Annotated in this window: 34 protein-coding genes and 2 pseudogenes (1 of these 36 cut by a window edge); 23 read left to right on the forward strand and 13 right to left on the reverse strand. The window is 71.3% G+C overall.

The window, feature by feature from the left end; genetic code table 11:
- Nucleotides 1–649, reverse strand: the 5' portion of a protein-coding gene (gene corA / locus AB0E62_RS11740) for a magnesium/cobalt transporter CorA (RefSeq protein WP_362191248.1). It extends 479 nt beyond the left edge of the window; the window shows 649 of its 1128 coding nt (coding positions 1–649); its start codon is at nucleotides 647–649; the stop codon falls past the left edge of the window.
- Nucleotides 650–1074: 425 nt separating this feature from the next.
- Here corA and AB0E62_RS11745 point away from each other — a divergent pair, with 425 nt between their 5' ends.
- The gene (locus tag AB0E62_RS11745) at nucleotides 1075–1260 is read left to right on the forward strand and encodes a hypothetical protein (protein WP_362191250.1); all 186 of its coding nucleotides are present in this window, start codon (nucleotides 1075–1077) and stop codon (nucleotides 1258–1260) included.
- Between the two features lie 222 nt (nucleotides 1261–1482).
- Here the strand turns inward: AB0E62_RS11745 and AB0E62_RS11750 are convergent, their stop codons facing one another.
- Together AB0E62_RS11750 and AB0E62_RS11755 are read right to left on the reverse strand one after the other, a co-directional pair.
- A complete protein-coding gene (locus AB0E62_RS11750; protein WP_362191252.1) occupies nucleotides 1483–2418 on the reverse strand; it encodes a PfkB family carbohydrate kinase in 936 nt (311 codons plus the stop codon).
- Nucleotides 2403–3308, reverse strand: coding sequence for a pseudouridine-5'-phosphate glycosidase (locus tag AB0E62_RS11755; RefSeq protein ID WP_362191254.1), 906 nt, complete (start codon nucleotides 3306–3308; stop codon nucleotides 2403–2405). Before AB0E62_RS11755 ends, AB0E62_RS11750 begins: the two co-directional genes overlap by 16 nt.
- 99 nt (nucleotides 3309–3407) lie before the next feature.
- Here AB0E62_RS11755 and AB0E62_RS11760 point away from each other — a divergent pair, with 99 nt between their 5' ends.
- Nucleotides 3408–3836 carry a VOC family protein gene (locus AB0E62_RS11760; RefSeq protein ID WP_362191256.1) on the forward strand — a complete coding sequence of 143 codons (429 nt, stop codon included), beginning with the start codon at nucleotides 3408–3410 and terminating at the stop codon, nucleotides 3834–3836.
- Between the two features lie 16 nt (nucleotides 3837–3852).
- Here AB0E62_RS11760 and AB0E62_RS11765 read toward each other — a convergent pair whose 3' ends face one another.
- Both AB0E62_RS11765 and AB0E62_RS11770 read right to left on the reverse strand, forming a co-directional pair.
- Nucleotides 3853–4407 carry a methylated-DNA--[protein]-cysteine S-methyltransferase gene (locus AB0E62_RS11765; RefSeq protein ID WP_362191258.1) on the reverse strand — a complete coding sequence of 185 codons (555 nt, stop codon included), beginning with the start codon at nucleotides 4405–4407 and terminating at the stop codon, nucleotides 3853–3855.
- A gap of 40 nt (nucleotides 4408–4447) precedes the next feature.
- Entirely contained in the window at nucleotides 4448–5320 is an 873-nt protein-coding gene (locus tag AB0E62_RS11770) for a glycerophosphodiester phosphodiesterase family protein (protein ID WP_362191260.1), read from the reverse strand.
- Between the two features lie 275 nt (nucleotides 5321–5595).
- On the opposite strand from AB0E62_RS11770, the gene AB0E62_RS11775 reads away from it, so the two are divergent.
- The 6 genes and pseudogenes from AB0E62_RS11775 to AB0E62_RS11800 all read left to right on the forward strand — a co-directional run.
- On the forward strand, nucleotides 5596–6474 hold the full coding sequence (locus AB0E62_RS11775) for an MHYT domain-containing protein (protein ID WP_362191262.1): 879 nt from the start codon (nucleotides 5596–5598) through the stop codon (nucleotides 6472–6474).
- Nucleotides 6475–6513: 39 nt separating this feature from the next.
- Nucleotides 6514–8652 (forward strand): excinuclease ABC subunit UvrB, encoded by a 2139-nt coding sequence (uvrB, locus tag AB0E62_RS11780; protein WP_362191264.1) that lies wholly within the window; start codon nucleotides 6514–6516, stop codon nucleotides 8650–8652.
- A gap of 164 nt (nucleotides 8653–8816) precedes the next feature.
- Nucleotides 8817–9395: a TerD family protein gene (locus tag AB0E62_RS11785; RefSeq protein WP_362191266.1), complete on the forward strand. Its 579-nt coding sequence runs from the start codon at nucleotides 8817–8819 to the stop codon at nucleotides 9393–9395.
- Nucleotides 9396–9661: 266 nt separating this feature from the next.
- On the forward strand, nucleotides 9662–10651 hold the full coding sequence (locus tag AB0E62_RS11790; RefSeq protein WP_362191268.1) for a TerC family protein: 990 nt from the start codon (nucleotides 9662–9664) through the stop codon (nucleotides 10649–10651).
- A gap of 175 nt (nucleotides 10652–10826) precedes the next feature.
- Entirely contained in the window at nucleotides 10827–11927 is a 1101-nt protein-coding gene (locus tag AB0E62_RS11795; RefSeq protein WP_362191270.1) for an ionic transporter y4hA, read from the forward strand.
- 19 nt (nucleotides 11928–11946) lie between these two features.
- A pseudogene (locus AB0E62_RS11800) lies at nucleotides 11947–12161 on the forward strand (transposase); the annotation flags it as partial.
- A gap of 43 nt (nucleotides 12162–12204) precedes the next feature.
- On the opposite strand, the gene AB0E62_RS11805 reads toward AB0E62_RS11800, so the two are convergent.
- Complete coding sequence (locus AB0E62_RS11805) at nucleotides 12205–13476, reverse strand: MFS transporter (protein WP_362191272.1); 1272 nt, start codon at nucleotides 13474–13476, stop codon at nucleotides 12205–12207.
- A 216-nt stretch (nucleotides 13477–13692) separates the two neighbouring features.
- Between AB0E62_RS11805 and aroQ the strand changes: the two genes are divergently transcribed.
- Complete coding sequence (gene aroQ, locus AB0E62_RS11810) at nucleotides 13693–14166, forward strand: type II 3-dehydroquinate dehydratase (RefSeq protein ID WP_362191274.1); 474 nt, start codon at nucleotides 13693–13695, stop codon at nucleotides 14164–14166.
- A 13-nt stretch (nucleotides 14167–14179) separates the two neighbouring features.
- Here aroQ and AB0E62_RS11815 read toward each other — a convergent pair whose 3' ends face one another.
- The 5 genes from AB0E62_RS11815 to AB0E62_RS11835 form a co-directional block, all read right to left on the reverse strand.
- The gene (locus AB0E62_RS11815) at nucleotides 14180–14908 is read right to left on the reverse strand and encodes an amino acid ABC transporter ATP-binding protein (RefSeq protein ID WP_362191338.1); all 729 of its coding nucleotides are present in this window, start codon (nucleotides 14906–14908) and stop codon (nucleotides 14180–14182) included.
- A gap of 67 nt (nucleotides 14909–14975) precedes the next feature.
- A complete protein-coding gene (locus tag AB0E62_RS11820; RefSeq protein ID WP_362191276.1) occupies nucleotides 14976–15902 on the reverse strand; it encodes an amino acid ABC transporter permease in 927 nt (308 codons plus the stop codon).
- Nucleotides 15899–16783 carry an ABC transporter substrate-binding protein gene (locus tag AB0E62_RS11825; protein ID WP_362191278.1) on the reverse strand — a complete coding sequence of 295 codons (885 nt, stop codon included), beginning with the start codon at nucleotides 16781–16783 and terminating at the stop codon, nucleotides 15899–15901. Before AB0E62_RS11825 ends, AB0E62_RS11820 begins: the two co-directional genes overlap by 4 nt.
- A gap of 469 nt (nucleotides 16784–17252) precedes the next feature.
- The gene (locus tag AB0E62_RS11830) at nucleotides 17253–17909 is read right to left on the reverse strand and encodes an MBL fold metallo-hydrolase (protein WP_362191280.1); all 657 of its coding nucleotides are present in this window, start codon (nucleotides 17907–17909) and stop codon (nucleotides 17253–17255) included.
- A gap of 81 nt (nucleotides 17910–17990) precedes the next feature.
- Nucleotides 17991–18677, reverse strand: a complete 687-nt coding sequence (locus AB0E62_RS11835) for a maleylpyruvate isomerase family mycothiol-dependent enzyme (protein WP_362191282.1) — start codon at nucleotides 18675–18677, stop codon at nucleotides 17991–17993.
- 224 nt (nucleotides 18678–18901) lie between these two features.
- Between AB0E62_RS11835 and uvrA the strand changes: the two genes are divergently transcribed.
- Nucleotides 18902–21952: an excinuclease ABC subunit UvrA gene (gene uvrA, locus AB0E62_RS11840; protein WP_362191284.1), complete on the forward strand. Its 3051-nt coding sequence runs from the start codon at nucleotides 18902–18904 to the stop codon at nucleotides 21950–21952.
- Between the two features lie 202 nt (nucleotides 21953–22154).
- Here the strand turns inward: uvrA and AB0E62_RS11845 are convergent, their stop codons facing one another.
- Complete coding sequence (locus tag AB0E62_RS11845) at nucleotides 22155–23075, reverse strand: carbohydrate kinase (protein WP_362191286.1); 921 nt, start codon at nucleotides 23073–23075, stop codon at nucleotides 22155–22157.
- A 301-nt stretch (nucleotides 23076–23376) separates the two neighbouring features.
- Between AB0E62_RS11845 and AB0E62_RS11850 the strand changes: the two genes are divergently transcribed.
- Entirely contained in the window at nucleotides 23377–23805 is a 429-nt protein-coding gene (locus AB0E62_RS11850) for a Rieske (2Fe-2S) protein (protein WP_362191288.1), read from the forward strand.
- A gap of 64 nt (nucleotides 23806–23869) precedes the next feature.
- On the opposite strand, the gene AB0E62_RS11855 is transcribed toward AB0E62_RS11850, so the two are convergent.
- Nucleotides 23870–24817, reverse strand: coding sequence for a hypothetical protein (locus tag AB0E62_RS11855; RefSeq protein ID WP_362191290.1), 948 nt, complete (start codon nucleotides 24815–24817; stop codon nucleotides 23870–23872).
- 604 nt (nucleotides 24818–25421) lie between these two features.
- Between AB0E62_RS11855 and uvrC the strand changes: the two genes are divergently transcribed.
- The 12 genes and pseudogenes from uvrC to AB0E62_RS11915 form a co-directional block, all read left to right on the forward strand.
- Nucleotides 25422–27548, forward strand: coding sequence for an excinuclease ABC subunit UvrC (gene uvrC, locus AB0E62_RS11860; RefSeq protein WP_362191292.1), 2127 nt, complete (start codon nucleotides 25422–25424; stop codon nucleotides 27546–27548).
- Nucleotides 27545–28588, forward strand: coding sequence for an RNase adapter RapZ (gene rapZ, locus AB0E62_RS11865; RefSeq protein WP_362191294.1), 1044 nt, complete (start codon nucleotides 27545–27547; stop codon nucleotides 28586–28588). The genes uvrC and rapZ overlap by 4 nt, the downstream gene beginning before the upstream one ends.
- Complete coding sequence (gene yvcK / locus AB0E62_RS11870; protein ID WP_362191296.1) at nucleotides 28585–29652, forward strand: uridine diphosphate-N-acetylglucosamine-binding protein YvcK; 1068 nt, start codon at nucleotides 28585–28587, stop codon at nucleotides 29650–29652. Before rapZ ends, yvcK begins: the two co-directional genes overlap by 4 nt.
- On the forward strand, nucleotides 29643–30632 hold the full coding sequence (gene whiA / locus AB0E62_RS11875; protein WP_014672011.1) for a DNA-binding protein WhiA: 990 nt from the start codon (nucleotides 29643–29645) through the stop codon (nucleotides 30630–30632). The genes yvcK and whiA overlap by 10 nt, the downstream gene beginning before the upstream one ends.
- Nucleotides 30633–30790: 158 nt before the next feature.
- Nucleotides 30791–33736: a M14 family zinc carboxypeptidase gene (locus AB0E62_RS11880; protein ID WP_362191298.1), complete on the forward strand. Its 2946-nt coding sequence runs from the start codon at nucleotides 30791–30793 to the stop codon at nucleotides 33734–33736.
- Between the two features lie 298 nt (nucleotides 33737–34034).
- Entirely contained in the window at nucleotides 34035–35042 is a 1008-nt protein-coding gene (gene gap / locus AB0E62_RS11885; protein WP_181794813.1) for a type I glyceraldehyde-3-phosphate dehydrogenase, read from the forward strand.
- 134 nt (nucleotides 35043–35176) lie between these two features.
- Nucleotides 35177–36388, forward strand: coding sequence for a phosphoglycerate kinase (locus AB0E62_RS11890; RefSeq protein ID WP_362191300.1), 1212 nt, complete (start codon nucleotides 35177–35179; stop codon nucleotides 36386–36388).
- A 5-nt stretch (nucleotides 36389–36393) separates the two neighbouring features.
- Nucleotides 36394–37170, forward strand: coding sequence for a triose-phosphate isomerase (gene tpiA / locus AB0E62_RS11895; protein WP_362191302.1), 777 nt, complete (start codon nucleotides 36394–36396; stop codon nucleotides 37168–37170).
- Between the two features lie 109 nt (nucleotides 37171–37279).
- Complete coding sequence (gene secG, locus AB0E62_RS11900; RefSeq protein ID WP_362191304.1) at nucleotides 37280–37516, forward strand: preprotein translocase subunit SecG; 237 nt, start codon at nucleotides 37280–37282, stop codon at nucleotides 37514–37516.
- Nucleotides 37517–37750: 234 nt separating this feature from the next.
- Entirely contained in the window at nucleotides 37751–38086 is a 336-nt protein-coding gene (locus AB0E62_RS11905) for an RNA polymerase-binding protein RbpA (RefSeq protein WP_078637775.1), read from the forward strand.
- A 120-nt stretch (nucleotides 38087–38206) separates the two neighbouring features.
- A complete protein-coding gene (locus tag AB0E62_RS11910; protein ID WP_362191307.1) occupies nucleotides 38207–39472 on the forward strand; it encodes an MFS transporter in 1266 nt (421 codons plus the stop codon).
- A gap of 50 nt (nucleotides 39473–39522) precedes the next feature.
- Nucleotides 39523–40382, forward strand: a pseudogene (locus AB0E62_RS11915) (glucose-6-phosphate isomerase); the annotation flags it as partial.

The raw sequence follows: 40382 nt of genomic DNA on the forward strand, positions 1-40382 counted from the left end.
GGTCGATGTCGCTCTGCACCGCGTCCGTGACGTTCAGGTACTCGTCGACCACATGGTCGGCGATCGCGTGCAGCACCGCCGCCGGTCCCTTGGCGAGCTGCTGCGGGTCCGTCTCCAACTCCTCGCGCAGCGGACCGAGTGAGCCGTGCCGGCCGTGCCGCACCGTGATCACGAAGTCCCTGCCGACGAACGCCATGATCTCGCCGGTGTCCACGACCTCGCTGGTCGCCGTGAGCCGTTCGTGCTCCACGTAGCAGACGGTCTTGAACACCGCGAAGAGCGTGTCTCCGTAGTGCTCCAGCTTCGGCCGCTGATGCGCCTCGACCGCGTCCTCCACCGCCAGGGGATGCAGGTCGAACAGCTCGGCCACACCGGCGAACTCACGCTCCGTCGGCTCGTGCAGCCCGAGCCAGACGAAGCCCTCACCGCTCCTGCGCACCAGCCGCACGGCATCCACCAGGTCGGCGGACCCGGAGACGCGCACACCGTCCTGATAGGTCACGCAGTTCACCACCGAGGAGCCCAGGGGCGACCTGGCGGGATGGCTCAGGTCCACGCGCGGCCGGCGCCGGGTCAGCCGCGCGACCTTGCGCAGGCCGCCGACCCTGCCGAGCCCCGTGACCTTCCGCAGATTCCCTGCCATGGACATCTGGATCTCCTCGCATGGATCTCCGAGCGCGACGCTTCCGAACCTTGCTCCGCAAGTCTGCCAGTCCCGGTCACAACGCGTGCAAGCCTGTGGGAACAGGAAGTTCCGCTTGGTTCCCGCCTGTGGACAAGGGCGAACGGACGGACATCCAGGCAACGGAGGAGATCGAAGAGGGACACACCGGCGGTACCTCCGTCGTGTCCCGGCTCGCCCGCGGAGAAGGCCGGACCGGCCGGGCAGGTCGTCGCCACCGACGTCGGCACCCCGCGGGGCTTCGACCGGGTCCACGTCCGGTTCGCCCGGCTGGGCCACGGCTTCCGCACGCACCTCGCCGACCGCGGCACCGGCCTGTCCTACGGCCGTGAACTCCCGCGGCCGCTCCACGACACGGCCTGCGCTGCGTCGCGGCCGACGCGTCCCTCCCCATGTCCTCGCCCGTCTGCACCGCCATCGAAGCCGCGACGACCCGTCAGGTCCGTGGCCGGCCGGTCGCCGCGGGCCTCACCACCGACACGGAGACCCACCAGCACCTGGCCGACGTGGAGGCCGGCACCGCGGATCCGCACACCGCACCCGCCCTGATGATCTCGCCCTGGGGCTGCAAGGCGTAGCCGTCCCGGCCGGGGACGGACGGGGTACCGGTGCGGGTCGCCGGGTGATGAAGCGTTTCTCCCGTCCACCGGCGGGCCGCCGGGCCCGGAGACCACCGTCGGCAGCAGGCCCGCGTCCCCGCGCGCGGAGACCCGGCTTACGGCCTGGCTCCCCACGTACGCACGTCCGGCGGGCCACGCCCCGGCACGAGCGGGAGGAGGAGCCCGGCCGGAACAGCACACTTAGCTCCCGTCGTCCCGATGCGGCGGCCTGCCGCCCGCCCGGCGGACCGCTTCCGCCCCCGCCCGGCAGCCCCGAGCCGCCGCCTCCTCCGGGTCCGCGCCCGCCAGCAGGGCGGCGAGGAACGCGCCGGTGAAGGCGTCACCCGCGCCCGTGGTGTCGCGGGGCACCACCGGCAGGGCCGGGACCCGGGTGGGTACGGCACCGCGACGGGCCACCAGTGCCCCCTCCGCCCCCGCCTTGACGACCACCAACGGCACGAGACGGCTCAGCTTGGCCGCCGCGTCCGCCGTGTCCGGCAGCCCGGTCAGCAGACACGCCTCGTCCCGGCTGGGCAGCAGCACGTCCAGTCCCTGCGCGAAGGCCAGAAAGCGGTCCACCCCCAGCTCCATGAGGAAGCCGGCCGACGCCGGGTCCAGACTGACCGGCACCCCACGCGCGCGTGCCGCCGCGAGCGCCGTCCCGGCGAGCGCCCGGCTCGACTCCGTGAACAGCAGATAGCCCGACAGATGCAGCCGCCCCACCCCGTCGAGCAGCGCGTCCGACCAGTCGGCGGGGGCCAGCCGCAGCGACGCCCCGCTGTCCGTCAGGAACGTCCGCTCGGCCGCCGCGCCCGTGTCGACGAGGCAGATCACCGTGCCGGTGGCCGCCTGTGGATCCACCACCAGCCGGGGCCGCACCCCGGCCGCGACCAGCTCCCTCTCGTGCCAGGCCGCGCCGTCCGCGCCCACCCGCCCCAGCAGCCGTACGTCCCCGCCGCCCGTGTAAGCCGCCCAGCAGGCCACGTTGGCTCCCGCCCCGCCCGGCAGCGTCCGGATGGCGGCGGCCGTGTCGGTGCCGGCCGCGAGCGGCAGCCGGTGCCGGGCGACCACGTCGGTGACCACGTCCCCGACGACCAGCAGCGCTCCGTTCCGGCCCGCGCTCACCCCCTGGTCCACGCCGTGGCGATACGCGCCGCCAGCCGTACGTTGCCGCGCACCGCGGCCAGGTTGGCGTCCAGCGAGGCACCGTCGGTGTGCCGGACCAGGTAGTCCAGGAGGAACGGCGTCACCGCCTGACCGGTGACGCCCTGCTCCGCGCAGGCGCGCAGCGCGCCGGCGAGCACGCGCGCGTGCAGAGCGGGATCGAGCTGCTCCGTCTCCGGGACCGGGTGGGCGACGATCAGCGCGGACTCTGTCGCGTCCAGCGCGTCCTGGGCGCGCATGACGGCGGCGACCTGCTCGGGACTGTCCAGCGTCCAGTCGACCGGATGTCCCGAGTCCGCCAGATAGAAGCCCGGGAACCGGTCCGTGCCGTACCCGGCGACGGCCACGCCCAGTGTCTCCAGGCGCTGCAGCGTCGCCGGTACGTCCAGGATCGACTTGACGCCCGCGCACACCACCGTGATCCGGGTCCGCGCCAGCAGACCCAGGTCGGCCGACTCGTCCTGGGTCACCGTCCACTCCCGGTGCACACCGCCGAGCCCGCCGGTGGCGAACACCCGGATGCCCGCCAGCGCGGCCAGCTGTGCCGTCGCCGACACGGTGGTCGCCCCGCTCACTCCCGCCGCCACGGCGAGCGGCAGATCGCGGTGGCCCAGCTTGCGTATGTCCTCGTTCGCGATCCGTTCCAGCTCTTGCTTGCCGAGGCCGACCCGGAGTCGCCCGTCGAGCACGGCCACGGTCGCCGGCACGGCACCCTCCCGCCGTACGGCTTCCTCCAGTTCGCGTGCCACCTCGAGGTTGCGCGGGCGGGGCAGGCCGTGCGCGATGATCGTGGACTCCAGAGCCACCACCGGCCGCCGCGCGCCGATCGCCTCCCGGACTTCTTCCGACACCACCAGCACCATGTGCCCGCCTCCTGTCCGCCGGTCCTTTCTCATCTCTGGCGGGCGCCGGCCACGGCTAAACGCTTGTGGGCCGCCGGGGAGGCCACCAGCCTGGGGCGTATGACGAAGAACAGCACGCGTCTCGACCACGTCGTCCTGTGGGTGGCCGACCCGGCCGCCGCGGCCGCCTTCTACGAAACGGCCGTCGGCCTCGAACCGATCCGAGTCGCCGCGTACACGGAGGGCAAAGTGTCCTTCCCCTCCGTACGCGTCAACGAGGAGACCATTCTCGACCTCGCCCCGCACGGCCTCGCCGCACGGATGAAGATGCTGCCCGGCTCGGCCGACAGCGCCGGCCACCCGGTCAACCACGTCTGCCTGGCCCTGCCGGCCGATGCCTTCGACACCCTGCGCGCCCGCCTGGAGGAACACGGCGTCCCCGTCTCCGGCATCGACCCCGGCCTGTCGGGCGCGCGCGGCGACGCCGTCCGCAGCTTCTACTTCCGCGACCCCGACGGCAACGTCTTCGAGGCCCGGCACTACGACTAGTCGCGTCCGGCGCCGGTCAGAACAGCGGTTCCGGCAGCACGCCCTCCAGGGCGAGCAGCTTCCGCTTGGTCTCCAGTCCGCCCCCGAAACCGCCGATGCCGCCATCGCTCTCCACCACCCGGTGGCACGGCACCACCACCGGCAGCGGATTGGCCCCCATCGCCACACCCACCGCCTGCGCCCCGCCGGGCTGCCCGACCCGCCCCGCCAGATCGCCGTACCCGACCACGCTGCCGTACGGCACACCGGACGCCAGCTCACGCAGCACCTGCCGGTTGAACCCGGAGATCAGCGACCAGTCCAGCGGCAGGTCGAAGCCGTGCCGCTCGCCGGCGAAATATGCCCGCAGCTGGCGTATCGCCTCCGCCAGCAGCGGAGAGTCCGGATCCTCCACGGGCCGGCCGCCCAGCCGGGCGGCCAGCCGCTCCAGTGCCCGGTCGCGCACCGCGTCCGAGGCGTGGAACACCACGTTGACCAGGCCGTTCGCAGTCGCCGCCAGCATCAGCGGGCCGATGTCGGTGCCGACCACGGCCCATACGACCCGCTGCTCATCCTGCCCAAGGCTGTCCATGCGCCCACGGTACGGCCCACCACTGACAACGCTCGCCCGGTCAGCGCGATTTCAGCGCGTCCCGCACCACATCCGGCTTGTTGGTGATGATCCCGTCGACCCCGTAACCGGCGACCCGGCGGGCGCCGGCCGCGTCGTCCACCGTCCAGGCGAAGACTCTGAGCGGCCGGCCGTGCGGCCCGCGCAGGCCGTGCACCGCCGAGACGTACTCCCGGGTGAGCGACCCGTGCGCCGGGTTGACGAGATCCGTGAAGTCCGCGAACCGCTTCAGCTCCGACACGGCGGGCTTGCCCAGATAGGCGGTGGTGACCGCCGGCTTCAGTTCGTGGACGGTCCGTACGCTGTCGGCGCTGAAGCTCTGGATGATCAGCCGGGTCCGGTGCCGGCCGTTCAGCCAGCCCTCGTTGCGGAGCAGCTTGAGCGTCTGCTGCTCGATGCCCGGGTACAGCTCCGGGCTCTTGATCTCCAGGAGCAGCTTCTCGTGGTTGCGCTCGACCCGGCGCATGTACTGCTTCAGCGTCGGCACGCGCACGCCCGCGTAGGCGGGGGAGAACCAGCTGCCCGCGTCCAGCCGGGCGATCTCCGCGGCGGTGAAGTCGCGCACCTTCCACGGAGCCCGGCCGGGGAAGACGTCCTCGACGTTCGTGGTGCGCGCCAGGCTGTCGTCGTGGAGGACCACCAGCTGACCGTCCTTGGTGCGCTGGACGTCGTTCTCCACCCAGGAGATGCCCAGCCGGGCGGCCTTGTCGATGGCGGCCAGCGTGTTCTCGGGTGCGTAGGCGGAGGCGCCCCGGTGGGCGATCACGGTGGGCGCGGCCCCGCCGCCCGCCCGGGCGCCGGAGCCGGTGCTCAGCAGGACCGCCGCCGCTCCCAGGGCCGTGACGACCGTCCCGGCGACTACGCGCGCGTACATGCGTACTCCTCCCGTCGAGGGATACCGACAGCACCAGACTGACAGCTCAGCGTCAAAGGCACCCGGCGCAGGACGGCCACAATCGAAGCGGCACGTTCCGAGTCCGCTCACCAAGGACGCACATCTGCGGCAAGGGCGTGTTTCTTTGCCGGAAAGTCGTTCGACCATTCCGGTGGCAGTCATACTCTCTGCGACACCCTGACCGCCCGCGCGGTCCTGGGACGGGGGCACATTCAGGTATTGCGGGACGCAAGAAGGCGGAAGGGCAGCCGCGGATGCAAGGCACGATCGACGGATTCAGCTACGGGGCCGTCACCCCGTTGGTGGCCTATCTGATGGCCTGCCTCGGTGGTGCCCTCGGCCTGCGCTGCACCACACGGTCACTGCTGGTCACGCACTCCCGGCGCCCCGCCTGGCTGGCCCTCGGCTCGGCGGCGATCGGCTCCGGCATCTGGACCATGCACTTCGTCGCCATGATGGGCTTCACCATCGAGGAGGCGCCGATCCACTACGACAAGCCGCTCACCTACGCGAGCCTCGGTCTCGCCATCGTCATGGTCGGCATCGGGATCTTCATCGTCGGCTACCGGGGTGCCACCGGCACCCCGCTGTTCACCGGCGGAACGATCACCGGCCTCGGTGTCGCCTCGATGCACTACCTCGGCATGGCGGGCGTCCGCTTCCACGGGCAGTTCACCTACAACACGTTCACCGTCGCGGCCTCCGTCGTCATAGCGGTCGTGGCCGCCACCGCCGCCCTGTGGGCCGCAGGACAGGTGCGGGGCTTCGCGTGGAGCGTGGGCGCCAGCCTCGTCATGGGGCTCGCGGTCAGCGGCATGCACTACACCGGCATGGCGGCCCTCGGCGTCCACCTCGACACCGCTCCCCACCCCGCCGAGCCCGGGTCCGCGGCATCCTCGCTGGCGCCGATGCTGATCGGCCCGCTCGCCTTCCTGCTCATCGCGGGCGTCGTCGTGGTCTTCGATCCGCTGATGGTCATGGGCGGCCCCGACTGGACGCCCGTCGAGCACAAACCGGGCGTCCCGGCCGCCGCCGTCGCCTCCCACGCGGTCCGCGGCCCCGCCCTCCGCCAGCGGCCCCGGCCGGTCCGCCGGGCCGGTCACCACCGCCCCCGCACCCCGCAGAACCGCTGACCGGACCGGTTGTCAGTGGGGGGTCGTACGGTGGATGGCATGCGGCCCGTTTCCCACATCGAACGCACGGTGGCGCCTTTCGAGGTCGTCAGCCCCTACCAGCCCAGCGGCGACCAGCCGACGGCCATCGCCGACCTGGCCCAGCGCATCCAGGCCGGTGAGAAGGACGTCGTCCTCCTGGGCGCGACCGGCACCGGCAAGTCCGCCACCACGGCGTGGATGATCGAGAAGCTCCAGCGCCCCACCCTCGTGATGGCGCCGAACAAGACACTGGCCGCCCAGCTGGCCAACGAGTTCCGGGAGCTGCTGCCGAACAACGCGGTCGAGTACTTCGTGTCGTACTACGACTACTACCAGCCCGAGGCGTATGTCCCCCAGTCGGACACCTACATCGAGAAGGACTCCTCGATCAACGAGGAGGTCGAGCGCCTGCGCCACTCGGCCACCAACTCGCTCCTCACCCGCCGCGACGTCGTCGTGGTCGCCTCGGTCTCCTGCATCTACGGCCTCGGTACGCCGCAGGAGTACGTGGACCGCATGGTCCCCCTCAGGGTCGGCGACGAGATCGACCGGGACGAGCTGCTGCGCCGCTTCGTGGACATCCAGTACACGCGCAACGACATGGCCTTCACCCGCGGCACCTTCCGCGTCCGCGGCGACACCATCGAGATCTTCCCGGTCTACGAGGAGCTGGCCGTCCGCATCGAGATGTTCGGTGACGAGATCGAGGCGCTGTCCACGCTCCACCCGCTCACGGGCGAGATCATCAGCGACGACCGACAGCTCTACATCTTCCCCGCCTCCCACTACGTCGCCGGCCCCGAGCGGATGGAGCGGGCCGTCAACGACATCGAGAAGGAGCTGGGGGAGCGCCTGGCCGAGCTGGAGAAGCAGGGCAAGCTCCTGGAGGCCCAGCGGCTGCGGATGCGCACCACGTACGACATCGAGATGCTGCGCCAGATCGGCACCTGCTCCGGCGTGGAGAACTACTCGATGCACTTCGACGGCCGTTCCCCCGGCTCCCCGCCCAACACCCTGCTCGACTACTTCCCGGACGACTTCCTGCTCGTCATCGACGAGTCGCACGTCACCGTCCCGCAGATCGGCGCGATGTACGAGGGCGACGCCTCCCGCAAGCGCACCCTGGTCGACCACGGCTTCCGCCTGCCCTCCGCCCTGGACAACCGTCCCCTGAAGTGGGAGGAGTTCCAGGAGCGCATCGGACAGACCGTCTATCTGTCGGCCACCCCGGGCGCCTACGAGCTGTCCCGCTCGGACGGCGTCGTGGAGCAGATCATCCGCCCGACCGGACTGGTCGACCCGCAGGTCGTCGTCAAGCCCACCGAGGGCCAGATCGACGACCTGGTGCACGAGATCCGCAAGCGCACCGAGAAGGACGAGCGGGTCCTCGTCACCACGCTGACCAAGAAGATGGCCGAGGACCTCACCGACTACTTCCTGGAACTCGGCATCCAGGTGCGCTATCTGCACAGCGACGTCGACACCCTGCGCCGTGTCGAACTGCTGCGCGAGCTGCGTGCCGGTGAGTACGACGTCCTGGTCGGCATCAACCTCCTCCGTGAGGGCCTGGACCTGCCCGAGGTGTCGCTGGTGGCGATCCTGGACGCCGACAAGGAGGGCTTCCTGCGCTCCGGCACCTCGCTGATCCAGACCATCGGCCGTGCGGCACGCAACGTCTCCGGCGAGGTCCACATGTACGCCGACAAGATCACCCCGGCGATGGAGAGGGCCATCGACGAGACCAACCGCCGCCGGGAGAAGCAGATCGCCTACAACAAGGCCAACGGGATCGATCCGCAGCCGCTGCGCAAGAAGATCAACGACATCGTGGCGCAGATCGCCCGCGAGGAGGTCGACACCGAACAGCTCCTCGGCTCCGGTTACCGCAAGACGAAGGACGGCAAGGGCGCGAAGGCGCCCGTTCCGTCGCTCGGCGACAAGGCGGCCAAGGGCGCGAAGGCCGGCAAGGCCGCCAAGGACAGGGCGGTGCCCACGGACCGTCCGGCGGCCGAGCTGGCCGAGCAGATCGAGGAGATGACCGAGCGGATGCGGGCCGCCGCCGCGGAGCTGCAGTTCGAGATCGCGGCCCGGCTGCGCGACGAGGTCTCCGAGATGAAGAAGGAGCTGCGTCAGATGCGAGAGGCCGGCCTCGCCTGACCCTCCGCCCCGCCGACCTCGGCATTTGTGTGTCAAGTGTTGCAACACCGACACAAAGCGCGGGCCGGGGTCGGTGGCGGTGGTCGCCCTGCGTAGGGTTTTGACCACCGCGCCGCGCAACGGCCCGGCGCGGCAGCAGGGGACTGTCGAGAGGGGATCCAGCCGTGTCCGTCAACTTGTCCAAGGGTCAGGCCATCAGCCTGGAGAAGAACGACGGGGCCACGCTGACCGCGGTCCGCATGGGGCTCGGCTGGCAGGCGGCGAAGCGGCGTGGCCTGTTCGGCTCCCGCACCCGCGAGGTCGACCTGGACGCCTCGGCGGTCCTGTTCGCCGGCCAGGAACCGCAGGATGTCGTCTTCTTCCGCCACCTGGTGAGCGACGACGGCTCGGTGCGCCACACCGGTGACAACCTCGTCGGCGGCGCCGGCCAGGGCGGCGACGACGAGGCGATCCTGGTGGACCTGCAGCGTGTCCCGTCCCACATCGACCAGATCGTCTTCACGGTGAACTCCTTCACCGGTCAGACGTTCCAGGAGGTGCAGAACGCGTTCTGCCGGCTCGTGGACGAGACCAACGGCCAGGAACTCGCCCGCTACACCCTGGCCGGAGGCGGCGACTACACCGCCCAGATCATGGCCAAGGTGCACCGCGCGGGCTCCGGCTGGACGATGACCGCCCTCGGCGCCCCGGCCGACGGCCGCACCTTCCAGGACCTCATGCCGGCGATCCGCGAGCACCTCTGACCTGATCACGGCCCCGTGCGCCGGCTTGCGTCAAGCGCTGGTAAAGGGCCGCTGACCTGGCAATTTGGAATTTCTTTTACTGGACACTTTACCTTCTCTTGGTGATTGGAGTACTGTCTTCCGTACGGAGGGGAGTACTCCTGGCTGCGGCGTACCCGTCAATACGGACCGGTTCCGGTCCCGGGGCGCCGGCCCGTCACGGGCGGAAGAGACCTCCGGCAGCGACAACGCTGATGTGTTCGCCGTCACGTAATGCCGGAGGTGCAGTGGAAGTCTCCATGGGCCTGTGGGTCCTCACCATCGCGGGTCTCGCCGCGCTGATCGCCGCCGACTTCTTCATCGGCCGCAAGCCGCATGAGGTCTCGATCAAGGAAGCGGGTGTCTGGACGGTCGTCTGGATCACCCTGGCCGGCCTCTTCGGCCTCGGCCTCCTCGTCTTCGGCGGCGGACAGCCGGCCGGCGAGTTCTTCGCCGGCTTCATCACCGAGAAGTCGCTGAGCGTCGACAACCTCTTCGTCTTCGTCCTCATCATGGCGAAGTTCGCGGTCCCCACCCAGTACCAGCAGCGCGTCCTGCTCGTCGGTGTCCTCATAGCCCTGGTCCTGAGGGCCGTCTTCATCGCCGCCGGAGCCGCGATCCTCGCCAGCTTCGCCTGGGTGTTCTACCTTTTCGGCGCCTTCCTGATCTGGACCGCCTGGAAGCTCATCCAGGAGGCCCGCGCGGAGGAACAGGACGAGGAGTACGAGGAGAGCAAGCTCCTGAAGGCCGTGGAGCGCAGGTTCGGCGTGGCGGACCGCTACCACGGCACCAAGCTGTGGATCCAGCAGAACGGCAAGCGCGTCATGACCCCGATGCTGGTCGTGATGCTGGCCATCGGCACCACGGACGTGCTGTTCGCCCTGGACTCCATACCCGCGATCTTCGGGCTGACCCAGGACCCGTACATCGTCTTCACCGCCAACGCCTTCGCCCTGATGGGGCTGCGCCAGCTGTACTTCCTCATCGGCGGGCTGCTCAGGAAGCTGGTCCACCTGTCGTACGGGCTGTCGGTCATCCTCGGCTTCATCGGCGTCAAGCTGGTCCTGCACGCGCTGCACGAGTCCGGTGTCCACGTCCCCGAGATCGGCATCCCCGTCTCGCTCGGTGTGATCTGCGCGGTCCTCGCCGTCACGACGGTCACCAGCCTGCTCGCCACCAAGAAGCAGGCGGAGCGGACCGAGGGCGAAGACGCCCGGAAGGAGCGAGTCGACGTGTGACGGTGCCGCCGCCCGGCGGCACCCTCGCAGCAGTCCGAGACCTCGCCGAGCCTCCTCGACGAGGTCTCACCATGACGCGGGGTCCGGGCCCGGCACCGGACCCGCACCGGAGAGGATGAGAGGTATCCGAAAAGAACGGAATGCGAATCCTGTACGCCTCTGCGACCATCGCCGCATGATCCCTCGGCTCCGGTCACTCACCCGTCAATGGACGATGCTCGTACCGGTGCTCGCGGTCGTCCTGCTGGCCCTCACCTGGGGCCGGGACCTGCCCGGCGCCCTCGTCGCCCTGGTGACGCTCATCCTGGCCGGTTCCGTCCTCGCGGCGGTGCACCACGCCGAGGTGGTCGCCCACCGGGTCGGCGAGCCCTTCGGTTCCCTGGTGCTCGCCGTCGCCGTCACGATCATCGAGGTCGCTCTGATCGTCACCCTCATGGCCGACGGCGGCGACAAGAGTTCCACGCTCGCCAGGGACACCGTCTTCGCCGCCGTGATGATCACCTGCAACGGCATCGTCGGGCTCAGCCTCCTCGTCGCCTCCCTGCGGCACGGCACGGCGATCTTCAACCCCGAGGGCACCGGCGCGGCGCTGGCGACCGTGGCGACGCTGGCCACGCTCAGCCTGGTGCTGCCGACCTTCACCACCAGCAAGCCCGGACCCGAGTTCTCCACCGTCCAGCTGACCTTCGCCGCGCTGTCCTCACTGATCCTCTACGGGCTGTTCGTGACCACCCAGACCGTGCGGCACCGTGACTACTTCCTGCCTGTGACCCGGCAGGGCGCGGTCATCGACGGCGTGGACCACGCGTCGCCCCCGTCCGCCCGCACCGCCTGGCTCAGCCTGGGCCTGCTCGGGCTCGCCCTCGTGGGTGTGGTCGGCCTGGCCAAGGGGGTGTCGCCCACCATCGAGTCGGGCGTGGCGGCGGCCGGGCTGCCGCACGCGGTGGTCGGCGTGATCATCGCCCTGCTCGTCCTGCTGCCCGAGACGATCGCCGCACTGCGCGCCGCCCGCCGGGACCGGGTGCAGACCAGCCTCAACCTCGCGCTCGGCTCCGCCATGGCCTCCATCGGCCTGACCATCCCCGCCGTGGCCCTCGCCTCCGTCTGGTTGTCCGGGCCGCTCATCCTCGGCCTCGGCTCGACCCACATGCTGATGCTCGCGCTGACCGTGGTGGTCAGTTCCCTGACCGTGGTGCCCGGCCGGGCCACACCGCTCCAGGGCGGAGTCCATCTGGTGCTGCTCGCCGCCTACCTGGAACTGGCGGTCAACCCCTAGCTCGGTCTTCAACGTGTGCCCCGCCCGTGTCCGCCGCGACTTCCGGCACATCCGCCCGACAGCCGCCTGCCCTGCCGGAGCACCGAAACCACCCGCCCCGGACCAGGGCGCCCCCCCGGGCGGAAGAACCCCCGGCCCACCCCACGACACGACGTCCACACAGTCCGCAAAACCGACGCCGTCAGGTCCTGGAACAAGAAGTCGACCGCCCCACGGCCCCGCCGCACAGGTTGAAGATCAAGCTAGAGCCGGGCAGGCCCGCGTGCGACGCGTCCGGTCAGCCCGTGACCGGCTCCGCCGTCGCCACGGGCACCGGGCGCGTCTCCGGCAGCAGCGTGAAGCACACCAGGCTGACCAGCGCGATCCCCGTCAGATACGCGCCCACGCCCCACGGCACCCGCCCGCCCCGCTCGGCGAGCGCCGTGGCCACGATCGGGGTGAGCGCGCCGCCGAGGACCCCGCCGAGGTTGTAGCCCACGGCGGCGCCGGTGCAGCGCACCCGCGGTTCGTACAGCTCCGGCAGGTAGGCGGCGATCACCGCGAACATGGTGACGAAGGCGAGCAGGGCTCCCAGGATGCCGAGGAACATCAGCAGCGGCTCCCCGGTGGCCAGCAGCGCGACCATCGGCAGCATCCACAGGACGCAGGCGACGCACCCCGCCACACACATCGGCCGGCGCCCGAAGCGGTCGGCGAACAGCGCCACGACCGGCACGAGCGCGCCCTGCACGAGCACCGCGCCCATGACGCACGTCAGCATGACCGTACGGCTCACACCGAGTTGCTCCGTCGCGTACGACAGCGACCAGGTCGTCACCGCGTAGAACACCGCGTAGCCCACTGCGAGCGCCCCGGCCGTCAGCAGCACCAGCCGCCCGTGATGCCGCACGACCTCGAAGAACGGCACGCGCGCGTGGTCGTCGATCTCCAGGAAGCGGGGACTTTCCGCGAGGGACGACCGCAGCCACAGACCGGCCAGCGCCAGCGCTCCGGCCGCCCAGAACGGCACGCGCCAGCCCCAGCGCGCGAACTCGGCGTCGGACAGCGCCGCCGACAGCGCGAGCACCACGCCGTTGGCCAGCCCGAAGCCGAGCGCCGGACCCACCTGCGGGAAGCTCGACCACAGGGCGCGCCGTCCGGCCGGGGCGTGCTCGGCGGTCAGCAGCACCGCCCCGCCCCACTCCCCGCCGAGCCCCAGCCCTTGCAGGAAGCGCAGGACGAGCAGCAGGAGGGGCGCGGCGACGCCGATGGCGCCGTAGGACGGCACACAGCCGACCGCGACCGTGGCGGCGCCGGTCAGCAGCAGCGAGGCGACGAGCACCGGCCGCCGTCCGTGCCGGTCGCCGAGGTGCCCGAACAGCACCGAACCCAGCGGCCTGGCGATGAAGCCCACCCCGAACGTCCCGAACGCCGCCAGCGTGCCCGCCAGCGGCGAGAACGTCGGGAAGAACAGCGGACCGAGAACCAGCGCCGCCGCGGTGCCGTAGACGAAGAAGTCGTAGAACTCGATCGCCGTCCCGGCGAGCGAGGCGGCGGCGAGCCGGGGCATGGACGGCCTGTTTACAGCCTGTACATCACGCATGATGGGTCAACTACCCACCGTGATCAGGGGTTACGGGGGCGTGCGGAGGTGATCACGGGGCCAGTGGTACGCGCCGTGGGGACCGGCGCGCATGGCCCGCTGTCCGCCCGGGACGGCGTGATAGACCGGTCGTGACGAGCAGCGGTCGCAGACGCGCCGCCCACCGACGGACCGGAGGAAACCGTGCCCCGCACCCTGGCCAACGCCCCGATCATGATCCTCAACGGGCCCAACCTCAACCTGCTCGGCCAGCGCCAGCCCGAGATCTACGGCACGGAGACACTGGCCGACGTCGAGGCGCTGTGCGCCAAGGCGGCGGCGGCCTACGGCGGCACGGTGGACGCCCGGCAGTCCAACCACGAGGGCCAGCTCGTCGACTGGATCCACGAGGCGCGGCTCAACCACTGCGGGATCGTCATCAACCCCGGCGCCTACTCGCACACGTCCGTCGCCATCCTGGACGCGCTCAACGCCTGCGACGGCCTGCCCGTGCTGGAGGTGCACATCTCCAACATCCACCAGCGCGAGCCGTTCCGGCACCACTCGTACGTCTCCCGGCGTGCCGACGGTGTGATCGCCGGCTGCGGCGTGCAGGGCTACGTGTTCGGCGTGGAGCGGGTCGCGGCGCTGCTCGGGGCGGCGCGGACGGACGCCTGATCCCGCGCGGGGGTCACAGCCGGCCCGCCTCCACGATCCGGCGCAGGAAGCGCCGGGTGCGTTCGTGCCGCGGGTCGCCGAAGACCTGCTCGGCACTGCCGCGCTCCAGCACGACCCCGCCGTCCAGGAAGCACACCTGGTCGGCGACGTCCCGCGCGAACCCCATCTCGTGCGTCGCCAGCACCATGGTCATGCCCTCCTCCTTCAGGCCGCGGACCACCTCCAGCACCTCCCCCACCAGCTCCGGGTCGAGCGCGGCCGTGATCTCGTCCAGCAGCAACAGCCGGGGCCGCACCGCCAGGGCCCGTACGATCGCCACACGCTGCTGCTGGCCGCCGCTGAGCCGGTCCGGGTAGGCGTCCGCCTTCCCGGCCAGGCCGAGGCGCTCCAGCAGCTCCCTGGCCCGTTCCTCGGCCTCCGCGCGGGCCACCCCGTGCACCCGGCGCGGCGCGAGCGTGATGTTGTCGAGCACGGTCATGTGCGGAAACAGGTTGTACGCCTGGAAGACGACGCCGATCCGGCGCCGCACCGCGTCCTGGTCCACCCGCGGGTCGGTGATCTCCTCGCCGTCCAGCCAGATCGCGCCGTCGTCGATCTCCTCCAGGAGGTTGGCACAGCGCAGCAGCGTGGACTTGCCCGAACCCGAGGCACCGATCAGCGCGGTCACCGTGTGCGGGGCGACCTCCAGGTGCACGTCCCGCAGGACGACAGAGCCGGCGAAGGTCTTGCGGACCGACTCCATCCGCAGGACGGGCCCGTCGCCCGCGGGCCTCTTCTCCAGCGTGCTCACAGCGATCCTCTCCGGGGGCTCACAGGGAACCTCCCTGCGCCCGCCGCGCGTCCATCCGGGCCGTGATCCAGTCGGTGAACCGGGTCATCGGGATGGTCAGCGCCACGAAGGCCAGTCCCGCGACGATGTACGGCGTGTAGTTCAGGCTGCGGCCCACGATGATGTCGGCCGCGCGTACGGCGTCCACCGCGCCGCCGATGGAGACCAGACCGGTGTCCTTCTGCAGTGACACCAGGTCGTTGAGCAGCGGCGGCACCTGGCGGCGCACCGCCTGCGGCAGCACGACGTGGCGCAGGGCCTGCCGGTTGGTCAGGCCCAGCGAGCGGGCCGCCGCGCGCTGCGAGGGGTGGACCGACTCGATGCCGGCCCGGAACACCTCCGCCACGTACGCCGAGTAGGTCAGCGTCAGGGCCGTGCCGCCGAGCAGCACCGGATCGACCGTCACGCCCTGCAGCCGCAGCGCCGGCACGCCCAGGACGACGATCATCAGGTTGATGATCAGCGGCAGACCGCGGAAGAAGTCGGTGTACGCCGCCGCCAGCACCCGCAGCGGGAAGAACACCGGTCCGCGCAGGGTGCGTGCGATCGCGATCAGCATGCCGAGGACCAGCACGGCGACGCCGCAGACCAGCAGCAGCCGGAGGTTCAGCCACAGCCCTTCGAGGACCTTCGGGAACGCCTCGCGCGCGTAGTGCGCGCTGAAGAAGGTCTCCTTCGTACGCGGCCAGCCCGGGGCGTTGACGACGACCAGGTAGAGCAGCGCGGCCGTGACGAGGGTCGACAGGGCCGCGATCGCCGTGGCGCGACGGGCACGCGCGCGTCGATGGCGCTCACGCGCCAGGCGCCGTTCGGAGGGCACGTAGCCGTCGTGGCCGGGGCCGTCACCGGTCAGGTCACCGCTGTCGTCCGCCCCTTCCCGGGCCGGCCCGCCCTTGACCACCGTCACTTCAGTACCGGGGCGTCGACGGCGTCGGAGAGCCACTGCTTCTCGAGGCCGGCCAGCGTGCCGTCCTCGCGCAGGGCGTCGACGGCGGCGGTCACGCACGAGGTCAGCGCGCTGCCCTTGTCCAGCACGAGCCCGAACTGCTCGGGCGCGCCGCCCTGGTTCTCGAACTGACCGACGATCTTCGCGTCCGTGACCTCGGCCGCGGTGATGTAGAACGCGGTCGGCAGGTCGGTGACGACGGCGTCCACCTGACCGTTCTTCAGGGCGGACTTGGCCTGGTCGTTCTTGCCGAAGACGGCCGCCTGCCGGTCCGGCTTCACCAGGTCGGTGATGTAGTCGAGGCTCGTGGTGCCCACCTGGGCGCCCAGCTTGAGCTTGCGCAGGTCCGCGATGCTCGTCGCCTCGGCCGCTCTGCCGCCCTTCAGCGCGATGACGGCCTGACGCACGTCGTAGTAACCGGAGGAGAAGTCCACGGCCTTTTTGCGTTCGTCGCTGATCGAAACCTGGTTGATGTCGAAGTCGAAGCTTTTCACCCCCGGCGCGAACGCCTTGTTGAACGGCACGCTCTGCCAGACCACCGCGCTCTTGTCATAGCCGAGTCGCTTCGCCACCGCATAGGCGACCGCCGACTCGAAGCCCTTGCCGTTGGCGGGCTTGTCGTCCTTGAACCACGGTTCGTAGGCCGGTTCATCCGTCGCGATCGTCAGCTTCCCGGACGTCTTCGTCGGGAGCTTGCCCTTGGCGCAGCTCTCCGCGGCCGGCCCGGACGAGGTGGCGGAAGCCTTCTCCTCGGGCTGCGGCGCACAGCCGACAGCGGTGGCGAGCAGGGCTATGGTGGCGGCGACGACCGCGCGGCGCGGTGTGCGAAGGGCAGGATGCATGGCGGGAGAGTGGCAGCGAACGCGGCATCTGTCCAGGTCACAGCGGTAGTTGTCCGAATGGTGGGAACGGGTGTTGCGGTTGTGTGAACCCGGCCGCACGCGTACGCGTGGCGATGCTCGGGCCGCCGGCCGAGGGCGGTGGGTTGGAGACCGGCGGCCCTGCCGCTTCAGGAGCTGATGTCCTGTGCGGGCTGCTACCAGTTGACTGCGGAGCGCCGCTCTCCGCGAGTGCGCACAGAGGCTCGGGACGTGCGGCGGAATCACACGGGGCGCGTACGGAGGTGCTGTGCGCCCGGAGCATGCGTGATGTGAGAGGCGCGCCCGGCGCGCAGGCGACGCGCCCGCGCGGGGCGCGTGCACGGCACCGTGCGCCGGAGCGCGGATGCCTTCGGCGCCGGGAAGTCGGCAAGGAGCGGGCGGATACGCGGGCGGCGCCGTGCGGACCGCCCGTGAAGTCCCCGCCCCGCCATCACCACCCGCGCGCGTGCCACTCCGGCAGCTGCGGCCGCTCCGTGCCCAGCGTCGTGTCGTTGCCGTGCCCCGGATAGACCCACGTCTCGTCCGGCAGCACGTCGAAGATCTTCGTCTCCACGTCGTGGATCAGACTCGCGAACGCCTTGGGGTCCTTGTGCGTGTTGCCGACACCGCCGGGGAAGAGGCAGTCGCCGGTGAAGACGTGCGGGTGGCCGTGCGGGTCGTCGTAGACCAGCGCGATCGAACCGGGCGTGTGACCGACGAGATGGCGCGCGGTCAGCTCCACCCGGCCCACCTTGATCACGTCGCCGTCGTCGACCAGGACGTCCGTGGGGACCGGGATGCCGGCGGCGTCCTCGCGCCCGGCGTACGTACGCGCGCCCGTGGACGCGACGACCTCGGCGAGCGCCTGCCAGTGATCACCGTGCCGGTGCGTGGTGACGACGGACGCGATGCCGTCGTCACCGATCATGCCGAGGAGCCTCGGTGCCTCGCTCGCGGCGTCGATCAGGAGCTGCTCGTCGGTGGCCCGGCAGCGCAGCAGATAGGCGTTGTTGTCCATCGGGCCGACCGCGATCTTGGTGATCATCAGGTCTTTCAGCTCGTGCACATCCGCCGGTCCGCCGACCTTGACCTCTCCGGTGTACGTCATGTCGGCAGCCTATAGCGGGACGGGCCTCGCGCACCGCCGCTCCCAGGGCCCGCGGACGGCCATGGTCCGCGGGCCGGTTCCCTAGAGCGGCGGCAGCTTCGGCAGCTCCCCGCCGTCCACCTTCAGCGCCGCGCCGTCGCGGCGCCCGGCGAGCCAGCCCAGCAGGTCCGCCGGCCGGCCGGTGACCGTGATGTCGGGCACGTCCGCCGCGCGTCCCGTGGTCCACGCGCGCGTGCCGTCCGTGAGACGGATCGCCGGAATGCCGGGGTGCCCGGAGAACCGCTCCGCGAGGAACCCGGTCTCCCGCTCCGTGAACTCTGCCGGCAGGTCCTCCAGCTCGTACCCGGTCCCGAGGTCCACGTGATGCAGCTCCACCTCCGCCCACCGGCGCAGCGGCACCCGCGACGCGGAATCGGTGACCCCGTTGCGCAGCTCCACCGTGCGCGTCCAGTCCGCGGGCGCCTCCCCGGCCGCCTGGAGGCGGGCCGCGCTGTCCCGGAGGTCGGCGACCTGCACCTCCAGGGGACGTGGCGCGCCCTCCTCGATGCCGGCGTCCCGCGCCTCGGCGCTGGCGTACATGGGGCGGCCCTCGAGGACGTTCACGAGGGCGTCCGCGTTCCGGGCCAGGTGAGCGAGGACGTGCCCGCGGCTCCAGCCCGGGAGCCGGGACGGCCCGGCGAGCGCGGTGTCGTCCAGTGCGGTGACCGCGCTGAGCAGCCGGTCGGTCGCCTCGCGTACACAGGCCAGGTCATGAGCGTGATCCATCATGGCGCCGACCCTAGCCCGGCCACTCCTTCGGGTGAAGGTGACGAACCACGCCCGTAAATCGAATGCACGTGCTATATCGTCGGTGGCGGCGTCGGGCATGCTGGAGAGCCGGGGATTGTTATGCAACCGGGCAATCCGACCGACGTTGTCAGTGGCTCCCCCTAGTCTGAAGAAGCACGGGGGCCCCGCCCCTGTCACTTCTCCCAAGAAAGGTGCGGACCGGCGTGGCCGACCGTCTCATCGTCCGTGGCGCGCGCGAGCACAATCTGAAGAATGTCTCGCTCGACCTGCCTCGTGACTCGCTCATCGTCTTCACGGGCCTGTCCGGGTCGGGCAAGTCCTCCCTGGCCTTCGACACGATCTTCGCCGAGGGCCAGCGCCGTTACGTGGAGTCGCTCTCCTCGTACGCACGGCAGTTCCTCGGCCAGATGGACAAGCCCGACGTCGACTTCATCGAGGGCCTTTCCCCCGCGGTCTCCATCGACCAGAAGTCGACCTCGCGCAACCCCCGTTCGACGGTCGGCACGATCACCGAGGTCTACGACTACCTGCGGCTGCTCTTCGCGCGCATCGGCAAGCCGCACTGCCCCGAGTGCGGCCGCCCGATCTCGCGCCAGTCGCCGCAGGCCATCGTGGACAAGGTGCTGGAGCTGCCGGAGGGAAGCCGCTTCCAGGTGCTGTCCCCGCTGGTGCGCGAGCGCAAGGGCGAGTTCGTCGACCTCTTCGCCGACCTCCAGACCAAGGGCTACTCCCGCGCGCGTGTGGACGGCCAGACCGTCCAGCTGTCCGAGCCGCCGACCCTGAAGAAGCAGGAGAAGCACACCATCGAGGTGGTCGTGGACCGCCTCACGGTGAAGGACTCCGCCAAGCGGCGCCTCACCGACTCCGTGGAGACGGCCCTCGGCCTGTCCGGCGGCATGGTCGTGCTCGACTTCGTGGATCTCCCCGAGGACGACCCCGAGCGCGAGCGCATGTACTCGGAGCACCTGTACTGCCCGTACGACGACCTGTCCTTCGAGGAGCTGGAGCCCCGCTCCTTCTCCTTCAACTCGCCCTTCGGCGCCTGCCCCGAGTGCACGGGCATCGGCACGCGCATGGAGGTCGACCCCGAGCTGATCGTCCCGGACGAGGACAAGTCCCTGGACGAGGGTGCCATCCACCCCTGGTCGCACGGGCACACCAAGGACTACTTCGGCCGGCTGGTCGGCGCCCTCGCGGACGCCCTCGGCTTCCGCACGGACATCCCCTTCGCGGGCCTGCCGCAGCGCGCCAAGAAGGCCCTCCTCTACGGCCACAAGACCCAGATCGAGGTGCGCTACCGCAACCGGTACGGCCGCGAGCGGGTCTACACCACCCCCTTCGAGGGCGCGGTGCCCTTCGTCAAGCGCCGGCACAGCGAGGCCGAGAGCGACGCCAGCCGCGAGCGCTTCGAGGGCTACATGCGCGAGGTGCCCTGCCCCTCCTGCGAGGGCACGCGCCTGAAGCCGATCGTCCTCGCGGTCACGATCATGGGGAAGTCGATCGCCGAGGTCTCCGCGATGTCGATCAGCGACTGCGCGGACTTCCTGGGCGAGCTGAAGCTGAGCGCCCGCGACAAGAAGATCGCCGAGCGGGTCCTGAAGGAGGTCAACGAGCGGCTGCGCTTCCTGGTCGACGTCGGCCTGGACTACCTCTCGCTCAACCGCGCGGCCGGCACCCTCTCCGGCGGCGAGGCCCAGCGCATCCGCCTGGCCACGCAGATCGGCTCCGGCCTCGTCGGCGTCCTCTACGTCCTGGACGAGCCGTCCATCGGTCTGCACCAGCGGGACAACCACCGGCTGATCGAGACCCTGGTGCGGCTGCGCGACATGGGCAACACGCTCATCGTCGTGGAGCACGACGAGGACACGATCAAGGTCGCCGACTGGATCGTGGACATCGGCCCCGGCGCCGGCGAGCACGGCGGCAAGGTGGTGCACAGCGGCTCCGTGAAGGAACTGCTCGACAACGCCGAGTCGCAGACCGGCGCGTACCTCTCGGGCCGCAAGTCGATCCCGCTCCCGGACGTGCGCCGCCCGCTCGACCCGTCCCGGCAGCTCACCGTGCACGGCGCCCGCGAGAACAACCTCCAGGACATCGACGTGTCCTTCCCGCTGGGTGTGTTCACGGCCGTCACCGGAGTCTCCGGCTCCGGCAAGTCGACCCTGGTCAACGACATCCTGTACACCCACCTGGCCCGCGAGCTGAACGGCGCCCGGACCGTCCCCGGACGGCACACCCGCGTCGCCGGCGACGACCTGGTCGACAAGGTGGTGCACGTCGACCAGTCGCCGATCGGCCGGACCCCCCGGTCCAACCCGGCGACGTACACCGGCGTCTTCGACCACATCCGCAAGCTGTTCGCCGAGACCACCGAGGCGAAGGTCCGGGGTTACATGCCCGGCCGCTTCTCCTTCAACGTCAAGGGCGGCCGCTGCGAGAACTGCGCGGGCGACGGCACCATCAAGATCGAGATGAACTTCCTCCCGGACGTCTACGTCCCGTGCGAGGTCTGCCACGGCGCCCGGTACAACCGGGAGACCCTGGAGGTCCACTACAAGGGCAAGTCCATCGCCGAGGTCCTGAACATGCCGATCGAGGAGGCCATGCACTTCTTCGAGGCGGTCCCGGCGATCTCCCGCCACCTGAAGACCCTGAACGACGTCGGTCTCGGCTACGTCCGCCTCGGCCAGTCCGCCACCACCCTCTCCGGTGGTGAGGCGCAGCGCGTCAAGCTCGCCAGCGAACTGCAGAAGCGGTCCACCGGACGCACGGTCTACGTCCTGGACGAGCCGACCACCGGTCTGCACTTCGAGGACATCAGCAAGCTGCTGACGGTCCTCGGCGGACTGGTCGACAAGGGCAACACGGTCATCGTCATCGAGCACAACCTGGACGTGATCAAGACCGCCGACTGGATCGTGGACATGGGCCCGGAGGGCGGTGCCGGAGGCGGCCTGGTGGTCGCCGAGGGCACGCCGGAGGAGGTCGCCGGGGTGCCGGCGAGCCACACGGGGAAGTTCCTGAGGGAGATTCTCGGTGCCGACCGCGTCAGCGACGCCCAGCAGGTCAAGGCGCAGCGCGGCGGCACGGCCCGGAAGACGGCGGCGGCGAAGTCGCCGGCCAGGAAGACGGTGACGGCCAAGACCGGCAGCACCGCCAAGTCCAAGGCCAACAGCACCGCGGCCAAGAAGGCCGCCGCGGCCACGAAGAAGGCGACGCCCGCGAAGAAGACCACGCGGACCCGCAGTTCCTGAGGCGACGAGCCGCCGAGGCGGCCGTTCCGTCAGGCCTGACACCTCGTCGGCAGGCCTGACGCCCCGTCAAAGAATCTGCGCCCCGCGGGAACTCCCCGCGGGGCGCCGCTCGTTCCCCCATCAGCCGGTCCGACAGGTCCCCGTGCAGCGCAGGCCGCGGGTCCGGTCGTACCTTGTCAACAGAACAGGGAAGAACAGCCGCTCACAGCCCGGCCGGATCGCCCAGCTCCGTCGCGTACGGCGGCTCGGCCCCCGCCCGGGAGCAGGTGATCGCCGCCGCCCGTGCCGCGAAGCGCAGCAGCCGCGTCCAGCCCTCCGTCCCGAGGGCGGCGAGCGCTCCGGCGGACAGCGCGTCCCGGCCGGCCAGCCCGTGCAGCAGGGCCGCGTTCACCGTGTCCCCGGCCCCGATGGTGTCCACGACACCGACCTTCTCACCCGGCACGGAATGCTCCCCGCCGTCCCGGGTGAACACGGTCAGACCCTCGCCGCCCCGTGTGATCACCACGGCCGCCGGTCCCGCGGCCAGCCACTCGCGCGGAGTGCCGCCGAGCCACGCCGCGTCCTCCGCGGACAGCTTCAGCAGCGTCACCGAGGGCAGCCAGCTCCGGAAACGCTCCCGGTAGGCGTCCGCGTCCGGGATCAGTCCCGCCCGGACGTTGGGGTCCAGCGCGGTGAACAGCCCCTGCCCGGCAGCGGTCCGCATCAGCTCCTCGTAGGCACTCGCCCCCGGCTCCAGGACGAGCGAGCAGGTGCCGAAGGAGACCGCGCGTGTGCCGGCGGGGAGCGCGGCGGGAGCGGTGAACAGACGGTCGGCGGTGCCGTCGACGTAGAAGGAGTAGGCGGCCGAGCCGCCGGCGTCGAGGGTGGCCACGGCGAGGGTCGTCGGCTCCGGCCCCCGCTGTACGCGGGACACGTCGACCCCGGCCCGCCGCAGCCCGTCGAGCAGGGCCTCACCGAAGGCGTCGGACGACACCCGCGAGCAGAAGGCGGTGGGGGAGCCGAGCCTGCCGAGCGCCACGGCGGTGTTGTACGGCCCGCCGCCCAGCGCCGGCTTCAGGTCCGCCAGGGCGCCCGGGCCCTGCGGTACCAGGTCGATCAGTGCCTCACCGGCGACGACGATCACGAGGCGGTTCCCTTCTCGGACAGCGCGGACGGTGCGGTGCGTCCGGCGGCTTCGGCGCGGCCCCACCCCCTTCGGGGCAGCCGCAGGACACGCGGTGGACGAACCTTCACCGCGCGGGCCCACCGTTCCCCACCGATCCGACCACCCGGCCCCGGCCGTCTTCCGGCCGGGACGCTATCCCATGACCCGGCCCGGCGTAAACGCTCAGATGAGCGGCCCGCGCCCGCCGCCCCCGCCCGGGGACCGGCCCCTCGGTCCCGGTATCGTGCGCTCCGCACACCCCTCGACCAGTGGAGTCCAGATGCCCGCCCGCTCCCGCGCGAGCCGTCGTACCGTCCTTCGAGGGGCCGCCGCGGCCCCGGTCGCCGGGCTCGGCCTGGCCGCGTGTTCCTCGCCGGACGAAGGCGGCTCGACCTCGTCCGCTGCCACCGAGTCCGTCGAACTCGGCAAGGAGAGCGAGGTCGCCAAGGGCGGGGCGAAGCTCTACCGGGACCACAACGTGGTGGTCAGCCGTGACCAGGACGGCGGCCTCAAGGCCTACAGCACGATCTGCACGCACGCGGGGTGCCCCATCAACAAGCTGGAGGGGACGACTTTGATCTGCCCCTGCCACGGCAGCCGGTTCGATGCCGTCACCGGCAAGGTGGTCCAGGCACCGGCCACCGAGCCGCTGACCGAGCTGGCGGTGAAGGCCACCGACGGCAGGATCGTCGCCGGCCCGGCGAACTGACCGGGAGGCCGCCGGGGGCGGGCACGTCCCCGGCGGCCGGGCGGCGCGGGAGGCGGGGGACCGCTCACTCCCAGTCCCAGGTGATCCCGAGGATGCCCGGCCGGAGCCGTGGCTCGACCAGATGGGCGCTGCGGTGGGGGCCGGACACGGGCAGCTCCTGGCGGCCGGCGCGCGGGGCCGCCGCCGAGTGCTGGGAGAAGCGGTGGCAGCGCACCGGCAGCGCCGCCGGGTCGAAGCGCACCTGGAGCGCGTACTGGCCGCCGGGAGAGCCGCACCGGTGCAGATACTCACGTGACGCCCCGGCCGTGCCGTCCTCGACGGCGTACCGGAAGAGAAAGGTGTCGCCCGAGCGCAGCCGGGTGCCGAAGAGCAGCTCGGCCACCAGCACGCCGGTGTCCCGGTCCCAGCGCAGGCGGCCGGTGCGGCAGTTCTCCAGGGCCCGCACGACGACGCGGCGGGGGTCGCAGCCGGGGTCGCCGTGATGGACGGTGACGAAGCGGTCGACGCCGTCGCGGTGGGCGCGCACGATGTGGTGGGCCTCGCGGCTCGCCAGCTGGCGCCGGGCGCCGATCCGGACGCATTCGTGGTGGCTCAGGGTGCGCAGTCCGCCGTCCAGGGACCAGCCGAGGCCGGCCGTGAGCCGGTCCACCACGTCCGAGGCCTCGGTCAGGGAGCGGTAGGAGCGGGCCGCCGGGTGGCCGGCGGGCGCGGGCCCGTCGGACTCGGCGAGCAGCCGGATCAGCGACTCCTCGGGCAGCCGGAGGATCTCCTCCAGCGCCCGTACGGCGCGCAGCGACTCCGGGCGCTGCGGGCGGCGCGCACCTTGTTGCCAGTAACTCAGGCTGGTGACACCCACCCTGACCCCGTGGCGGGACAGATGGTGCTGCACCCGCTGGAGCGGCAGTCCGCGTGCGGCGATCGCGGCGCGCAGCGCCACATGGAAGGGGCCGCCCCGCAGGGCCGTGGCCAGTTCCGCGGCGGGGGCCTCCGCGTGCTCTGTGGCATGCCGCATGCCGAGGGGCCTTTCTGTGAGTGTCGCTACGGCCGGTCACACCGTCTGCACGGCTGTGCGGGGCCGCTCCGCGGGCGCCGCGGACACCCGTGGCCGGGCACCCTCGCCCGCACCCATGGGTGCGCGGCCCCGATTCCCCCGCATTGAAGCGTGTTGACCAGGACCCGACAACACCTCGGTCCGGTCGTGACGGACGACTGGCCGGACCTCGCCGTCGCGCGGACGGCGGCCCGGCGCGCGGCGGACCTCGACATGTCGTGGTGGGCCCCTGTCCCGGGCCTCGGCCAAGAGCGCCGGGCGGGCTGCGGGCGGCGCGTCCCCGGCACCCCGCATGGCCGGATCCCGCCCGCCGGGCATGCAGGAACAGCCCCTGCGGCCGTCCAGCAGGGCATCCACCGCGCGCCAGCGCCCCGCACCACCGTCCCGGGCCGCCGTGCGGGGCACACGGCGCGGAGCCCGGACAGCCCACCGCCGGCCCGCGGCCCGGCAGCGCGCGCACCGTCGGCCCGGCGCACCCCTCGGTCCAGGGGCGGGCCGCCGTACGGGTCCGAGGGTTGTCCACAGGCCCGACGCGGTGTCGGTGCTCGCCAGTAGGGTGTGAGACATGGCCGATCCCTCCAGCTACCGCCCCAGGCCGGGTGACGTCCCGGACTCCCCGGGGGTGTACAGGTTCCGCGACGAGCACCGCCGGGTGATCTACGTCGGAAAGGCGAAGAGCCTGCGCCAGCGCCTGGCGAACTACTTCCAGGACCTGGCGAACCTGCACCCGCGCACCCGGACGATGGTGACCACCGCCGCGTCCGTGGAGTGGACCGTGGTGTCCACGGAGGTCGAGGCGCTCCAGCTGGAGTACTCCTGGATCAAGGAGTACGACCCCCGGTTCAACGTCAAGTACCGCGACGACAAGAGCTACCCGTACCTCGCGGTCACGATGAACGAGCAGTTCCCCCGCGTCCAGGTGATGCGCGGTCACAAGAAGAAGGGCGTCCGGTACTTCGGTCCCTATGGACACGCGTGGGCCATCCGGGACACCGTCGACCTGCTGCTGCGGGTCTTCCCGGTGCGCACCTGCTCGGCCGGCGTCTTCAAGAACGCCACCCGCACCGGCCGCCCCTGTCTGCTCGGCTACATCGACAAGTGCTCCGCGCCCTGCGTCGGCCGGATCACCCCCGAGGACCACCGGGAGCTGGCCGAGGAGTTCTGCGACTTCATGGCCGGCCGGACCGGCACCTACCTCCGCCGCCTGGAGAACCAGATGATGGAGGCGGCCGAGGAGATGGAGTACGAGCGGGCGGCCCGTCTGCGCGACGACATCGGGGCGCTGAAGAAGGCCATGGAGAAGAACGCGGTCGTCCTCGCCGACGCGACCGACGCCGACCTCATCGCCGTCGCCGAGGACGAGCTGGAGGCGGCCGTGCAGATCTTCCACGTACGCGGCGGCCGGGTGCGCGGTCAGCGCGGCTGGGTCACCGACAAGGTCGAGGACGTCACCACCGGCGCCCTGGTCGAGCACGCCCTCCAGCAGCTGTACGGCGAGGAGAGCGGAGACGCCGTGCCCAAGGAGGTGCTCGTCCCGGCCCTGCCCGAGCCGGTGGAGCCGGTCCAGGAGTGGCTGACCGGCCGCCGCGGGGCGAACGTGTCGCTGCGCATCCCGCAGCGCGGCGACAAGAAGGCGCTCATGGAGACCGTGCAGCGCAACGCCCAGCAGTCCCTCGCGCTGCACAAGACCAGGCGCGCCTCCGACCTGACCACCCGCTCGCGCGCGCTGGAGGAGATCGCCGAGGCCCTCGGCCTGGACAGCGCCCCGCTGCGGATCGAGTGCTACGACATCTCCCACCTCCAGGGCGACGACGTGGTGGCCTCCATGGTCGTCTTCGAGGACGGGCTCCAGCGCAAGAGCGAGTACCGCCGCTTCCAGATCAAGGGCTTCGCCGGCCAGGACGACGTCCGCTCCATGCACGAGGTGATCAGCCGCCGCTTCCGGCGTTACCTCGCCGAGAAGGAACGGACGGGGGAGTGGGCCGACGGCCCCGGCACCGGCACGGACGGCCCCGGCGTCGAGACCGAGGGCACGCTCGGCGGCGCGGAGACGATCACGCAGGCGATCACGGAGGCGCTCCCGGACACCCTCAAGGACGACGACGGCCGGCCCAGGAAGTTCGCGTACCCGCCCCAGCTGGTCGTGGTCGACGGCGGTCAGCCGCAGGTCGCCGCGGCCCAGCGCGCCCTGGACGAACTGGGCATCGACGACATCGCCGTCTGCGGCCTCGCCAAGCGCCTGGAGGAGGTCTGGGTGCCCGGCGAGGACGACCCGGTGGTCCTGCCCCGCACCAGCGAGGGGCTCTACCTCCTCCAGCGGGTGCGCGACGAGGCGCACCGCTTCGCGATCACCTACCAGCGCACCAAGCGCGCCAAGCGCTTCCGCGCGGGCCCGCTGGACGACGTCCCCGGCCTCGGGGAGACCCGCAAACAAGCGCTCATCAAGCATTTCGGCTCGGTGAAGAAGCTGCGGTCTGCCACGATCGAGCAGATCCAGGAAGTGCCCGGGATAGGCCGGAAGACGGCGGAGACCATCGCCGTGGCCCTCGCCCAGGCGGCCCCGGCCGCACCCGCCGTGAACACGGCGACCGGAGAGATCATTGAGGACGAGGAACCCGGCACGACGGGGGGTTTCTCGGGGGAGCCCGTGACCGCGGGCGTCCCGGACGAACGACGGGGGCAGGAGACATGACGGAGCACGACGCACGGCCCGGGGCACAGCGAGATCGCACGCACGGCGCCACGGGCGGCGAAGCCGTCCGGCAGGACACCGGCCAGGGCCCGGCCCGGCCCGACGCCGTCCGGGAGACGGGCCAGGACAACGGAGCACAGGTGAGTACGGGCAGCGAGACAGCCGGGGTCCCCGAGGCGGCCATCCCCGAGCTGGTGATCATTTCCGGTATGTCCGGAGCAGGCCGGTCCACGGCCGCCAAGTGTCTGGAGGACCTCGGCTGGTTCGTCGTGGACAACCTGCCGCCGGCCCTCATCCCCACCATGGTGGAGCTGGGCGCCCGCTCGCAGGGCAACGTGGCACGGATCGCGGTCGTCGTCGACGTGCGCGGCCGGCGCTTCTTCGACAACCTGCGGGAGTCCCTCGCCGACCTGGACACCCGGGGCGTCACCCGGCGGATCGTGTTCCTGGAGTCCTCCGACGAGGCCCTGGTCCGCCGCTTCGAGTCGGTGCGCCGGCCGCACCCGCTCCAGGGCGACGGACGCATCGTGGACGGCATCGTCGCCGAGCGCGAGCTGCTGCGCGAGCTGCGCGGCGACGCGGACCTGGTGATCGACACCTCCAGCCTCAACGTGCACGAGCTGCGCGCCAAGATGGACGCCCAGTTCGCCGGCGAGGAGGAGCCCGAGCTGCGGGCCACGGTGATGTCCTTCGGCTTCAAGTACGGCCTTCCGGTCGACGCCGACCTGGTCGCGGACATGCGGTTCCTGCCCAACCCTCACTGGGTCCCGGAGCTGCGCCCCTACACCGGCCTCAACGAGGAGGTCGCGTCCTACGTCTTCAACCAGCCCGGGGCGAAGGAGTTCCTGGACCGGTACGCCGAACTCCTGCGGCTGATCGCCGCCGGCTACCGGCGTGAGGGAAAGCGGTATGTGACCATCGCCATCGGCTGTACCGGCGGCAAGCACCGCTCGGTCGCGATGTCGGAGAAGCTCGCCGCGCGGCTCGCGGCCGAGGGCGTGGAGACGGTGGTCGTACACCGGGACATGGGACGGGAATGACGCAACGTACACCGCGGCTGGGCAGGCTGCGCCGGATGGTGCCCGAGGCGCGCGCCGGCCGCCCGGCCGAGGCCCGCGGCGGCCGGCCCCGCCGGCGCGGCGCCCAGCCCAAAGTGGTCGCGCTCGGCGGCGGCATGGGCCTGTCCGCGTCGCTCGCCGCGCTGCGCCGGATCACCGGCGACCTGACCGCCGTCGTCACCGTGGCCGACGACGGCGGCTCCAGCGGCCGGCTCCGGGACGAGCTGGGCGTGCTGCCGCCCGGCGACCTGCGCAAGGCGCTGGCCGCGCTGTGCGGCGACGACGAGTGGGGCCAGACCTGGGCCCGGGTGATCCAGCACCGCTTCCAGTCCCAGGGCGATCTGCACGAGCACGCGGTCGGCAACCTGCTCATCGTCGCCCTGTGGGAGCAGCTCGGCGACCATGTGCAGGCCCTGGACCTGGTCGGCAAGCTGCTCGGCGCGCACGGCCGGGTGCTGCCCATGTCCGCGGTGCCCCTGGAGCTGCAGGCCCTGGTGAAGGGACACGACCCGGAGCGCCCGGACGACGTGGACACGGTGCGCGGACAGGCGACCGTCGCCCTCACGCCCGGTGAGGTGCAGTCGGTCCACCTGGTGCCCAACGATCCGCCCGCCGTCCCCGAGGCCGTGGCGGCGGTCCTGGACGCGGACTGGGTGGTGCTGGGCCCCGGCTCCTGGTTCTCCTCGGTCATCCCCCATCTGCTGGTGCCCGAACTGCTGGACGCCCTCACCGAGACCAAGGCGCGCCGTGTGCTCTCCTTGAACCTGGCGCCGCAGCCGGGAGAAACCGAGGGCTTCTCCCCGCAGCGTCATTTGGAGGTTTTGGGGCGACACGCCCCTAAACTCGCCCTGGACGTGGTGCTGGCCGACGAGGCCGCCGTGCCCGACCGCGATTCGCTCACCGAGGCCGCCAAGCGGCTGGGGGCCGCGGTCGAGCTGGCGCCGGTGGCCCGGACCGACGGATCGCCCCGGCATGATCCGGAGCTGTTGGCCGCCGCGTACGACCGTATTTTTCGGATGCATGGAAGGATCGGCCCATGGCGATGACGGCAGCGGTGAAGGACGAGATCTCCCGGCTCCCCGTCACCCGGACCTGCTGCAGGAAGGCGGAGGTCTCCGCCATCCTGCGGTTCGCCGGCGGCCTCCACCTGGTGAGCGGGCGCATCGTGATCGAGGCCGAGTTGGACACCGCGATGGCGGCGCGCCGGCTCAAGCGGGACATCCTGGAGATCTTCGGCCACAGCTCCGAGCTGATCGTGATGGCCCCCGGCGGGCTGCGCCGCGGCTCGCGGTACGTCGTACGGGTCGTCGCGGGCGGTGACCAGCTGGCCCGCCAGACCGGCCTGGTCGACGGGCGGGGCCGGCCGATCCGCGGGCTGCCCCCGCAGGTGGTGTCCGGGGCCACCTGCGACGCCGAGGCGGCCTGGCGCGGGGCCTTCCTGGCGCACGGCTCGCTGACCGAGCCCGGCCGCTCCTCCTCCCTGGAGGTGACCTGCCCGGGCCCGGAGGCGGCGCTCGCGCTGGTCGGCGCGGCCCGCAGACTGTCCATCGCCGCGAAGGCCCGCGAGGTGCGCGGGGTGGACCGGGTGGTCGTCCGCGACGGTGACGCGATCGGTGCCCTGCTCACCCGGCTGGGCGCGCACGAGTCGGTGCTGGCGTGGGAGGAGCGCCGGATGCGCCGCGAGGTGCGGGCCACGGCCAACCGGCTCGCCAACTTCGACGACGCCAACCTGCGCCGCTCGGCCCGGGCCGCCGTGGCCGCCGGTGCCCGTGTCCAGCGCGCCCTGGAGATCCTCGGCGACGAGGTTCCCGAGCACCTCGCCGCCGCCGGGCGACTGCGCATGGAGCACAAGCAGGCCTCCCTCGAGGAGTTGGGCGCGCTCGCCGACCCGCCGCTGACGAAGGACGCGGTCGCGGGCCGTATCCGCCGGCTGCTGGCGATGGCCGACAAGCGCGCCGCCGACCTGGGCATCCCGGGCACGGAGGCCAACCTCACCGAGGAACTGGCCGACAACCTGGCCGGCTGAAACCGGACGAGGCGTCAACTCGCCGGTGTCGTCGCCGCCCTTTCGGGTGGTGCGCACCGGCGTTCGCGTGTCCATGAGGCGCTCTTGACTCGATCATCGAGTGCCATGAGCCTGGCAGCCTTGTTCGCCACTGGTGCGGACCACCTGTAGGGGGGTTCATGAGACACAGAGCGAGATCGATCCTCGCTGTCGGCGCGCTGATGATCGGCGGAGCGAGCCTCGCACCCACCGCCCAGGCACGGAGCGAAGGCCCGGCATCCGGGCCGGAGGAGATCGGGGTCTTCCAGGCGGAGGTCACGAAGCAGCAGTTACCCCTGCTGCTCGAGGCCGGACAGGACGGACACGAACTCGGCGAGCCGGCGGCCCGGGGCGGCAGGACCCGGGTCGAGGTCTACCTCACCGCCAAGCAGGCCGCGCACCTGCGCGAGCAGGGCGTCGCCCTCACCGAGCAGACCCTCACGGCCAAGGCGGAGGCCCGGGTCGAGGACGCGGCCCAGGGCGTGTTCCGCCCGTACAGCGGAAACGGCGGGCTCAAGGAGGAGATCCTCCGCACCGCCGCGGCCAGCCCGGGCCTCACCAAGGTCGAGGCCATCGGCAGGACCATCAAGGGCCAGGACATCCTCGCGCTCAAACTGACCAGGAACGCCAGGAAGTCCGAGGACGGCTCCAAGCCGGCCGTGCTCTACATGTCCAACCAGCACGCGCGCGAGTGGATCACGCCGGAGATGACCCGCCGGCTGATGCACTACTACCTGGACCACTACAAGACCGACCGGCGCGTCAAGAAGATCGTCGACTCGACGGAGCTGTGGTTCGTCCTCTCGGCCAACCCGGACGGCTACGACTACACCTTCGAGGGTCCCGGCACCCGCCTGTGGCGCAAGAACCTGCGGGACGTCGACGGGGACGGCGCCATCGGCACCGGCGACGGCGTCGACCTCAACCGCAACTTCCCCTACAAATGGGGCTACGACAACGAGGGTTCGTCCCCCGACCCCACCAGCCAGACCTACCGTGGCGCGAGCCCCGCCTCCGAGCCGGAGACGAGGGCCCTGGACGCCCTGGAGAAGCGGGTCGGCTTCCGATACGGCATCAACTACCACTCCGCCGCCGAGCTCCTGCTCTACGGCGTGGGCTGGCAGGTGGCCACACCGACCCCCGACGACGTCCTCTACCGGGCGCTGGCCGGCACGCCGGACAACTCGGCCGTCCCCGGCTACCGACCGCAGGTCTCCTCGGAGCTGTACACCACCAACGGCGAGGCGGACGGCCACGCGTCGAACGTCAACGGGATGGCCATGTTCACCCCGGAGATGTCGACCTGTCAGACCGCCTCGGACAGCGACCCGGACGACGCCTGGAACAGCCGGGACTGCCGGTCGGGCTTCACCTTCCCCGACGACGAGAAGCTGATCCAGCGGGAGTTCGCCAAGAACGTCCCGTTCGCGCTCTCGGTCGCCGAGACCGCGGCGCACCCCGACCGGCCTGCCTCCGCCGTCGGCCTGGGCGCCGCCGACTTCACCCCGGCCTCGTTCACCACGTCGTACTCCCGGGGCGCGGACCAGGAGGTCGCGGTCGTCGCCCGCAAGGCGGTCCGGGACAAGGAACTCAAGTACCGCGTCAACGGCGGCCGCACGCTCGACCAGGCGCTCAGGCCCTGGAAGGGCGGCGAGACCTACGGCGGCGAGGACAACCTCTACTTCGACGAGTACCGCGCCAAGGTGCGGGACGGCGAGCCGGGCGACCGGGTGGAGGTGTGGTTCACCGGCGAGACCAGGAGCGGCAAGAAGGTCACCAGCCCCCACTTCACCTACACCGTCGCGCACCGGCCGGCCGCCGACACCCTCGTGGTCGCCGAGGAGGGCACCGCCGCCGCCCGGGCACGGGCCTACGCGGACGCGATCCGGGCCGCCGGACACCGGGCCCTCGTCTGGGACGTGGCGACCCAGGGCGCCCCGGACCCGCTCGGCGTGCTGAAGCACTTCCGGACGGTCGTGCACTACTCCGGCGCGAAGGGTCCCGGCAACGCCACCCAGCTGCGGCTGCGCGCCTACCTCAACGAGGGCGGCAGGCTGATCGAGGCCGGGGAGCGGGCCGGCGGCAGCGTCGACCTCGGCGACGGCACCCTGTCGGACGACTTCAGCCAGTACTACCTGGGCGCCTACCACCGGACGCCGGCCAAGGGAGCCACCGGCTTCACCGGCTCCGGGGCGCTCGCCGGAGCCACCGGAGCCCTCGGCGACGCGCCCGGGAACCCGCTCGACGAGGCCGGCGCCTACGGCGTCACCTCCGAGGAACTGCCGGTCGCCGCGTTCCCCCGGTTCAGGAGCGCGGGCGCGGGCGCGTTCAGCGGGACCGTCAACCCCTACGGGCCGTACGCGGGCGCCTTCATGGCCGCCGCCGCGCACACCGACAACGCCTACAAGCGGCTCACCCGCACCATCGACCTCACCGGTGTCACCGCCGCCGACAGGCCGGCCCTGAGCGCCCGGCTGCTGTGGGACACCGAGCCCGGCTACGACCACGTGGTGGTAGAGGCGCACACCGCGGGCGCCGACGACTGGACCACGCTGCCGGAGGCATCGGGGGCCACGCGGACGGCCGTGCCCGAGGAGTGCGGCTCCCTGACCGGCGAGCACCCGTGGCTGAAGCACTATCTGACGCCGGCCGGCAACGACTGCGCCGCGACCGGCACCACCGGCTCCTGGAACAGCCTCAACGGCGCCTCCGACGGCTGGCAGCGGGTGAGCTTCGACCTGAGCGCCTACGCCGGCAAGTCCGTCGAGGTCTCGATCGGCTACGTCACCGACCCCGGCAGCGGCGGGCACGGCGTGCTGGCCGACGACGCCTCACTGGTCGTCGGCGGCGCGGCGCGGGAGACGGAGGGCTTCGAGTCGTCCCTGGGCGCCTGGCGGGCGGCCGGACCGCCCGCGGGCAGCGCCCCGGTGCAGAAGGACTGGACCCGCACCGGGGCCCTGTTCCGGACGTACGCGGCGGTCACCACGGACGACACCGTGCTGCTGGGTTTCGGTCTGGAACAGGTGGTCTCGGCGGCCGACCGGACGGCCCTGGTGAGGAAGGCGTTCGCCGCGCTCGACAGGTGAGCGGAGACCCCTCTCAACGGTGCACGGACGGGCAGTTCATCAAGTGAGCCGACCCGCTCACGAACGAGTGAAAATGACGTCAGGGGCGCCCGTCATTCCGTAACAAATACGGGTGAATCCGCTGTCGATCCGGGGCGGTCCGTACCTCTACTGGCGGGTACGGACCGCCTGCCCGTGTATGGGTCATCTCGATGTCACCCAGGGGGCCTCAGAGAGGTAGGGTCGGGGGTGGTCGGGGACATCCCAAACAGAGCTCGCCGGCACCGCATAGCCGGCGTACCAACGAGGAGATCGGTTCGTGACGATCCGCGTAGGCATCAACGGCTTCGGCCGCATCGGTCGTAACTACTTCCGCGCGCTGCTGGAGCAGGGAGCGGACATCGAGGTTGTGGCTGTCAACGACCTGGGTGACACCGCGACCACCGCCCACCTGCTGAAGTACGACACGATCCTGGGCCGCCTCAAGCAGGAGGTCTCCCACACCGCCGACACGATCACGGTCGACGGCCACACCATCAAGGTGCTCTCCGAGCGCAACCCGGCCGACATCCCCTGGGGCGAGCTGGGTGTCGACATCGTCATCGAGTCCACCGGCATCTTCACCAAGCGCGAGGACGCCGCCAAGCACCTCGCCGGCGGCGCCAAGAAGGTCCTCATCTCGGCTCCGGCCAAGGACGAGGACATCACCATCGTCATGGGCGTCAACCAGGACAAGTACGACCCGGCGCAGCACAACGTCATCTCCAACGCCTCCTGCACCACCAACTGTGTGGCGCCGATGGCCAAGGTCCTCGACGAGAACTTCGGCATCGTCAAGGGCCTGATGACGACGGTGCACGCGTACACGAACGACCAGCGCATCCTGGACTTCCCGCACAAGGACCTGCGCCGCGCCCGGGCCGCCGCCGAGAACATCATCCCGACCACCACGGGTGCCGCCAAGGCCACCGCGCTGGTCCTGCCGCACCTCAAGGGCAAGCTGGACGGCATGGCCATGCGCGTCCCGGTCCCGACCGGCTCGGTCACCGACCTGGTCGTGGAGCTGAGCCGCGAGGTCACCAAGGAAGAGGTCAACGCCGCCTTCCAGAAGGCCGCCGAGGGCGAGCTGAAGGGCCTCCTCGACTACACCGAGGACCCGATCGTCTCCTCCGACATCGTCAACGCCCCGGCGTCCTGCACCTTCGACTCCTCCCTGACCATGGTCCAGGAGGGCAAGAACGTGAAGGTCATCGGTTGGTACGACAACGAGTGGGGCTACTCCAACCGCCTCGTGGACCTCACGGTCTTCGTCGGCAACCAGCTCTGATCGCAAACAGCAGGACCACGAAGTGAGAGCAGGGCTCGGGCAGCGCACCGTCGCGCTGTCCGGGCCCTGTCCCACGTACTGACCACGCCCTTTTACGATCAGGTGCACACGAGCTCTCCTCAGGAGTCCACCCCATGAAGACGATCGACGAACTTCTCGCCGACGGCGTGAGCGGCAAGCGGGTCTTCGTCCGCGCCGACCTCAACGTTCCGCTGGCCGACGGCACCATCACCGACGACGGCCGCATCCGTGCCGTCCTGCCCACCGTGAAGGCCCTCGCGGACGCGGGCGCCAAGGTGATCGTCGCCTCGCACCTGGGCCGCCCCAAGGGCGCCCCGGACCCCGCTTTCTCGCTGCTGCCCGCGGCCGAGCGCCTCGGTGAACTGCTCGGCGCCCCGGTCGCCTTCGCCGAGGACACCGTCGGCCCCGCCGCCCACGACGCCGTCGACGGCCTCCAGCCGGGCCAGGTCGCGGTCATCGAGAACCTGCGCTTCAACCCCGGCGAGACCGCCAAGGACGACACCGAGCGAGGGGAGTTCGCCGACCGGCTCGCCGCCCTCGCCGACGTCTACGTGGGCGACGGCTTCGGCGCCGTCCACCGCAAGCACGCCTCCGTCTTCGACCTCCCGGCCCGGCTGCCGCACTACGCCGGCCACCTCATCGCCACCGAGGTCGGCGTGCTGAAGCAGCTCACCGAGGACGTCAAGCGGCCGTACGCGGTCGTCCTCGGCGGCGCCAAGGTGTCCGACAAGCTGGGCGTCATCGACCACCTGCTGGAGAAGGCCGACCGCATCCTCGTCGGCGGCGGCATGGCCTACACCTTCCTCAAGGCCCAGGGCCACGAGGTCGGCATCTCCCTGCTCCAGGAGGACCAGATCCCGGCGGTCAAGGAGTACATGCAGCGCGCCGAGGAGCGCGGGGTGGAGTTCGTCCTGCCCGTCGACGTCCTCGTCTCGCCCGAGTTCCCGGACCTGAAGACCAAGGCCCCGGCCAACCCCACCACGGTCGCCGCGACCGCCATCCCGGCCGACCAGGAGGGCCTGGACATCGGCCCGGAGACCCGCAAGCTGTACGCTTCCAAGCTCGCCGACGCCGCGACCGTCTTCTGGAACGGTCCCATGGGCGTCTTCGAGCACCCCGACTACGCCGAGGGCACCAAGGCGGTCGCCCAGGCCCTCGTCGACTCCGACGGCTTCACCGTCGTCGGCGGCGGTGACTCCGCCGCGGCCGTGCGTACGCTCGGCTTCGACGAGAAGGCATTCGGCCACATCTCGACCGGTGGCGGCGCCTCCCTCGAATACCTCGAGGGCAAGACGCTCCCCGGACTCGCCGCACTGGAGGACTGACCTCGATGAGCACGCGCACGCCGCTGATGGCGGGCAACTGGAAGATGAACCTCAACCACCTCGAGGCCATCGCGCACGTCCAGAAGCTCGCCTTCGCCCTGGCCGACAAGGACTACGAGGCCGTAGAGGTCGCCGTCCTGCCGCCCTTCACCGACCTGCGCTCCGTGCAGACCCTGGTCGACGGCGACAAGCTCAAGATCAAGTACGGGGCCCAGGACATCTCCCAGCACGACTCCGGCGCCTACACCGGCGAGATCTCCGGCCCGATGCTGGCCAAGCTCAAGTGCACCTACGTGGCGATCGGCCACTCCGAGCGCCGGCAGTACCACCACGAGACCGACGAGGTCGTCAACGCCAAGGTCAAGGCCGCCTACAAGCACGGCCTCACCCCGATCCTGTGCGTCGGCGAGGAACTGGACGTCCGCGAGGCGGGCAACCACGTCGCCCACACCCTCGCCCAGGTCGAGGGCGGTCTGAAGGACCTTTCGGCCGAGCAGGCCGAGACCGTCGTGATCGCCTACGAGCCCGTGTGGGCCATCGGCACCGGCAAGGTCTGCGGCGCCGAGGACGCGCAGGAGGTCTGCGCCGCGATCCGCGCCAAGATCGCCGAGCTGTACTCCCAGGACGTGGCCGACAAGGTCCGCATCCAGTACGGCGGCTCGGTGAAGTCGGGCAACTGCGCCGAGATCATGGCCCAGCCCGACATCGACGGCGCCCTGGTCGGCGGTGCCTCGCTGGACGCCGACGAGTTCGTCAAGATCGTGCGTTTCCGTGATCAGTGACGCCGGACCGTGAGTAGGCGGTAGCGGCGATACGTCGTACTCTTGCGGGGGCGCAGCCGAGACGCTGTGCCCCCGTCGTCCATCCGAATCCGAGGAAGTTGGTCCAGCCGTGGTTTTGGGGTTCTCGATCGCCCTGATCGTCTTCAGCCTGCTGCTGATGCTGCTGGTGCTGATGCACAAGGGGAAGGGCGGCGGTCTGTCCGACATGTTCGGCGGCGGCATGCAGTCCTCCGTCGGCGGTTCCTCGGTCGCCGAGCGCAACCTCGACCGGATCACCATCGTGGTCGGCCTGCTGTGGTTCGCGAGCATCATCGTCCTCGGCATGGTGATGAAGTCGAACAGCTGACGCGCGATCGGCGCGAACCGGCCGTACATCCGGACCGCGCCGCGGATTTCCCCCGCAAAGCCCCATGTTGGGTACGCGCCTGTGAGCGCGGCCTATCATGGGGCTTGCGTCTTGGTGTGGGGGCGGGTAACTCCAATCACTGGACGCGCGTTGGGCCTTACGTAGACTGAGGCGCTCGCGGCGAAGCGAAACGCCGACTCGCTTCGCGGCACCATCACGCAGGGAGTTACGACCGTGGCAAGTGGCAACGCGATCCGAGGAAGCCGGGTCGGGGCGGGGCCGATGGGCGAGGCCGAGCGCGGCGAGTCCGCGCCGCGTCTGCGCATCTCCTTCTGGTGCTCCAACGGGCACGAGACGCAGCCCAGCTTCGCCAGCGACGCGCAGGTTCCCGAGACCTGGGACTGCCCCCGCTGCGGCTTTCCGGCCGGCCAGGACCGGGACAACCCGCCGGCCCCGCCGCGCACCGAGCCCTACAAGACGCATCTCGCGTACGTCCGCGAGCGGCGCAGCGACGCGGACGGCGAGGCGATCCTCGCCGAGGCGCTCGCCAAACTGCGGGGCGAGATCTAGGACTTCTCACCGGCCGGGTGCCCACGGGCGCCCGGCCGGAGCCGTCTCGCCCACGCGACGCCGACCGATTGTCAGTGGTGCCCTCTACGGTTGTGCATCGGCGCATCGTGAGGGGGAAGCGTGGCTGGGGTCGAGCCGGACAGCGGGGGGACACCCGCCTGGCGCGGGGGATTCGGGCGGTTGTGGACGGCCGCCGTGGTGTCCACGTTCGGTGACGCGTTGCGCACGTCCGCGTTGCCGTTGCTCGCCGTGCGCCTCACCGACGAGCCCCTCGTCATAGCCTCCGTCACCGTCTGCGGTTACCTGCCCTGGCTGCTGTTCGGGCTGTTCGGCGGCGCCGTGGCGGACCGGGTCGACCAGCGGCGGGCGATGTGGCTCGTGGACACCGCACGGGGCGCGCTCGTGGCCGGTTTCGCGCTCGCCGTGGGCCTCGGGCACGCCTCCGTCCCGCTGCTGATCGCCCTCGCCTTCTCGCTCACCGCGCTCCAGACGCTTTTCGACAACGCGGCCACGGCCCTCCTGCCCTCCCTGGTGGAGCGCGGGGCACTGGGCAGCGCCAACGCCCGGCTGATGACCGGTCAGCAACTCGCGGGCGGGCTGCTGGCGGCCCCGTTCGTGCCGCTGCTGCTGGCGGCCGGCGCGTTCACGCCGTTCGTGGCGGACGCCGGCACCTGTCTGGTGGCCGCCGCCCTCGTGGCGTCCCTGCGGATACGGCCGCCGGAGCGGGAGCCGCGCGCGGCCGGCAGCACGCTGCGCTCGGAGATCGGGGCGGGCCTGCGCGCCCTGGCCCGGGACCGGGTGCTGCGCGCGGTGTGCCTGGCGACCCTGCTGTGCAACATCGGCATGGGCGCCCTGATCGCCACGCTGGCGCTGCACGTCACCCGCTGGCTGGACGCGGGCGACACCGGCTATGTCGCCGCCATGACGGCGTACTCGGCCGGCAGCCTGGCCGGCGGCTTCGTCGCCCAGCGGATCGCCCGCCGTACGGGGCGGGTCCGGGCCCTGCTGTTCGGCTGCGCGATCCAGACGGGCTCGCTGCTGCTCATCGGCTCGGTACGGCACGTGGCCGCGCTGGTCGCCGGAATGATCCTGCTCGGGGCGATGAACATGGTGTGGAACGTCAACCAGGTCACGCTGATGCAGCAACGCAGCCCCGACGCGATGGTGGGCCGCATCGCCGCCGCCTTCCGCACCGCCTCCGTCTCCGGTGCCCCGCTCGGCGCGTTCCTCGGCGGCGCCGTGGCCGGGCTCTACGGCCTCAACGGACCCGCCCTGCTCGCGGCCGTCCTGTTCGCGTCGGCCGTCGCCGCGCTGATACCGGCGCGCAAGCAGGACATACGTGTGGTGACGCCGGAGGACGACTCGCACCGGGCGCTGATCAATTAGGTTGGAACCGGCAGCGGTCAAGGTCGCAGGAAAGAAGGCTGAAGTCGGACATGAACGCAGACGGCCGTACCAGGCTCCACCAGACGCCCGAGTGGACCGCCCTCGCCAAGCACCGTGAGGAGCTGGCGGACACCCGGCTCAGGGAGCTGTTCGCCGCCGACCCGGAACGCGGCACCGGGTACACGCTCCAGGTCGGCGATCTGTACATCGACTACTCGAAGCACCTGGTCACCGACGACACGCTGCGGCTGCTGCGCGAGCTGGCCGCGGCGACCGACGTCTTCGGCCTGCGGGACGCCATGTTCCGCGGCGAGAAGATCAACGTCACCGAGGACCGGGCGGTGCTGCACACCGCGCTGCGCGCCCCCCGGGACGCCGTGATCGAGGTCGACGGCGAGAACGTCGTGCCCAAGGTGCACGCGGTGCTGGACAGGATGGCCCGCTTCGCCGACCGCGTCCGCTCCGGCGAGTGGACCGGGTACACCGGCAAGCGCATCAGGAACGTGGTCAACATCGGCATCGGCGGCTCCGACCTCGGCCCCGCCATGGCCTACGAGGTGCTGCGCAGCTTCACCGACCGCGACCTCACGGTCCGCTTCGTCTCCAATGTGGACGGCGCCGACCTGCACGAGGCCACCCGGGACCTGGACCCGGCCCAGACCCTGTTCATCATCGCCTCCAAGACCTTCACCACCATCGAGACCATCACCAACGCCACCTCCGCGCGCCAGTGGCTGCTGGCCGCGCTGGGCGACGAGAAGGCCGTGGCGAAGCACTTCGTGGCGCTGTCCACGAACGCCGGGAAGGTCGCCGAGTTCGGCATCGACACGGACAACATGTTCGAGTTCTGGGACTGGGTCGGCGGCCGGTACTCCTACGACTCGGCGATCGGCCTGTCCCTGATGATCGC

The sequence above is a fragment of the Streptomyces sp. NPDC038707 genome, assembly GCF_040636485.1.
GTDB lineage: Bacteria > Actinomycetota > Actinomycetes > Streptomycetales > Streptomycetaceae > Streptomyces.

Bases quoted from the DNA above. Each gene is read 5' to 3' on its own strand.
- AB0E62_RS11755 (WP_362191254.1), bottom strand. From the start codon at position 3,308: ATGGTGCTGGTGGTGTCGGAAGAAGTCCGGGAGGCGATCGGCGCGCGG.
- AB0E62_RS11880 (WP_362191298.1), top strand. From the start codon at position 30,791: ATGAGACACAGAGCGAGATCGATCCTCGCTGTCGGCGCGCTGATGATC.
- yvcK (WP_362191296.1), top strand. From the start codon at position 28,585: ATGACGCAACGTACACCGCGGCTGGGCAGGCTGCGCCGGATGGTGCCC.
- uvrB (WP_362191264.1), top strand. From the start codon at position 6,514: ATGCGGCCCGTTTCCCACATCGAACGCACGGTGGCGCCTTTCGAGGTC.
- AB0E62_RS11765 (WP_362191258.1), bottom strand. From the start codon at position 4,407: ATGGACAGCCTTGGGCAGGATGAGCAGCGGGTCGTATGGGCCGTGGTC.
- AB0E62_RS11745 (WP_362191250.1), top strand. From the start codon at position 1,075: ATGTCCTCGCCCGTCTGCACCGCCATCGAAGCCGCGACGACCCGTCAG.
- AB0E62_RS11775 (WP_362191262.1), top strand. From the start codon at position 5,596: ATGCAAGGCACGATCGACGGATTCAGCTACGGGGCCGTCACCCCGTTG.
- AB0E62_RS11815 (WP_362191338.1), bottom strand. From the start codon at position 14,908: ATGGAGTCGGTCCGCAAGACCTTCGCCGGCTCTGTCGTCCTGCGGGAC.
- AB0E62_RS11835 (WP_362191282.1), bottom strand. From the start codon at position 18,677: ATGATGGATCACGCTCATGACCTGGCCTGTGTACGCGAGGCGACCGAC.
- AB0E62_RS11770 (WP_362191260.1), bottom strand. From the start codon at position 5,320: ATGTACGCGCGCGTAGTCGCCGGGACGGTCGTCACGGCCCTGGGAGCG.
- rapZ (WP_362191294.1), top strand. From the start codon at position 27,545: ATGACGGAGCACGACGCACGGCCCGGGGCACAGCGAGATCGCACGCAC.
- AB0E62_RS11795 (WP_362191270.1), top strand. From the start codon at position 10,827: ATGATCCCTCGGCTCCGGTCACTCACCCGTCAATGGACGATGCTCGTA.
- AB0E62_RS11825 (WP_362191278.1), bottom strand. From the start codon at position 16,783: ATGCATCCTGCCCTTCGCACACCGCGCCGCGCGGTCGTCGCCGCCACC.
- AB0E62_RS11760 (WP_362191256.1), top strand. From the start codon at position 3,408: ATGACGAAGAACAGCACGCGTCTCGACCACGTCGTCCTGTGGGTGGCC.
- AB0E62_RS11805 (WP_362191272.1), bottom strand. From the start codon at position 13,476: ATGCCCCGGCTCGCCGCCGCCTCGCTCGCCGGGACGGCGATCGAGTTC.
- AB0E62_RS11850 (WP_362191288.1), top strand. From the start codon at position 23,377: ATGCCCGCCCGCTCCCGCGCGAGCCGTCGTACCGTCCTTCGAGGGGCC.
- AB0E62_RS11830 (WP_362191280.1), bottom strand. From the start codon at position 17,909: ATGACGTACACCGGAGAGGTCAAGGTCGGCGGACCGGCGGATGTGCAC.
- whiA (WP_014672011.1), top strand. From the start codon at position 29,643: ATGGCGATGACGGCAGCGGTGAAGGACGAGATCTCCCGGCTCCCCGTC.
- AB0E62_RS11890 (WP_362191300.1), top strand. From the start codon at position 35,177: ATGAAGACGATCGACGAACTTCTCGCCGACGGCGTGAGCGGCAAGCGG.
- AB0E62_RS11855 (WP_362191290.1), bottom strand. From the start codon at position 24,817: ATGCGGCATGCCACAGAGCACGCGGAGGCCCCCGCCGCGGAACTGGCC.
- uvrC (WP_362191292.1), top strand. From the start codon at position 25,422: ATGGCCGATCCCTCCAGCTACCGCCCCAGGCCGGGTGACGTCCCGGAC.
- tpiA (WP_362191302.1), top strand. From the start codon at position 36,394: ATGAGCACGCGCACGCCGCTGATGGCGGGCAACTGGAAGATGAACCTC.